General features: G+C 67.6%; 53 protein-coding genes and 2 pseudogenes (2 of these 55 only partly in view). 20 read left to right on the top strand and 35 right to left on the bottom strand.

The genetic code is table 11. The features are described 5' to 3' along the window. The 11 genes from MKL20_RS03380 to MKL20_RS03330 form a co-directional block, all read right to left on the bottom strand. On the bottom strand, positions 1-1,011 hold the 5' portion of the coding sequence (locus tag MKL20_RS03380) for an NAD(P)/FAD-dependent oxidoreductase (RefSeq protein WP_244035490.1). It extends 315 nt beyond the left edge of the window; 1,011 of the gene's 1,326 nt are visible here — the first part of the coding sequence; the start codon lies at positions 1,009-1,011; the stop codon falls past the left edge of the window. Further along, positions 1,008-1,223 carry a ferredoxin gene (locus tag MKL20_RS03375; protein WP_244035489.1) on the bottom strand — a complete coding sequence of 72 codons (216 nt, stop codon included), beginning with the start codon at positions 1,221-1,223 and terminating at the stop codon, positions 1,008-1,010. Before MKL20_RS03375 ends, MKL20_RS03380 begins: the two co-directional genes overlap by 4 nt. A 71-nt stretch (positions 1,224-1,294) precedes the next feature. After that, the gene (locus MKL20_RS03370) at positions 1,295-3,073 is read right to left on the bottom strand and encodes a patatin-like phospholipase family protein (protein ID WP_244035488.1); all 1,779 of its coding nucleotides are present in this window, start codon (positions 3,071-3,073) and stop codon (positions 1,295-1,297) included. After that, entirely contained in the window at positions 3,070-4,296 is a 1,227-nt protein-coding gene (locus MKL20_RS03365) for a pyridoxal phosphate-dependent aminotransferase (protein ID WP_244035487.1), read from the bottom strand. The genes MKL20_RS03370 and MKL20_RS03365 overlap by 4 nt, the downstream gene beginning before the upstream one ends. A gap of 7 nt (positions 4,297-4,303) precedes the next feature. Further along, positions 4,304-5,002: a glycosyltransferase family 2 protein gene (locus tag MKL20_RS03360; RefSeq protein WP_244035486.1), complete on the bottom strand. Its 699-nt coding sequence runs from the start codon at positions 5,000-5,002 to the stop codon at positions 4,304-4,306. A gap of 3 nt (positions 5,003-5,005) precedes the next feature. After that, complete coding sequence (locus MKL20_RS03355; protein ID WP_244035485.1) at positions 5,006-6,058, bottom strand: radical SAM protein; 1,053 nt, start codon at positions 6,056-6,058, stop codon at positions 5,006-5,008. Beyond that, positions 6,055-7,413 carry a glycosyltransferase 87 family protein gene (locus tag MKL20_RS03350; protein WP_244035484.1) on the bottom strand — a complete coding sequence of 453 codons (1,359 nt, stop codon included), beginning with the start codon at positions 7,411-7,413 and terminating at the stop codon, positions 6,055-6,057. The genes MKL20_RS03355 and MKL20_RS03350 overlap by 4 nt, the downstream gene beginning before the upstream one ends. Further along, positions 7,410-8,153, bottom strand: a complete 744-nt coding sequence (locus MKL20_RS03345) for a DUF2064 domain-containing protein (RefSeq protein ID WP_244035483.1) — start codon at positions 8,151-8,153, stop codon at positions 7,410-7,412. The genes MKL20_RS03350 and MKL20_RS03345 overlap by 4 nt, the downstream gene beginning before the upstream one ends. A gap of 19 nt (positions 8,154-8,172) precedes the next feature. Next, the gene (locus tag MKL20_RS03340) at positions 8,173-8,703 is read right to left on the bottom strand and encodes a hypothetical protein (RefSeq protein ID WP_244035482.1); all 531 of its coding nucleotides are present in this window, start codon (positions 8,701-8,703) and stop codon (positions 8,173-8,175) included. Next, on the bottom strand, positions 8,700-9,473 hold the full coding sequence (locus MKL20_RS03335; protein WP_244035481.1) for a molybdopterin-dependent oxidoreductase: 774 nt from the start codon (positions 9,471-9,473) through the stop codon (positions 8,700-8,702). The genes MKL20_RS03340 and MKL20_RS03335 overlap by 4 nt, the downstream gene beginning before the upstream one ends. Continuing rightward, the gene (locus tag MKL20_RS03330; RefSeq protein ID WP_244035480.1) at positions 9,470-10,129 is read right to left on the bottom strand and encodes a cytochrome b/b6 domain-containing protein; all 660 of its coding nucleotides are present in this window, start codon (positions 10,127-10,129) and stop codon (positions 9,470-9,472) included. The genes MKL20_RS03335 and MKL20_RS03330 overlap by 4 nt, the downstream gene beginning before the upstream one ends. A 173-nt stretch (positions 10,130-10,302) precedes the next feature. Between MKL20_RS03330 and MKL20_RS03325 the strand changes: the two genes are divergently transcribed. Beyond that, positions 10,303-11,289, top strand: a complete 987-nt coding sequence (locus MKL20_RS03325) for an AraC family transcriptional regulator (RefSeq protein ID WP_244035479.1) — start codon at positions 10,303-10,305, stop codon at positions 11,287-11,289. Between the two features lie 676 nt (positions 11,290-11,965). Next, the gene (locus MKL20_RS03320) at positions 11,966-12,856 is read left to right on the top strand and encodes an alpha/beta fold hydrolase (protein ID WP_244035478.1); all 891 of its coding nucleotides are present in this window, start codon (positions 11,966-11,968) and stop codon (positions 12,854-12,856) included. 60 nt (positions 12,857-12,916) lie between these two features. Here the strand turns inward: MKL20_RS03320 and MKL20_RS03315 are convergent, their stop codons facing one another. After that, positions 12,917-13,687 (bottom strand): SDR family NAD(P)-dependent oxidoreductase, encoded by a 771-nt coding sequence (locus MKL20_RS03315; RefSeq protein ID WP_244035477.1) that lies wholly within the window; start codon positions 13,685-13,687, stop codon positions 12,917-12,919. Between the two features lie 238 nt (positions 13,688-13,925). Further along, positions 13,926-14,615: an SDR family NAD(P)-dependent oxidoreductase gene (locus MKL20_RS03310; protein WP_244035476.1), complete on the bottom strand. Its 690-nt coding sequence runs from the start codon at positions 14,613-14,615 to the stop codon at positions 13,926-13,928. Positions 14,616-14,715: 100 nt separating this feature from the next. On the opposite strand from MKL20_RS03310, the gene MKL20_RS03305 reads away from it, so the two are divergent. Beyond that, positions 14,716-15,648: a LysR family transcriptional regulator gene (locus tag MKL20_RS03305; RefSeq protein WP_244035475.1), complete on the top strand. Its 933-nt coding sequence runs from the start codon at positions 14,716-14,718 to the stop codon at positions 15,646-15,648. Positions 15,649-15,661: 13 nt separating this feature from the next. On the opposite strand, the gene MKL20_RS03300 is transcribed toward MKL20_RS03305, so the two are convergent. The 3 genes from MKL20_RS03300 to MKL20_RS03290 all read right to left on the bottom strand — a co-directional run bounded on the left by MKL20_RS03300 (position 15,662) and on the right by MKL20_RS03290 (position 17,815). Further along, positions 15,662-16,378: an SDR family oxidoreductase gene (locus MKL20_RS03300; RefSeq protein WP_244035474.1), complete on the bottom strand. Its 717-nt coding sequence runs from the start codon at positions 16,376-16,378 to the stop codon at positions 15,662-15,664. A gap of 27 nt (positions 16,379-16,405) precedes the next feature. Beyond that, positions 16,406-17,080 carry a peroxiredoxin-like family protein gene (locus MKL20_RS03295; RefSeq protein WP_244035473.1) on the bottom strand — a complete coding sequence of 225 codons (675 nt, stop codon included), beginning with the start codon at positions 17,078-17,080 and terminating at the stop codon, positions 16,406-16,408. A 99-nt stretch (positions 17,081-17,179) separates the two neighbouring features. After that, a complete protein-coding gene (locus MKL20_RS03290) occupies positions 17,180-17,815 on the bottom strand; it encodes a glutathione S-transferase family protein (protein WP_244035472.1) in 636 nt (211 codons plus the stop codon). A 122-nt stretch (positions 17,816-17,937) separates the two neighbouring features. Between MKL20_RS03290 and MKL20_RS03285 the strand changes: the two are divergent. Continuing rightward, positions 17,938-18,843, top strand: a pseudogene (locus tag MKL20_RS03285) (LysR family transcriptional regulator). Between the two features lie 96 nt (positions 18,844-18,939). Further along, positions 18,940-19,710, top strand: a complete 771-nt coding sequence (locus tag MKL20_RS03280) for an enoyl-CoA hydratase/isomerase family protein (protein ID WP_244035471.1) — start codon at positions 18,940-18,942, stop codon at positions 19,708-19,710. Positions 19,711-19,778: 68 nt separating this feature from the next. Here MKL20_RS03280 and MKL20_RS03275 read toward each other — a convergent pair whose 3' ends face one another. Continuing rightward, positions 19,779-20,747, bottom strand: a complete 969-nt coding sequence (locus tag MKL20_RS03275; RefSeq protein WP_244035470.1) for an alpha/beta fold hydrolase — start codon at positions 20,745-20,747, stop codon at positions 19,779-19,781. 296 nt (positions 20,748-21,043) lie between these two features. Further along, positions 21,044-21,961: a LysR family transcriptional regulator gene (locus MKL20_RS03270; RefSeq protein WP_244035469.1), complete on the bottom strand. Its 918-nt coding sequence runs from the start codon at positions 21,959-21,961 to the stop codon at positions 21,044-21,046. 129 nt (positions 21,962-22,090) lie between these two features. Here MKL20_RS03270 and MKL20_RS03265 point away from each other — a divergent pair, with 129 nt between their 5' ends. Further along, positions 22,091-22,945, top strand: coding sequence for an alpha/beta fold hydrolase (locus MKL20_RS03265; protein ID WP_244035468.1), 855 nt, complete (start codon positions 22,091-22,093; stop codon positions 22,943-22,945). 420 nt (positions 22,946-23,365) lie between these two features. Here MKL20_RS03265 and MKL20_RS03260 read toward each other — a convergent pair whose 3' ends face one another. Next, positions 23,366-24,256 carry a LysR substrate-binding domain-containing protein gene (locus MKL20_RS03260; protein ID WP_244035467.1) on the bottom strand — a complete coding sequence of 297 codons (891 nt, stop codon included), beginning with the start codon at positions 24,254-24,256 and terminating at the stop codon, positions 23,366-23,368. A 257-nt stretch (positions 24,257-24,513) separates the two neighbouring features. On the opposite strand from MKL20_RS03260, the gene MKL20_RS03255 reads away from it, so the two are divergent. From MKL20_RS03255 to MKL20_RS03230, 6 genes are all read left to right on the top strand, one after another. Continuing rightward, complete coding sequence (locus tag MKL20_RS03255; protein WP_244035466.1) at positions 24,514-25,785, top strand: ribulose-bisphosphate carboxylase large subunit family protein; 1,272 nt, start codon at positions 24,514-24,516, stop codon at positions 25,783-25,785. Next, positions 25,782-27,167 (top strand): four-carbon acid sugar kinase family protein, encoded by a 1,386-nt coding sequence (locus tag MKL20_RS03250; RefSeq protein ID WP_244035465.1) that lies wholly within the window; start codon positions 25,782-25,784, stop codon positions 27,165-27,167. Before MKL20_RS03255 ends, MKL20_RS03250 begins: the two co-directional genes overlap by 4 nt. Positions 27,168-27,181: 14 nt before the next feature. Beyond that, complete coding sequence (locus MKL20_RS03245) at positions 27,182-27,970, top strand: SDR family NAD(P)-dependent oxidoreductase (RefSeq protein ID WP_244035464.1); 789 nt, start codon at positions 27,182-27,184, stop codon at positions 27,968-27,970. A gap of 32 nt (positions 27,971-28,002) precedes the next feature. After that, positions 28,003-29,022 (top strand): TRAP transporter substrate-binding protein, encoded by a 1,020-nt coding sequence (locus tag MKL20_RS03240; RefSeq protein WP_244035463.1) that lies wholly within the window; start codon positions 28,003-28,005, stop codon positions 29,020-29,022. A gap of 89 nt (positions 29,023-29,111) precedes the next feature. After that, positions 29,112-30,524, top strand: coding sequence for a pyruvate kinase (pyk, locus tag MKL20_RS03235; RefSeq protein ID WP_244035501.1), 1,413 nt, complete (start codon positions 29,112-29,114; stop codon positions 30,522-30,524). Between the two features lie 140 nt (positions 30,525-30,664). Beyond that, the gene (locus MKL20_RS03230) at positions 30,665-32,506 is read left to right on the top strand and encodes a TRAP transporter large permease subunit (protein ID WP_244035500.1); all 1,842 of its coding nucleotides are present in this window, start codon (positions 30,665-30,667) and stop codon (positions 32,504-32,506) included. 275 nt (positions 32,507-32,781) lie between these two features. Here MKL20_RS03230 and MKL20_RS03225 read toward each other — a convergent pair. The 3 genes and pseudogenes from MKL20_RS03225 to MKL20_RS03215 form a co-directional block, all read right to left on the bottom strand. Continuing rightward, a pseudogene (locus tag MKL20_RS03225) lies at positions 32,782-33,414 on the bottom strand (tyrosine-type recombinase/integrase). Between the two features lie 270 nt (positions 33,415-33,684). After that, on the bottom strand, positions 33,685-34,332 hold the full coding sequence (locus MKL20_RS03220; protein ID WP_244035462.1) for a lysozyme inhibitor LprI family protein: 648 nt from the start codon (positions 34,330-34,332) through the stop codon (positions 33,685-33,687). Then, the gene (locus tag MKL20_RS03215; protein WP_244035461.1) at positions 34,329-34,733 is read right to left on the bottom strand and encodes a lysozyme inhibitor LprI family protein; all 405 of its coding nucleotides are present in this window, start codon (positions 34,731-34,733) and stop codon (positions 34,329-34,331) included. Before MKL20_RS03215 ends, MKL20_RS03220 begins: the two co-directional genes overlap by 4 nt. A 153-nt stretch (positions 34,734-34,886) precedes the next feature. On the opposite strand from MKL20_RS03215, the gene MKL20_RS03210 reads away from it, so the two are divergent. The 3 genes from MKL20_RS03210 to MKL20_RS03200 all read left to right on the top strand — a co-directional run bounded on the left by MKL20_RS03210 (position 34,887) and on the right by MKL20_RS03200 (position 36,070). After that, positions 34,887-35,282 (top strand): hypothetical protein, encoded by a 396-nt coding sequence (locus tag MKL20_RS03210; RefSeq protein WP_244035460.1) that lies wholly within the window; start codon positions 34,887-34,889, stop codon positions 35,280-35,282. A 251-nt stretch (positions 35,283-35,533) separates the two neighbouring features. Beyond that, on the top strand, positions 35,534-35,704 hold the full coding sequence (locus tag MKL20_RS03205; RefSeq protein ID WP_244035459.1) for a glyoxalase superfamily protein: 171 nt from the start codon (positions 35,534-35,536) through the stop codon (positions 35,702-35,704). A gap of 9 nt (positions 35,705-35,713) precedes the next feature. Continuing rightward, on the top strand, positions 35,714-36,070 hold the full coding sequence (locus MKL20_RS03200; RefSeq protein ID WP_244035458.1) for a glyoxalase superfamily protein: 357 nt from the start codon (positions 35,714-35,716) through the stop codon (positions 36,068-36,070). Between the two features lie 155 nt (positions 36,071-36,225). Here the strand turns inward: MKL20_RS03200 and MKL20_RS03195 are convergent, their stop codons facing one another. The 4 genes from MKL20_RS03195 to MKL20_RS03180 all read right to left on the bottom strand — a co-directional run bounded on the left by MKL20_RS03195 (position 36,226) and on the right by MKL20_RS03180 (position 41,907). Further along, a complete protein-coding gene (locus MKL20_RS03195; RefSeq protein ID WP_244035457.1) occupies positions 36,226-36,690 on the bottom strand; it encodes a hypothetical protein in 465 nt (154 codons plus the stop codon). 101 nt (positions 36,691-36,791) lie between these two features. Next, positions 36,792-37,316, bottom strand: a complete 525-nt coding sequence (locus MKL20_RS03190; RefSeq protein WP_244035456.1) for a thioredoxin domain-containing protein — start codon at positions 37,314-37,316, stop codon at positions 36,792-36,794. A gap of 235 nt (positions 37,317-37,551) precedes the next feature. Further along, entirely contained in the window at positions 37,552-39,372 is a 1,821-nt protein-coding gene (locus tag MKL20_RS03185; protein WP_244035455.1) for a sensor histidine kinase, read from the bottom strand. 111 nt (positions 39,373-39,483) lie between these two features. Beyond that, on the bottom strand, positions 39,484-41,907 hold the full coding sequence (locus MKL20_RS03180) for a PAS domain S-box protein (protein WP_244035454.1): 2,424 nt from the start codon (positions 41,905-41,907) through the stop codon (positions 39,484-39,486). 496 nt (positions 41,908-42,403) lie between these two features. Here MKL20_RS03180 and MKL20_RS03175 point away from each other — a divergent pair, with 496 nt between their 5' ends. Beyond that, entirely contained in the window at positions 42,404-45,115 is a 2,712-nt protein-coding gene (locus tag MKL20_RS03175) for a PAS domain S-box protein (protein ID WP_244035453.1), read from the top strand. Between the two features lie 34 nt (positions 45,116-45,149). Here the strand turns inward: MKL20_RS03175 and MKL20_RS33220 are convergent, their stop codons facing one another. The 5 genes from MKL20_RS33220 to MKL20_RS03155 all read right to left on the bottom strand — a co-directional run bounded on the left by MKL20_RS33220 (position 45,150) and on the right by MKL20_RS03155 (position 49,623). After that, positions 45,150-45,293 (bottom strand): NepR family anti-sigma factor, encoded by a 144-nt coding sequence (locus tag MKL20_RS33220; protein ID WP_409568106.1) that lies wholly within the window; start codon positions 45,291-45,293, stop codon positions 45,150-45,152. A gap of 995 nt (positions 45,294-46,288) precedes the next feature. After that, complete coding sequence (locus tag MKL20_RS03170; RefSeq protein ID WP_244035452.1) at positions 46,289-47,236, bottom strand: PDR/VanB family oxidoreductase; 948 nt, start codon at positions 47,234-47,236, stop codon at positions 46,289-46,291. Between the two features lie 4 nt (positions 47,237-47,240). Further along, positions 47,241-47,810, bottom strand: coding sequence for an MOSC domain-containing protein (locus MKL20_RS03165; RefSeq protein WP_244035451.1), 570 nt, complete (start codon positions 47,808-47,810; stop codon positions 47,241-47,243). Then, positions 47,807-48,199: a Rid family detoxifying hydrolase gene (locus tag MKL20_RS03160; RefSeq protein ID WP_244035450.1), complete on the bottom strand. Its 393-nt coding sequence runs from the start codon at positions 48,197-48,199 to the stop codon at positions 47,807-47,809. The genes MKL20_RS03165 and MKL20_RS03160 overlap by 4 nt, the downstream gene beginning before the upstream one ends. A 95-nt stretch (positions 48,200-48,294) precedes the next feature. Then, positions 48,295-49,623: an MFS transporter gene (locus tag MKL20_RS03155; RefSeq protein WP_244035449.1), complete on the bottom strand. Its 1,329-nt coding sequence runs from the start codon at positions 49,621-49,623 to the stop codon at positions 48,295-48,297. Positions 49,624-49,794: 171 nt separating this feature from the next. Between MKL20_RS03155 and MKL20_RS03150 the strand changes: the two genes are divergently transcribed. Continuing rightward, positions 49,795-50,406: a helix-turn-helix domain-containing protein gene (locus tag MKL20_RS03150; RefSeq protein ID WP_244035448.1), complete on the top strand. Its 612-nt coding sequence runs from the start codon at positions 49,795-49,797 to the stop codon at positions 50,404-50,406. Between the two features lie 117 nt (positions 50,407-50,523). Here MKL20_RS03150 and MKL20_RS03145 read toward each other — a convergent pair whose 3' ends face one another. After that, complete coding sequence (locus tag MKL20_RS03145; protein WP_244035447.1) at positions 50,524-51,255, bottom strand: LysR substrate-binding domain-containing protein; 732 nt, start codon at positions 51,253-51,255, stop codon at positions 50,524-50,526. A 57-nt stretch (positions 51,256-51,312) separates the two neighbouring features. Next, on the bottom strand, positions 51,313-51,444 hold the full coding sequence (locus tag MKL20_RS03140) for a LysR family transcriptional regulator (protein ID WP_244035446.1): 132 nt from the start codon (positions 51,442-51,444) through the stop codon (positions 51,313-51,315). 130 nt (positions 51,445-51,574) lie between these two features. On the opposite strand from MKL20_RS03140, the gene MKL20_RS03135 reads away from it, so the two are divergent. Further along, complete coding sequence (locus MKL20_RS03135; protein ID WP_244035445.1) at positions 51,575-52,321, top strand: SDR family oxidoreductase; 747 nt, start codon at positions 51,575-51,577, stop codon at positions 52,319-52,321. 421 nt (positions 52,322-52,742) lie between these two features. Here the strand turns inward: MKL20_RS03135 and MKL20_RS03130 are convergent, their stop codons facing one another. After that, the gene (locus tag MKL20_RS03130; protein ID WP_244035444.1) at positions 52,743-53,510 is read right to left on the bottom strand and encodes a short-chain dehydrogenase/reductase; all 768 of its coding nucleotides are present in this window, start codon (positions 53,508-53,510) and stop codon (positions 52,743-52,745) included. Positions 53,511-53,707: 197 nt separating this feature from the next. Beyond that, positions 53,708-54,154, bottom strand: a complete 447-nt coding sequence (locus MKL20_RS03125; protein WP_244035443.1) for a cupin domain-containing protein — start codon at positions 54,152-54,154, stop codon at positions 53,708-53,710. A 94-nt stretch (positions 54,155-54,248) separates the two neighbouring features. Here MKL20_RS03125 and MKL20_RS03120 point away from each other — a divergent pair, with 94 nt between their 5' ends. Both MKL20_RS03120 and MKL20_RS03115 read left to right on the top strand, forming a co-directional pair. Further along, positions 54,249-55,163, top strand: coding sequence for a LysR family transcriptional regulator (locus tag MKL20_RS03120; RefSeq protein WP_244035442.1), 915 nt, complete (start codon positions 54,249-54,251; stop codon positions 55,161-55,163). A gap of 498 nt (positions 55,164-55,661) precedes the next feature. Next, positions 55,662-55,750 carry the 5' end (the start) of a MurR/RpiR family transcriptional regulator gene (locus MKL20_RS03115; RefSeq protein ID WP_244035499.1) on the top strand. It continues 850 nt past the right edge of the window, so the window shows 89 of its 939 coding nt (coding positions 1-89); its start codon is at positions 55,662-55,664; its stop codon lies beyond the right edge, outside the window.

Genomic DNA, 55,750 nt, shown 5'->3' with positions numbered 1-55,750 from the left:
CGACCAGAAGGACGGCAGATGTCTGTAGGGGATCTGGTCCGACGCCGAAGCGAGCATGTTCGCCGCCGCGTGCCGGGCCTGGTCGACCGCGTTGCCCCAATGCTCCACCGTCATCGGGCGGTCGCCGTAGAGCGGGTTCGGCCAGCGCGCGACGTCGCCGGCCGCGTAGATGTCGGGGTCGGGCTCCCCCGCGATGGAGATCGCGCGGCACGCTCCGTCGCAGGTCAGGCCACCCGCATCGGCGGCGAGGCCCGCCGCAGCGAGCCAGCCGGTGTCGCGTGTGGCGCCGAGGGCGACGATGACGAGATCCGTCTCGAGAACCTCTCCCCCGGCAAGGTGCGCGCGGCGGACCTGCCCGGCCTCGCCCGAGAACGCGCGGACCTTCGTCTTCGGGCGGAAATCGACCCCGGCGCCGCGCATCCGTTCGGCGAGGGTGGCGCCGATCGTGGTTCCGAGCAGGCGGGCGAGCGGCGTCGGGTTGGGATCGACCAAAGTCACCGCCAAGCCGAGGTCGCGGCAGCACGAGGCCGCCTCGCAGCCGATCAGGCCGCCGCCAACGATGATCACCCGGTTCGGCCGACACGCCAGCGCGCTCCACAGGGCGCGGGCATCCTCCAGGGTCCGGATCGTGAAGATCCCGGCCAGATCGGCCCCCTCGCCAGGCCATGTCCTCGCCCTCGCGCCGGTGGTGATCAGGAGTTTCGCATAGGGAAGTGTCGCCCCGTCGGCGCGGTGCAGCACCCGGCGCTCCCGGTTCAGGGCAACCGCCGGCTGGCCGAGCCGCCACCGTGCGCGCAGACGGCTGAGCTGCGGCAGCACGGTCGCCTCTGGGGGAAGCTCGCCCGCAAGGACGTGCTTGGACAAGGGCGGCCTGTCGTAGGGCTGGTGCGGCTCATCCCCGACTAGGGTCAGGGGCCCGTCATAGCCGCGGTCCCGCAGCGCCTCCGCGCCCCGCAGCCCGGCGAGAGAGGCGCCCACCACGACGATGCCCAGTCGCTGAACCTCGGTCACGGCTCGTCACCCTCGGCGAGACCGGCGGGCTCGATCTCGATGGCTCGGACGGGGCAGGCCTGCTGCGCCCGCTCGATCTGCGACCGCTTCGCCTCCGACGGCGCCGGATCGTAGAACAGGATCTCGTGACCGCGCAGCTCGAAATGGTCCGGAGCGGCGTAGCAGCACTGGGCGTAGCCCTGGCAACGATTGAGATCGACGACGACACGCATTCAGGGCCTCCAAAAAACCGTGCGGATGACCGGTCGATCGGGCGCGACACCAGCGCGAGGACCGGAGCGGCTCATGTCCAGTCTCGCAGACGGCCCGAGTCCAGCGCTTCCCGGGCGCAGCGATAGCCGAGTTCGGCCGTCGTCTCGAAGCTCGACCATGCCCGCAGGTCGACCCCGGCCAAGGCGGGCTTGAGCAGGACGGCGGCGCGGGTGACGGCTGCCATGGTCTGGGCGTCGCTCGACACCATGGCGGAGCGCAGGAGCAAGTGGGCGATGCCGGGGAGCTGGTCCGAGATGCCGAGGAAGCGGCGGAACGCCCGCGCGCCCCGGCCCTGCCGCGGCATGACCTGGAAGGCGGTGTCGCTGCCGACATCCACCGCGAGGACCGGCCCGCGGTCGAGATCGGCCATCACGTCGGCGGGCAGGTTGTTCATCATGCCGCCATCCACGAGAATGCCGTCCGCGCTCGCCACCGGGGGCAGCAAGCCGGGAATGGCGATGCTGGCGCGGATCGCCCGGTCGAGAGGGCCGGCCCAGTGGACCATGGCCGTGCCGGTGCTGAGGTTCGAGGATACGCAGAAGAACGGGCGCCAGAGATCCTCGACGCGGGCATCCCCGAACCGCGCGGCCAGCCCGGCATCGACCTTGGCCCCGCGCGTCAGGGCGTGGAACGGCAGGGTGTAGTCGTCGAGGGGGTTGCGCCCGAAGGACGCGACCGTGTGGGTCTCGATGGCGTCGAGGCTCCAGTCCAGGGCGACGCTGGCGGCCAGGATCGAGCCCATGCTGGTGCCGCCTACGAGATCGATGTCGAGCCCCGCCTCGAAGAGCGCCCGCAGGACGCCGAGATGGGCGAGGCCGCGGGCCCCGCCGCCGCCGAGGACGAGGGCGCGGGCATGACCGGACGCGATCCGGGCCAGCCGGGCGAAGTCGCCATCATGGTTCTCGCGCGCCTGGAGCCGCAGGGAGAACGGGAGCGCGGCGACATCCGGATGCAGAGGGCGCGGAAGGCGCGCCCCGGCGGGCTGCGCCACCGCGAGGTCCATGCGGATCCAGGGGGAGCGGATCGAGGCTAAGTAGGCCGCGGCGCCGGGCCTTGGCGGCGCGCCGGGCTCGGCCAGCAGCAGGACGTGGTCGGCGTGGCGCAGGCAGAGCTGGCACCACGGGCAATCGATCTGGTGGGCGACGAAGACCGTGCGGTCGTGGGCCTGCTCGTAGCGGTGGAACCAGGCCTCGTCGGCCTCGGGCGGCCATTCGGAGAGGCAGCCGGTCCGCCCCGGCAACGCGGCATCGAGGGCCTGCGCAAGCCGCTCGCCGAAAGCCGTCGCCTGACAGCCCTCGGTCGCCGCCAGGACAGCGAAGCTTCGCGGCGCGTGGTTCAGGGTCACGCCCGTATGGGCGGTGCGCAGCCGCGCGGCCAGGATCCGGGCGAAGTAGAGCAGCGTCCCGGGGTGGGTGGCGATCAGATCCGCGAACGCCGCGCGGGAGAGGCGCAGGAGGTGGGTGTCGCGCAGGGCCGTCGCCGTGATCGAGCGGGGCTCTCCGGTGAGCAGGGCAAGTTCGCCCACGGTATCCGGCGGTGACAGGCGGGTGAGGCGGCGAACGCTGCCGTCGCGCGGGTCGCGGGTCGAGAGGCCGACTGCACCGCTGACCAGCGTGTAGAGCGCGTCAGCCTCATCCCCCTCCTCGAACAGCGTCCGCCCCCCGGCGACGGCGACCGAAGTCATCCGCGCCCGGATCGTGTCGGCCGCGTCCTCATTGAGGCTGGTCAGGAACGGGATCTCCGGGCGCCCCGGGGTGATGACGGGCGGGACAGGCACCAGGTCGCAGATGTCGAGGCGTTCGGTGCTCATCGGCCGGCGCGCCTCAGCAGGTGATCCGCGAGGATCCCGAGCGCCGCGCTGCTGCCGACGCGGCCGAGGCCGAGGCGCAGGCGATCCGTGGGGATCGACGCCAATGCCGAGTGCCACAAGGTGGAGGGCAGCACGAGGACGCCGTCCTCGGACGCGAGGGTACGGGCGAAGGTGGTCGCCCCCTCCCGCCCGCGGAATCGGGGACAGGCGAAGGCCAGGTTGGTCGGCTCGTCCGGATCGAACAGGTCCGGGTAGCGGTCGAGCAGCGTCCGCAGGCGGCGATGGTTGCTGTGCCCAATCCCGCGGGCGCGGCCGGTCAGGCGCGGTTCGGCCCGCAACGCTACATGCGCCAGGATCTGGCTCGGCACGGCGAGGCAGCTCGACAGCAGATTCTTGGCCGCGAGGATGCGGTCGAGCGCGCCACGGTCGCGACAGGCGGCCCAGCCGACGCGCAGGCCCGGAAGCCCGAATCCCTTCGACAGCCCGTTGATGGAGATCCCGCGCTCGTACAGGTCGACGACGGGCGGGACGGCGCGCTCTTGATCGAGATCCGTCTGGCGGTAGACCTCGTCGTTGACGAGCCAGAGCCCGTGCCGGCGGCAGAGCTCGATCAGACCGTCCAAGGTCGTCAGATCCAGCACCGCAGCGGTCGGGCTGTTGGGGAAATTCATCAGCACCAGCCGGGTGTTCGGTCGAATGGCCGCCGCGAGTCGGTTGAGGTCGAGCTTCCAGTTCCGGTCCGGGTGAAGAGCGATGCCATCGGCCGCGCACAGCCGCGTCACGACGAGTTCCGAGGGCTGGTAGATAGGCACGACCACCACCGCGTGGTCTGCCGGACCGAGGAGCGCGCTCAGGACGCAGGTCACCGCTTCCTGCGCGCCTGCACTGACGAGCACGTCGTCCGCCTCGAGCCGGTGGTAGCGGGCGGCTACGGTGGCGCGCAGCCAGGAGGCGCCGCGCGGTTCGGCGTAGCCGAGATCGGCTTCCCGCCAGCGCAGACGATCCTCCGGGCCGGCAAGGTGCAGCAACGCGGTGAGCGTCAGCGGTTCCGAATCTGATGCGGCGAGGGCGTGGTGCGCACAGCCCGACCAGCGGTCCAGATACGCCGCCAAAGCGAACGTACGCGACGTAGCGATCCCGTTATCCTGCCCTGTGTCGAGGCCGACCTCCTCCGTCTGGGTGCCGGCCCACAGGCCCGGTCCGGCGTCATCTTCGAGCGCCATCGCCAACTCACGCTCCCCGCACTGGCCCTGCGGCGACGCGCAGGTAGGTCGCGCCGATCCGCGTGGCGGCCCGCAGCGTGCCACCGAGCGAGCCCGCGACCTTCGAGGATCCACCCAGCCGGCGCTGGTAGGGCATCGGCACCTCGCGGATGCGCAAGCCCGCACGCGCGGCCTGCATCTGCATCTCGATGTTCCAGCCGTAGGTCAGCTCGCGCAGGTCGAGACCGCGCAGCGCGGCGCGGTCGATGGCGCGGAAGGCGCACATGTCGGTGTACCGGACGCCGTAACGCAGGCCGATGCCGAGGCCGGCGAGGCGGCCGGCGAGCACCTGGTGCCAGAGCATTGATCCGGGCTCGCGGCTGCCCAGGGTGCGCGAGGCGAGGACGAGGTCGTGGCTGCCGGCGAGCACCGGCCCGGCGATCCGGTCGATCAGATCGCCGCGATCGGCACCGTCCCCGTCGAGGTAGACGATCACCCGCGAGGCCGGGTCGGCGGCGGCCGCCCCAAGGGCGCAGGCCCGGCCGTAGCCGCGCCCGGCCTCGATCACCCGGGCGCCCGCGGCCCGGGCAATAGCCTGCGTCCCGTCGGTCGAGCCGCTGTCGGCGACGATGATGTCGCCCGCGTAAGCCGGCGGGATCTCGGAGATCACCACGCCGATCGCCTCGGCCTCGTTCAGGGTCGGGATGACGATGCTGACCGGATGCATCGCTCAGAGACTCCAGCGCAGGCCGCAGTTGCGGCACGGCGCCGGCGGCGCGTCGGAGAGGAGTTCGGAGCGGAAATCGCGATAGGCCGCGCCGTTCCAGATCTCCCGGAGCGTGGACTGCGTCGCGTCGCCCAGCGTGTAGTTGGCGTAGCCGCGCATCGAGAACGGCGCGATGCAGCAGGGCAGCGCCCGTCCGTGGGCGGTGACGTACATCAGGGACCAGGGTCGCCGGCAGGTGGCCCAGGCACGGTCCTCCTGCTGCTTCAGGCTGATCCCGGGCTCGGTCGCGCCCGAGGCGTCGAGCGTCACACCCAGCGCGCGGCCCAGAGCCTCGGCCTCCGCGATCGCCGCAGCTTCCTCGGTCTGCGCGCTCTCGAACAGCGACAGGTCGGCGCGTGCCATGCCGTACCCGGCCTCGTCGAAGACGAGGCGCTGCAGGTGCACCTCGGTCACGCCCATCTCGGCCGCGAGTCGGACGAAGGCCGGGAGCTGGTCCACGGTCTCCTTGAGGCCCGTCAGCCAGAGCGAGACCCGGGGCGTCGTGGCGCCGGACGCCTTCTGGAACGCGACGAACCTGCCGACGTCGCGCACGATCCGGTCGAAGAAATCCTTGCCGCGCACCCTGCGGTACGAGGCCCGGTCGGCAGCGTCGAGGGAGACGCGCAGCTCGTCGAGCCCGGTATCGATCAGCTCCCGGAAGCGCTTCGGCTGCATCAGGGTGCCGTTGGTGTTGAACAGGACGTAGGTGCCGCGGTCCTTCAGGTAGCGGACCATCCGCGGCAGGTCCTTCACCAGCATCGGCTCGCCGACCCCGTGGAGCACGACCCGAGCGACGTTCGGCACCTGGTCGACGATCCGCGTGAACAGATCCCAGCTCATGTCGGCCGGGGGTTCCAGGGTCTCGAAGGTGCGCGGGCAGGTCTCGCACAGCAGGTTGCAGCGGTTCGTGACCTCCAAATAGAGGCAGACCGGCGGCGCTACGGCCTCGGAGGCGCGGTCTGCGCCGATCGCCTCGAAGTAGCGGCGTGGATCCTTCAGGGCGGGTGAGGCCGTCATCGTGCAGTTCCTTGCGGGAGGGAGGCCTGAGGCGCGGTGCGGGTTTGCCACAGGGCGCGGACGGCCAGGACGAGGGCCGGGACGAAGACCAGCGACGGCCAGAGGAAGCGGTCGTTGAACGGATCGATCAGGCACAGGATCGGCGCCGCGCCGAGCCAGATCAGGGCTGGGGCCGGGGCGACCACCGCTGGCAGCGCCAGCCAGGGATAGTACCAAGCGTAGTGCGGGCTCGCCGCGCAGGTGGTGAGGGCGGCGAGGAGCCCGGCATCGCCGCACAGCGCGACCGCGTCGGGCGCGGGTGCCCGGTCCCGGCCGAAGGCGATCCGGACCGCGAGCGCGGCGAGCGTCAGGCCGGCGCAGACCAGATAGGTCCGCAGCAAGCCCGGAAGACCGAATCCCAGATGGCCGAGCCCGGCGAGCAGCCAGTAGCCCGCGCCGGTCTCGTACCCTTCCTCGGCCCCGTAGCCCCCGGCGAAGCCGAGCACGTCCCGGCCGGCGCCGAGATAGGGCAGGTAGAGGACGGCGATCACCGCCGCCCCGATGAGCATGGGCCGCCACAGCCGGCCACCGCGCACGAAGGCCGGCGCCACCGCGACGGGCAGCAGCTTCACCAGCGTCGCCGCGCCGAGCAGCGCGCCCGCGAGCCCGTACCGAAGGCGGGTGCGAGCCAGCAGCGCGAGGCCGAGGAGGCCGATCGCCACCGCATCGACATGTCCGTCGCAGGCGAAGGACCACAAGGCCAGCGGGTTCCAGGCGTAGATCAGGATGCGGGCCGACGGCAGGCCGGCGCCGCGCAGGATCGCGAGCATGGCGAGCACGCCCAGGGCCTCGAAGCCCAGCATCGCCAGCTTCATCCCGGTGACGCCGTGCGAGACTTGGCCCACGGCGGCGAAGACCATCTGCGCCGCGGGCGGGTAGATCGTGCGCGCGTAGTCCTTGCGGTTGATCAGCGGGTAGACCGCCGCATCGCGCAGCCGGTCGAGAGCCGGATCGGCCGGGATGTAGCGGTAGGGGTTAATCCCGGCAGCCTGGACCTGCCCGTCCCAGACGTAGCGGTAGATGTCGCTCGACAGGAACGGCGGCGCCGGCAGCAGCGCGGCCCGCATCGCCACGGCGAAGCCGAGGATCGTCCACAGGGCCGTGGGCGGCAGCCGCTCCCGCAGCACCAAGCGCACGGCGAGGAGGTAGATTCCGAGACCAACCGCGACCACGCCGACGAAGACGTTGGCGCGGGCCACGGAGCCGACCGTGTCGGCGCCCGGCACGTGGATCGCGAGCGCGCCGACATTCACGACGAGCAGCCCGAGACCGAGGGCCGCGAGCCGGTGCGCGGGGCTGCCGAGAAGCCGGGTCATGCCGGGACGGCTTCCGAGGTCTCCGTGAGCCGTGCCAGCACCGCGCGCGTCGCCGGGGCCGCGTAGCCGGACGTATCGGCGCAGAGCTGCGCGAGCGAGGCCGCGTCGTCGACGTCGTACCAGGGGTCCAGCTCGACGAGGGCGAGGCCGATCTCGCGCGCCCGGGCGCGGGTCGCGGCCGCGACGGTATCGGTGCTCCAGGCGATGTCGGCGAAGAGGTGGGCATGGGCCTGCTTGAGGCCGAGGATGTAGTAGCCGCCGTCTCTGCAGGCGCCGAGCACGGCCCTGTCCCCCGGCGCCAGCAGGATCCGGGCGGCCTGGACGAGGAGGCGCGTCGGCAGCGTCGGGATGTCGGCGCTGAGGACGCAAGCCGCTGCATGGCCCTCCGCGAGCATGCCTCCGACGGCCTGCAGCAGGCAGCGGCCGAAACCCTCGACTGCCGCCGGGGCCGGGATGTCGCCGTCCGCCGGGACGAGCTGTGTTCCGATGACCAGATGGGGGCTGACCAGCGCCTCGGCGCCGCGCGGCGCGTAGGCCGCGTAGGCGGCGATCGGCGCGGAGCGGGCCGCCTCCAGGATGTTGGCGGTCGTGTCGCGCAGGAAGGCACCGCTCAGGAGTGCGGCCTGGTCGGGCGTCAGCGGCGGGCACAGCCGCGTCTTGGAGCGGCCGCTGCGCGGCGCCTTGGCCATCACGCCGATCGCGCAGGTGGCGGACGATCCGGACGTCGGTCCTGGTGCCATCTCCAAGATTCCTCCGTGATCAATGGAAGGGCCGGACGATTCCGAGGCGGAGCGTCTCGTCCGGTTGAACCGCGGTGGCCGAGCCCGGCGCGAAGGCCGGCAGCGCGCGCAGGCGCTCCGGCGTCAGGCCCATGAGGGCGACGTGCTCGCCGAGCAGCGCCACCGCTTCGACCGGCACGGCCACGAGGCGGGATCCGACCCCGCTCCAGGCGACCGGCTGGAGTCCGAGCCAGGTCAGCCCGAGGACGCCGTCGAGGCGCACGATCACGTCGGCGCCGCCGTCGTTGCGGCGGACGAGCCCCGTCACGCGGCCGAGCACGGGCTGTGATTCCTCCGGCTGAAGCAGGAGGCGGCCGGGGAGATCGCCGACGCGCACAGGCTGGGGAAACCGGCCGGCCGCGCGACCCGCCATCTCGGGGGCGGTCATGCCGGGCTTCGGCATGTGGTCGGGGGCCGGCGAGGGACCGGCCGTCTGCGCCTGCGCCGGCCCGGCTAGGGCCAGCGTCAGCAGGACGACGCCCCGGGCGCACCGGATCGCGCGGGCACTCATAGGCCCGCGAACCAGTTGAAGCCGCGATTCTCCCAGTAGCCGCCGGGATAGGTGTTGGTCACCTCGATGGCCGTGATCCATTTGGGATTCTTGAAGCCGAGCTTGACCGCGGTGCGCAGGCGTAGCGGGTACCCGTAGGGGTCCGGCAGCTCCGCGCCGGCATAGCGGGTGGCGAGCAGCGTCTGCGGGTGCAGTGCGCTGGCCATGTCGATGCTGCTCGGGTAGTCGTCGGCCGACTTGAAGGCGACGTACTTGGCGGTGAGGTCGGCGCCGACGCACTCCAAGAAGGCGCGGAGCGGCACGCCCGACCACTGCCCGATATAGTCCCAGCCCTCCACGCAGACGTGGCGGATGATGATCTCGCGCTCGGGCAATTCCGCGATCTGCCGACGCGTCCAGGGCCGCTTGTCGGAGATCAGCCCGGCGAGTTCGAGCCGCCACGCCGCGCCGTCGATCGGCTTCACGTCCTCGACGTCGTAGTAGGCGTTGAAGCGCGGCGGCTTCAGGACCTGGGAGGCGGGATACTCGGGCGCGAGCTTCCGGGGATCAAACAGGGCGGCCTGGACGCCGTCGTTGAAGTTGGAGACGGCGCGCAGCGCCCGGCCGACCGCGGTCGTGTCGGTCACGTCGCAGCCGGTGAGCATGGTGAGCGCGCCCAGCGTCAGGCCGCCGCGCAGCAGACCGCGCCGCTCGATCTGCCGGACCAGGGGGCGGTGGTCGTCGAGGATGCCGGGATCCGGCACCGTGCGGGGGCGGAACGGCGACCTCATCGCGCCGCCTCCCGGGCCACGGCCGGGAGGGCCGGCTGGCGGACCGGGCCGCCGGTCAGCATCGCCCACAGCGTGCGCGGCACGAGCAGGGCGAGCACGACGTGGATGGCGAGAAAGCCCGCCAGCACCGCCATGCCGGCGAAGTGGACGAGGCGCGCGCCCTGGAAGCCGCCGAGCAGCGCGACGAGGCCGGAGAACTGGACCGGCTTCCAGATGGCCAGCCCGCTGACGACCTGGCTGATGCCGGCCAGGATGGCGACGATGTAGAGGATCTTCTGGACGGCGTTGTAGGTCGTCAGGTCCTCGTGCGCGAGCTTGAGCCGCAGCGTGTCGCGGACCGTCTGCACGATGTCGCTCGGGCGGATCGGCAGGAGGCGCTCGCGCAGGCGCCCGGTCGCGACGCCGTAGACGAGATAGGCGCCGCCATTGGCAACCAGCAGCCACATCGCGGCGAAGTGCCAGAGCAGGCTCTCGGCGGCCCAGGACCCGAGGCGGATCGCCTTGGGAAAGTACACGCCGTGAATAATGACGGAATCGTCGTAGATGCCACAGCCGGAGCCGATCAGCACCACCATCGCCACGGCGTTCGTCCAGTGCATGATCCGCACCGGCCATGGGTGCAAGCGACGCCTGGATCTGATCGCGTTCATCTTCATGATAGCGGGCGCCCTTCGTGTGTTTTGATCCAATACGTGGTCGTAAATTGATGAATTATGGGATCGACAAGCCATATGGGAAAAGCCAATCGCGAAGTTGCTTATCGTGATGACCTAGATCTTCGACTGAAGACGCTGACATTAATTCACCAGTAAGAGCGCACGGAGTGCCCATGTCCTGCGATATTCTTCCGCGTCTGTTCTCGACTTTGTCCGTGCAGGTCCATGCGTTCGCGTTCTGTGAGATCCAGACCGGGTGGCAGCTGGCGAAGAACGGCATGACGGACGCGATTCTTGTCCATTACGTTCTTGCGGGCTCAGGAACGATCGTGGTCGAAGGTCAAGAACCGCTGCGTTTCGGGCCGAATTGTATGGTGATCCCACCGCGCGGCATGCGGCACTCAATTGGTTTCGCGGGAGCTACCCGAACGGTTACGGCCGAAGACGCGCGCAGAGTTCTTCCGGATGGCCTTATTGCGCTGACGGCGGGTGATGGAAGACAGGACATTTTACTGGCCTGCGGCTCTATCGCGGCGCGATATGCCGGCGCGCTCGGTCTTTTCGACCGTCTGCACAACGCCTTGATTGAAGATTTATCCGGCAGCGACAGGCTGCGCCACGCCTTCGCTTTCATGATCGAGGAACTGGTCAATCCAAGTCTTGGTACGCAGGAGGTGACGAGTGCGCTGATGAAGCAGTGCCTGACGATCTTGCTTCGGATCCATCTGAAGGAGAAAGGCGCTGAATCGCCGATCTTCGAAGCGCTGCGCGATCCGAGGCTGGTCCCGGCGATCGCGGCTGTCCTCGACGCGCCTGGGGCGCAGCATACGGTCGATAGCTTGGCTGCGCTCTGTGGAATGAGCCGCTCCGGTTTCGCCGAGCGCTTCTCCGCCACATTCGGCGAGGGTCCGATCGAATATCTGCAGCGGGCGCGTCTGCAGCTGGCAGCCAAGCTGCTGACGTCCTCGCCCATGCCCGTGAAGGTCATCTCTGAGAGCGTCGGTTACGCAAGCCGCAGTTACTTCTCGCACGCCTTCAAGACCGCTTACGGGTGCGATCCGAGCGCCTACCGCGCTCAAGCCACGAGCCTGGTCAGATCGCTGGAGCCACAATCCGACCTCGGGATCGACGGCGCACGGCGGAAGTCCGAAAGGCCTTGAGCGTGCATGCGGGTGGATGTCTTCCGAGTTGGACACGAGCACCGAGGGTATTGCCATCATCAACGCCGGATAGTCTCGCCAAAAACTTGCGATGGTGGAACCCTCGCGGCGTGCGTTATCGTTCAAAACAGGTGCTGTGGCTCGAACTTGGTGGTTTCTGAAATTAAACCCGCATATAAGCGGCGCGTCGATAAAGACGGCCTGGATTTCCTCAGGGGGGCCTCATTCGTAAAACGAAGGACGGCCTTCCGAGCATGAGGAATCTTAAAATTCCTGCTCTTCAGTATGCACGGCGCGACCCGAGAAGCGGCGCTTATCAAGGCCGAAAAACCTCGAAATCAGGATCGGCCACGCCGATCGATGATGCTTTTCGTGAACGAGGCACAGACGCTTGGCCTGGTTGGGTCGATGGCCAGCCCCGATGAAAGACTGGTCTGCTCGGCGAAGACCAGCAAAGAATGACGCATATCGGCCACCTCGGCAGACGATCAAAGCGGGCCACCCGAGGTTTGCTGTCCTTAGACATCACCCCGCTTCGGATATCCACCGCGTCCGCGTACGGATCGAGGCCCGCTGACGAGTCGAGAACGGAATCGCACAGTCACTCCTGGCACCATCTGAAGATCAGAGACGCGGATCTGCGGGTGCCATGTCCCGCCATTTGAGATGCGAAAGGATGTTCATGCCGTTGGTCCTAGCGCCTGGCACGCACAGCATCGCCGTGAACGGCGTGGCTCAACATTATCACGTCTCCGGCATCGGACCCTATTGCATCGCGCATGCCGGTGGCCCCGGCATAGACGCCAGCTACTTGCGATTGCCTCTGCTCGAAGAGAGCCTGACCATGGTGTATCTGGACCCGATCGGCACAGGATCGTCCGGACGCCTCGCGACCCATCCCCAGGGGTACAGCGTAGACCGCTTCTCCGAACAGCTGCTCGCGTTCATCGACGCGGCCGGTATCCCCGATCCTTACCTTCTCGGTCATTCGCACGGAGCCTTCGTGGTACTGGAGGCAGCGCTCAAGCGGCCAGGAGGACTCGCGGGTCTGATCATGTATGCCGGCGCTGCCTACACAGGCGGCGCCTTCATGGCCGATGCGAGCGCTGAGATCGCCGCCTTCGTGGCACGCCACGCGGGGACGGCGGAAGCCAAAGCGGTCGAGAGGGCCTGGGCCTCGATCCCCACCATCCGCACAGACGCGGCCTATACCGCGGCGCTGCGCGACCTCCTTCCGGCCTATATGTCGGACTTCCGGCGCTGGCCTGACATGCTCGCGACCCTGCAGCGGCGGCTCCAGGCGACCCCGTTGGTCGGCGATGGCCAAGTCTTCGACGTTCGTGACCGTCTCGCCACCTTGCAGGTTCCGGCGCTCGTCGTCACCGGAACCGACGACTTCATTCTCGGCCCGCGCCACGCGGCGTTGCTGGCCGATCTGCTACCGCAGGCGCAAATGAGAATCTTCGAGCAGAGCGGCCACTTCGCCCATATCGAGGAGGCCTGCGCCTTCGCGGAGGCCGTCCTTCGCTTCACGGGACGTCCGGGCCGAGCGTTGTCCGGTATATGACGGCCGTGCGCTCCTAAGATCCCCGATCTCAGGCGCTCCACCGAGGTGCTGCGTGGCTGTCTAGGGCAGCGTCACACCGGACAGCGTCGCGCACCGGTCCAGCAGAGCCTCCTGCAGCCCGACGCGACGGGTGCTGGGCTCCGGCAATTTCTCGCGCTGGTGATAGAAGTACCGGCCCGTGACATGGGTCGCTGGGTCGTCCCCGACCGCCAGCCATGCCTGGGTCACGGGCGCGGCGGCCATATCATCCGGCGCACCGGGACCGCCCATACGGGTGGGTACCCAGCCCGGTTCGAGGGCGTTCGATCGCACCGCGGACCAGCGTCGTGCCACGCCGAAAGCCAGCAGGACATTCAGGAACTTCGTTTCCGCGTAAGCCTGCGATCCGCTCCAGCGCCGTCTGGTCCATTGCAGATCGTCCATGTCCGGGATACCGCCTGGGTGCATGCCCGAGCTCAGGTAGACGAGGCGGTCTGGCCTCTCCATCAAGGCCGTGAGCACGTAGGGCGCCAAGACGTTGATTGCGAAGAGATGGCTCAGACCATCCCGGGTCTCCAGCCGGCGCACTTCGCGATAGCCGATGCCGACATTATGGATGACGGCGTCGAAGCGCCCGATCGTGTTGGCCTGCTCGGCCACGGATCGCATGCCGGCGATCGTGACGACATCGCCGATGACGATTTGGGCGGCGTTCGGAAGCGCCCGTCGCGCGACCTCGCCGCGATCGGTGTTCCGCGCATGCAGCACGACATCATGGCCCTCGCGGGCCAAGCGCTGGCCCGCCATGAGCCCGAGGCCATCCGACGATCCGGTGATGAAGATAAGGGCCATCGTCAGTCTTTCAGCAATGCTTCGGCCACAATCGGCGTTTGAGAGCGCTGCAACGACGCAGCCGCCCGTAGATCGTGCGTCGCGAATTCCTGCTCGGGCAGCACCGCTCGAGGCGATGACGGGCGGCTCTGCGCCGCAACCGGAGTCGTTCCGGTCACCGTCGCCGACCTCCTCGGGTGGACGCTGCCTGCCGTGGTACGTGGGTGGCGCATGTCCGGTTCGCCTCGCAGTCAGCCGGTCACCAGGGAAGCGGATTGTTGAACCGGTCGACGTAGCGCAGCCCGGCCAAGCCGCGGTTCGCCTCGATCATGTCGACCACGCGCGGGATGCTCTCCGCGACGGACAGAGCCGCATCGCCGCCGCCCATCTCGGTCCGCACCCAGCCGGGGGCGACGAGGAGCAGGGCGTGCCCGTCATCGCAGTGCTTCGCCGCATAGCCCTTCATGAGCATGTTGAGCGCGGCTTTGCTGGACGCGTAGAGCTGCCAGAAGCCGGTCGCGTTCGCGATGCTGCCGAGCTCGGAGCTCATGATCCCGATGGTGCCGCCGGCCGGCACCAGATCCCGCAGGAGCTCGACCGCGCGCACGGGCGAGAAGGCGTTGGTCAGCATCATGTCGAGAAAGTCCGTCTCGTGTGCGCTGACCGGGCTCGCCTCGATCGCGCGGGCGATGCCGGCATTGATGAACAGGACGTCGACGCGTCGACCGCTCAAGCGCTCGCGCAGCGCGCGGACCGAGCTTCCATCGTTGATGTCGACCGCCTGGATCTCGAGGCTGTCGGGGAAGCGGTTCGCGAGCGCCTCAAGCTGGTCGGAGCGGCCGCGTGCCGTTGCGATCACGCGCCACCCACGCCCGAGCCACTCCTCCGCGAGGGCGAAGCCCAGTCCGCGCGAAGCGCCGACGACGAGCGCCGTGGATTGCCCTGTCATGAGAGCCTCCTCTGAATTGCCACGGCTCTATGTGGCGTAGAGTCGGGACAGGAATTAGCGTCGTTCTGTCAGATCATTCCGGACTCGGAGTCATGGAACGATGCCTTACGATGGCCGACTGCTCGCCGGCGTGACGGTTCTGATGGCTGTGGTCGAGGCCGGAACCATGACCCGAGCGGCCGAGGCCCTCGGGCTCACCCAGTCGGGTGTGGGACGCGCCATCCAGCGTTTGGAGACCCGCGTCGGTGTGCGGTTGCTCGATCGCACGACCCGGACCTTGCGGCTCACCGACGAGGGACGTCGCTTCTGGGAGCGGGTCGGCCCGCATCTCGACGGGATCGAGGAGGCGGCCCTGGAAGCTGCGGGCAGCGCGTCGACGGTGCGCGGGCGCCTGCGGGTGAATGTCGATCCGTTTTTTTCGCGCCTCGTCCTGTCGCGCGAGCTGACGCGCTTCCTCGCGCTCCATCGCGAACTGCGGCTCGAACTGATCATGCGCGATCAGATCGGCGACCTCGTTGCCGACGGGTTCGATATGGCGCTGCGGTTCGGGGATCCGCCGGTGGCGGGCTTCACCGCGCGCAAGCTCCTGGAAACGCGGATCCTGACAGTCGCGGCGCCGGCATACCTCGCTGCGCACGGCCGCCCCGCGCACCCGCGCGACCTTCGCGACCACGCCTGCATCGACTATCAGAATCCGCTGACGGGGCGCCCCTTCGCGTGGGAGTTCCGCCGCGGCGACGAGGTCGTGCCGGTGCGGCAGCCGGCGCGCCTGATGGTGTCGGACGTCGAGACGATGATCGGCGCCTGTTGCGAAGGCGCGGGGATCGCGCAGGTCATGCAGCTCGGCAGCCGGAACTTCGTCGCGAGCGGCAGGCTCGTCGAGATCTTCCCGGACTGGCCCGACGAGACCTTCCCCCTGTACGCGATCTACCCGTCGCGCCAGCATCGCGCCGCGAAGGTCCGCGCCTTCACCGAATGGTGCCTGCAGCTGGTCGGCGGCGACAACGAGCTCGATGCCGCCGCGACACGGTGAGCCGCGTCCGGGGCTACAGCGCCGCCCGGCCGATCGAGGCACCGCCGTCGACGTAGAGCGTCTGCCCCGTCATGAACGCCGCCCCGTCCGACATCAGGAACGCGATGGCTGCCGCGATCTCCTCCGGCCGTCCGAAGCGGCCCATCGGCACCCCGGCGAGGTAGTGCGTCTCGCCCGGGCTGCCCGGGGGGTTGTTTGCCCGGAACAGCTCGGTCTCGGTCGGGCCCGGCGCCACCGCGTTGACGGTAATCCCGGTCGTTGCGAGTTCGAGCGCCCAGGAGCGGGTGAAGCTGACCAGCGCCGCCTTCGCGGCCGCGTAAGCCGTGCGCTCGACGCTGCCGAGGACGGTCAGGCTGGCGATGTTGACGACCCGGCCCCAGCCGCGCCGGCGCATGCCGGGCAGGGTCGCCTGCACGGCCTGAAGCGCCGGGTGGAGGTTGACGCGCAGGACCTCATCCAGCGCGGACATCTCAACGGCCTCAAGTCGCTGCGGCCGGACCAATCCGACATTGTTGACCACGCCGTCGAAGGCGAAGCGTCCGGTCAGGTCCGCGAGGATCGCGTCTGAGGCGTTGCCGTCGGCGAGGTCCACCGGCACGAGGGTGCCGGGGAAATTATCGAGGCCTCCGCGCGCAAGGCCGACGACGTGGTGGCCGTCGCCGGCGAGACGGTGGGCCAGCGCCAGCCCGATGCCCTTGCTGGCACCGGTCACGAGAAAGGTTCGGGACATCCTGGATCTCCTTGCGGCCGTGTCTTGTCAGGCGGGAATGGAGGCGGCGCGGCGGAGCGCCGGCAGCATGTCCTCGGGCTCGGGACGGCGGGTGTAGTCGGGGTTCACCTCGGCGTAGAGGATCACGCCGTCCTGCCCGACGACGAAGCATCCGGGCATCGGCAGGGTCCAGCTCGCGTCGCCGTTGAACGCCGGCAGGTCGTTCTTCAGGCTCATGTAGAGATCGACCAGATAATCGGGCAGCGCGAAGCGCAGGCCGAACGCGGCCGCGACGGCGTTGTGCGGGTCCGACAGGATCGGGAATTCAAGGGCATTCTGGCGGACCGACTTCCGGCTGTTGGCCGCCGTCTGCGGCGAGAGGGCAACGAGGCTCGCCCCGAGCTTCTCGAATTGTGGCAGCGCCTCCTGAAGCGCCCGGAGCTCCATGTTGCAGTAGGGGCACCACACGCCGCGGTAGAAGCTGATCACGAGCGGCCCGCGCGCCAGCAGGGCATCGGAGGAGACGGGCTGCCCCTCCGGGTCGTTGAGCGTGAACGCCGGCGCCCGGTCGCCGGCCCTGAGGGCACGGGTCGCGGCGCCGGTGGCGATCAGTTCCGCGGTGGCCCGGTGCATCGTCCGGATCACCGAGGGCGGGACGGTGTAGGGGGGCTTGCCGGCCTCGAAATCGGCTTTGAACGCGTCGAGCTTGGATTGCAGGGTCATGGGTTTGTGCCTCGTGCGACAAGCTGGCGAGCTGGCTTGCGCTGCTACTGGTTTGCGGGAATGGACCGGCCCGGGGCGTGTCCGGTGGCGTGCGACCGGTCAGGCCTGCGGCACGAGCGCGTTCACCCGCTCGATCGCGCGCTGGACAGCGGGACGCGCGGCCATCGCGTCGTACCAGCGGGCGACATGCGGCGTGTTCTCGAAGCTCACGCCCGCGAAGTCGCGTCGCCAGAGCCAGCCGAAATGGGCGATGTCGGCCACCGTGAAGGCGTCGCCGGCGACGTAGCGGCGTTCGGCCAGGACCCCGTCGAGTACACCGAGTGTCCGGTTCGCCTCCGCCGAGAAGCGGGCGATGGCGAGCGGCTGCGGCTCGGCGGCCTGGCGCTGGAAGAAGCCCGCCTGCCCGAAGGCCGGGCCGAGCCCGGAGGCGTGGAAGAACAGCTGCTCGAACACGCGCGCCCGGCCTTCGCCGTCCGGCGGCATCAGGCGGCCGCTCGTCTCGGCGAGGTAGACCAGGATTGCCGCGGACTCGGTCAGGACCAGCCGGCCATCGGCCGCCGCCGGATCGATCAGTACCGGCACCTTCGCGTTCGCGTTCAGCGCCAGGAATTCGGGCGCCTTCTGCTCGCCCTGACGCACGTTCACGCCGTGGAGGCGGTACGGGAGGCCGAGTTCCTCCAGCGCGATGAGGATCTTGATGCTGTTGGGCGTGGCGAAGGCATAGACCTCGAACATGTCCGCGTTGCTCCGGCGGGGCCACCGCAGTTGCGCGGTGAAGACGGCCGAACTGATGCGCCTCCCCCGATGGACAGGGCAGAAGGCCCGAGGCGATAACGCTCATTCCAGGGAGGCATGGCGTGGACCGGTATCAAGCGATGGCCACCTTCGTGCAGGTCGTGGAATCGGGCTCCTTCTCGGGGGCCGCCCGACTCTTGAATGTCGGCCAGCCCGCCGTCTCCAAGACGATCGCGCAGTTGGAGAACCGGCTGTAGGTCAGCCTGCTCGTCCGCTCGACGCACGGCCTGAGCCCCACGGAGGCGGGCCTGCGCTTCTACGAGCGGGCGCGGGCGGCCATCGCGGAGGCGGACGAGGCCGAGCGCGCCGCCCGCGGTGCGGGGGCCGGTCTCTCGGGACGGCTGCGCGTCTCGGCGGCGACCACCTTCGCCCGGCTCCACGTGGTGCCGATGCTGCCGCGCTTCCTCGCCGAGCACCCGGACCTCGACATCGAGATCGTCCTCGACGACCGGGTGATCGACCTCGTCGGCGAGGGGATCGACCTGTCCCTGCGCATGGGGACTTTGCCGGACTCGGCCGCCGTCGCGCGCAAGCTCGCCACCGGGGGCCGTTCGGTGCTCGCCACGCCCGCCTATCTTGCCCGCGCGGGCGAACCGCGCAGTCCCGCGGACCTCGCCGGGCACGAGGCGGTGGTCTACAGCCGGCAGCCCGATGCCTGGTCCTTCACCCGGGACGGCGCCGAGATCTCGGTTGCGGTGCATGGCCGCGTCCGGGTCAGCGCGGCCGAAGGCCTGCGTGCGGCCGTGCTGGCCGATATCGGGCTCACCATCGCGTCGGACTGGATGTTCGCCCCCGAACTGGCGAGCGGCGCGGTCCGGCGGCTGCTGCAGCCCTGGGCGTTGCCGATGATCGATCTCTGGGCGGTCTTCCCCACCGGCCGCATGGCCAGCGCCAAGGCGCGGCTCTTCGCCGGCTTCGTCGAGGCGGTGATGGCCGAGACCCGGGAGCCCCATTCCGCGACGGCATAAGTCTTATCGCTGCGCGCCGTCATCCGTCGCCGGGCGGCGCCGTCTACCTCGTCCTCACGCCGACCAACGGGGCCGGCCACCACGAGGACAGCACCGATGGCCCGTTTCGAGACCTACCGCGACGCGTTCCCCAACGCCCGCCTGACCCGGAAGCCGAACGGCGTGCTGGAGGTCATGCTCCACACCGAGGGCGGCAAGCTCGTCTTCAACGGTCACACCCACGAGCAGTTCGTCGACCTGTTCCACGCGATCGGCGAGGACCGCGACAACCGGGCGGTGATCCTGACGGGGGCGGGGGACGCCTTCATGGACGCGATCAGCCCCGAGGGCTTCGATTTCTTCACGCCGCAGGGCTACGACAAGATCCTGCGGGAGGGCCGCAAGGTGCTCAGCAACATCCTCGACATCGAGGTGCCGATGCTCACCGCGCTCAACGGGCCGGTCCTGCTGCACAGCGAATACGCGCTGCTCACCGACATCGTGCTGGCCACGCCCGAGACGGTGTTCCAGGACAAGCCGCATTTCGAGTTCGGGATCGTGCCGGGCGACGGCATGCACATCCTGTGGCCTGAGGTGATCGGTTCGATCCGCGGGCGGTACTTCCTGCTGACGCGGCAGGTGCTGGATGCCCAGACGGCCAAGGATTGGGGCGTCGTCAACGAGATCGTGCCGCAAGACCGGCTGCTGGCCCGGGCGCACGAGATCGCGGACGGGATCGCAGCCCTGCCGCCGCTCACCGGCCGCTACACGCGGATCGCGCTCACGCAGCGCCTGCGCCGGCTCGTCGAGGAGGGCACCGGCTACGGCCTCGCCCTGGAGGGCATCAGCGCCGCCGACGTGGCACGGACCATGGCCGCCCAGAACTGAGTGAGCGCCCGATCCGAGCCATCCCACGGCGTGTCGGGCCCGCGACGATGGCCCGGCGCGCCGGAGGCTCAGAAGTAGGCCCGGATCTCTCGGGCGATGTCGTCCCCGTTCGTCTCCAGCGCAAAGTGGCCGGTGTCGAGGAAGCGGACCCGTGCGTCCGGGATATCGCGCTTGAACGCCTCGGCTCCGGGCGGGATGAAGAAGGGGTCGTTGCGCCCCCAGACAGCGAGGAGCTTCGGGCGGCGCTCGCGGAAGAAGGCCTGGACCAGCGGGTAGCGTTCCAGGTTGCGCTTGTAGTCGAGCTTGAGCTTGACTTGGCGGTCCGCATTGCCCGGTCGCGCCAGAATGGCGGCGTCGAGCGTGTACGACTCGGGCTCAATGACCGACGGGTCGGGCACCCCGTGGAAGTAGGGTGCCTTGACGCCGTCGAGGGTCATGCGGGCGCGGATGGCCTCCACGGCGGCCTCGTTCGGCTTTTCCCAATAGGTCCTGAGAGGCGCCCAGGCCGCCTCGCCGAGCCCCTCTAGATAGGCGTTGCCGTTCTGGGACACGATGCCGGCGATGCGGTCGGGATGCGCGAGCGCCAAGTCCCAACCCACCGGAGCCCCGTAGTCGAACGTGTAGAGGCGGTAGCGCCGGAGGCCGAGGACGTCGACGAAGGCCTCGATCGTTCGCGACAGCGACGCGAAGTCGTAGACGTAGCCGCGGTCGTCCGGGACCACCGTGAAACCGAAGGACGGGAGATCCGGCGCGATCAGGCGAAACCGGTCCGCGAGCCTCGGCATGAGATGGCGGAAGTAGAAGGACGAATTCGCGAAGCCGTGCAGCAGCAGGAACACCGGGGCGTCGGGCCGGCCGGCCTCGCGATAGAAGACGTCCACGCCGTCGGCCCGGACCGTGCCGTGGCGGACCTCTGCGACCTCGACGGGCCGCGTTTCCGCCGCGACGGCGCCGACCGGGCCTAAGCCTGCCGCCATGACGCTGCCGGCGAGAAGACTCCGCCGCGTCGCCCTGGCAGGCCCGTCTTGGAATGCCATGTCCTGTCTCATCGCTCCACTCGCATCTGTGCGGGCCGGGGAACGTCCGGATTGCTCGCCTCGCGACCGTGAATGTCGCGCACGTCGGGGCGGATGCACCGGCCTTCGCCGCGAGCCCTCCGACCGTGCCGCGGCTTTTAGGCTCGGGACCGGACTGTGTGATCACGATGAACTCTCTCGGCACTCGCTAGAACACAGAGTTTGCGAAACTCAGCCTTACGGATTTCGAGAGGGAGGTGGCCCGGCCTTTTCTTACCCGGCGGACGGTCGTCCCAAGCCGGCGCGCCCATCGGCCTTCATGGGGGTGGGATAACGGCACTCAGGGACGCGCGAATGCGCGGCGTCGCGAAATCGAGGAACGCCCGCAGCTTGAGCGGAAGGCGTCCGTGGCCGACATGGACCATGCTGACCGGGACGGGGTCGAGCTCGAACGACCGCAGGACGAGAACCTGGCTCCCGGCGGCGACCAGGGGTGCCGCCTGGTACGACAGCACTTGCGTGAGGCCGACGCCGGCCGCCGCGGCGTCGAGCGCCGCCTCGGCCGTGTTGACCTGCAGACGCGACCGCACCCGGACCACCTGGACGGCCTTCCTGTCCGGCGTGGCGAAATGCCAGGCCGGGCCGGCGGCCAGGTCGCTGAAGGTCACGCACGGGATCTCGGCGAGGTCGGATAGCGTGTGGGGCGTCCCGTGGCCGGCGAGGAAGTCCGGACTGCCGCAGACCACGCGGGTGACCGTGCCCAGCCGCGCCGTTACCAAGTCGCTGTCCGGCAGGTGCGAGATGCGGACTGCCAGGTCCACGTGATCCTCCACGAGGTCCAGGGCCCGGTCGGTGAGGATCAGGCGCACGGTGATGTCCGGGAACCGGGACAGGAAGGCCGAGACCACCGGCAGGACGTGCAGCCGCCCGAAAACCAGCGGGGCCGTCATCGTCAATGCGCCGCGGGGCTCGGTGTACTCGCCCTTGACCGCCCGCTCGGTCTCCTCGACCTCGCCGAGCAAGCGTCGGCACGCCTCGATGTAAGCGGCCCCCGCGTCGGTTGGGGTGAGCTTGCGCGTCGTGCGGACCAGGAGCCTCGCGCCGAGATGGGCTTCCAGGTCCGCGATCTTGCGGCTGACGCTCGGCAGGGGGATGCCGAGCCGGCGTCCGGCGGCCGATAGGCTCCCGGCCTCCACGGCAGCGACCAGCAGGCTCATGGCCTCCAACCGGTCCATCGAACCCTCTCGTTTTCGGCAACGGTCACTCTCGGAGTGGTCAGATTATCCCGCAGAGTGCAAGTTGGTACCCATGCCTGGCCGACGGCGTGCAGCACGGGCTGCATCGCCGGCACCGGAGGGCGAACGATGACCCAGACCACCTACCGCACCGTCGACGTCGACGGCCTCAAGGTCTTCTACCGGGAGGCCGGCAACCCTGCGAAGCCGACGCTCCTGCTGCTGCACGGCTTCCCCTCGTCCGGCCACATGTTCCGCGACCTGATCCCGCCGCTCGCGGACCGCTTCCACCTCGTCGCCCCCGACCTGCCGGGATTCGGGCTGTCCGAGATCAAGCCGCGCGCCGCCTTCACCTACACCTTCGACGCACTGGCGAAGGTCATCGGCCGCTTCACGGAGGTCGTCGGATTGAAGACCTACGCGCTCTACGTCTTCGACTACGGCGCGCCCACCGGCTTCCGGGTCGCCCTGGCGCATCCCGAGCGAGTGACCGCCATCGTCTCGCAGAACGGCAACGCCTATGAGGAAGGGCTGAGCGAGGGCTGGAACCCGATTCAGCGTTACTGGCGGGACCAGAGCGACGCCAACCGGCAGGCGCTGCGCGAATTGCTGACCCCGGCCTCGATCCGCTGGCAATACGAGCACGGCGTTCCGGACACCTCGCTGGTGTCGCCGGACGGGAGCGCCCTCGACGCGTGGTACATCCAGCGGCCGGAGGTCGACGAGATCCAGCTCGACCTGTTCGGCAACTATGCCAGCAACGTGGCGCTCTACCCCGCCTTCCAGGCCTATTTCCGCACGCACCGCCCGCGGCTTCTGGCGATCTGGGGGCTGAACGACCCGTTCTTCCGGCCGGCCGGTGCAGAGGCGTTCCGGCGCGATATCCCGGATGCGCAGGTGCGCTTCCTCGATACGGGGCATTTCGCCCTGGAAACGCATGCCAACGAAATCGCCGAGGCCATCACGGAATTCCTCAAGGCCTGACGTGGAGATTGCTAAGGGCCCGCGACGGCCTGAATGACGGAAGGTACAGAAGGACCGGCCGCCCCTGACTGGGCGGCCGTTCTTTCGAAACCTGCTTGATGCAGCAGGAAGCCATGAGAGACTTCCGCTTTCAAGCGATGTCCGATGGCCGCGGAATGTCCGGTGTGGGCGCAAAGCCGAACGACCGCTTTTGCGCTTATCGGCGATCCGGCATGGCGATGTCTGGCCGTAAGCAGCTGGTCCGCTTCTAGAATGGAACGCCAGGAAAGCAGACGGAACCTACAGATCGTTAAATGAGCGGCAAGAAATCTGCCAGTGCGCGTTGGGATTTACCGATACAAACCAACAATTTTCACGGACTGTCGCGAACAGATTTTGAGTATGTTTTAAATTAATAATTAATAATGATGACTTATTTGATTAATATCGAATAGATGCGGCAAGGGTTAGGATCTCACTGCGCAGCCATCGGACTGTAGCCTGCAAGTCCGCTCTATTGCGTTGATGATGGGCAACCCACAGCTGAAGCTTGTGCGGACCCGGGACGAACCCGAAAGGTGCCACCAAGTGACCCGAACGGACATCGTCCTCCACAAGGAGACGCGGCGCCATCGCGAGACCTAGGCCACAGGTTGCGGCCTGGATAGTCAAGTAGAAGTGCTCATACGTCTCGTGCGGCGAAAGCTGCAAATCGGGACGTCCTGCGGCGGTCGCCCATTCTGTCCAGGCGTTTGGTCGGGTGGAACTGAGAAGGATCCGCGCGTCTCCCAAACTGCTCAGGCGTCCCTCCGCGAGACGCTCGGCATATCTTGGATGACAGACCGGACCAATCTCCTCCGTCGCGACAGTCTCGACCACTGCGCTCGGTGGCGCACGGTAGATCGTGGTCCTGATCGCGATGCTGACTTCATCGCGAACGAAATCCTGATCTGCGTAATTCACATTGAGCTGAAACTCGAATGCAGGATGAGAATTCTTGAATGTTGGCAGGCGGGGAATCAGCCACCGCATCATGATTGTGGCCGAACAGGAAATAATCAAAGGCCCGGGCTGCATGCGCGAAACGGCGATCTGAAGACGCTCGAATGCTTCGGCCACATCCGCTGCAAGCTGGGCGCCTTCCCTTGTGGGGACGATGAATCGCGGCCGACGCTCGAAAAGCGGCAATCCGAAACGATCCTCTAGAGCCTTGATCTGCCGGCTGACGGCTCCGTGCGTCACCCCGAGTTCGACGGCAGCGGCACTCATGCTGCCGAGCCGCGCCGCGGCTTCGAAGGCACGCAATGCATTGAGCGGCAGATGGGTCGCCACGGCGTCCTCCCAGACCCCACCTGTCAGTTTTTATCACAGCTTGCTGCGTCGATCTCGGATTTTCGACGCGACGGCGCTCGGCTACGGATCGGAACAATAATTCGATCAAGTCGGGTGGAGACGGTGAAGGGCGGGCATTCCGCACGATACGCACGGCATTTGAATGCGCCGTTCGCGTATTGCGCAGGTTTCGTCGATGCCGCCGACATCGCAGGCTCCACCGCGTCGTTCGATGGAGGTCCAAGATGCTCAGTCGCGTGATCGACGTGACCGGCTCTCCGCCAGCACGGATTGAAGCGGATTACTTGATCGAGACGATCGGTGATCCGCGGCGCACGGCCGAGACCATGGCGGGCGAGCAGTCGAGCGGCACGTTCGTGCCCGTGCCCGGCGAAACGCCCGAACTGAAGGCCCGCTCGGCTGCCCGCGTGGAGCGGCTGGACATTCTCGACGGAGTCTACGCAGCGCCGTCTCTTCCCACGACGGCGAATGTCTCGGGCGATGTTCGCCGCGCTGTGGCGACGTTGTCCTGGCCGATCGAAAACCTTGGCGCTTCGCTACCGAACCTGTTGGCGACGGTCGCTGGCAATCTCTTCGAGTTGCAGACCGTCACGGGGCTTCGGCTTCTCGACATCCGCCTACCGCAGATCTTCGCAGACACCTACCCCGGTCCACGCTTCGGCACCGCTGGCACGCGCAAGCTCGCCGGGGTCGAGGGGCGACCGCTGATCGGGACGATCATCAAGCCCAGCGTCGGTTTCGGTCCCGACGAGACGGCCAACCTGGTCGCCACGCTGTGCGAGGGCGGCATCGACTTCATCAAGGACGACGAACTGCAGGCGGATGGGCCTCACTGCCCCTTCGACGACCGGGTCCGAGCGGTCATGCGTGTCATCAACGCCCATGCCGACCGGACCGGCAAGAAGGTCATGTACGCCTTCAACCTGACCGGCGATCTCGACCAGATGCGTCGACGGCATGACCTCCTGGTCGCCGAAGGAGCGACCTGCCTGATGGCGAGCCTCAACTCGGTCGGGCTCGTGGGCATGATTGAGCTGGGTCGCCAGAGTGCTGTGCCGATTCATGCCCACCGCAATGGGTGGGGCTACCTCACACGTCACCCGATGCTCGGCTGGTCCTATGTGGCGTGGCAGAAGATCTGGCGTCTGGCCGGCGCCGACCACATGCACGTCAACGGGCTCGCCAACAAGTTCTCGGAAGCCGACGACAGCGTCATAGCCTCGGCCCGCGCCTGCCTGACGCCGATGTTTTCAGGCAAGCCGTGCTTGGCCATGCCGGTCTTCTCGTCCGGCCAAGGTGTCAGGCAGGCGCCGGGGACCTACGCGGCGCTCGGGTCGACGGACCTAATCGTCACCGCCGGCGGCGGTATCGTCGCCCATCCGGGCGGCCCCGGCGCGGGGGTCATGGCCTTGCGGCAAGCCTGGGACGCGGCGGTCGACGGGATCCCGCTGGAGGTTCACGCCAAGGATCACCCTGAATTGAGCCAAGCTCTGGGAGCGGCCGCATGAGCACTCCCGACACGCCCCGCCCCCTGCCGGAAGGGCCGCTGGTCGCTTTCTACGGCGATGATTTCACCGGCTCGTCTGCGGCCATGGAGGTCCTCGCGTTCGGCGGCATGCCCAGCGTGCTGTTCCTGGAAGCCCCTACGCCACGACGCCTCGCAGCATTCTCCGGGATGCGCGCGATCGGCATCGCCGGAACGGCGCGGGCGCAGACACCCGCATGGATGGGCGCGAACCTACCCGGCGTGTTCCGCCTGCTCGCATCGTTGGGTGCGCCGGTCGCCCAGTACAAGGTCTGCTCGACCTTCGACTCGGCCCCTGGGATCGGCTCGATCGGGCGCGCCGTCGACATCGCAGCAAACATCTTCGAGCCGGCCTGGACACCGATGGTCGTGGCCGATCCCGGGATGGGGCGCTACCAGAGCTTCGGCCATCTGTTCGCCATGGCGGACGGGACCGGCTTTCGGCTCGATCGGCATCCGACGATGTCGCGCCACCCGTCCACTCCGATGGACGAGGCAGATCTCGGTCTTCATCTCGCGCGCCAGACCGCGCAACGGATCGGCCTCGTCGATTTCATGTCAATGAAGCGTGGCGAGGGAGACGCCCGTCTCGCTCAGGCCCTGGCCGAAGGCTGCAAGATCGTCTCCCTGGACGTGCTCGACACGGAGACGCTCGTCGAGGCCGGACGATTGATCTGGGAGCGGGCTGGCACACCCGCCTTCTGCGTCGGCTCCCAAGGGGTCGGTGCCGCTCTGATGGCGTACTGGCGCTCGACCGGTCTCGTTCCGTCCGAACCGGATCTTGCCCGGCCCGGTCGGGTCGATCGGATCGCGGGTGTATCCGGTTCGGTGTCACCGGTGACGGCCGCTCAGATTGCCCATGCGCTCGATCATGGCTTCGAGGGTATCCGGCTCGATGCCCGCCAAGTCGTCGACGAGACTGCGTGGAACAAGGCGATCGCTCGTGCAAGCGACGAAGCCCTGGCGTGCCTCGGCAGAGGGTTCGACCCCCTGATTTACACGGCTGCCGGTCCGGATGATCCCGCCGTCGCGGCCTTCCTCGAGGCCACGCGGACCGCCGGTCTCTCCGGCCAGATTGTCAACGAACGGCTTGGCTTCGGACTTGGGCAGGCCCTGCGCCGGGTCATCCGCGAAGCCGGTCTCTCGCGCGCGGTGATTTCCGGCGGAGACACGTCGGGGCGGGCCGCGTCGCAGCTGGGGATCGATGCGCTGACTGCCATCGGTCCGCTCGATCCAGGCGGTCCGCTCTGCCGCGCACACGGCGAGGATAGCCAGCTCGATGGCTTGGAGATCGCCCTCAAGGGCGGACAGGTCGGTCGTCCCGACTTCTTCCAGGCGGTGAAATTCGGCGGTCGCAATCGGTGAGGGAGGAAATACGCATGACACGCAGACTCGACGGAAAGGTCGCGCTCGTGACCGGCGGCGCGCGTGGGATCGGATACGCCACCGCGCAAGCGTTCGCTCGAGAGTGGGCCCGCGTGGTGATCGCGGACCTCAACGTCGCCGGCGCACAGGATGCCGCCGCAAGCCTCGGTGAGCAGGCCATGGGTCTCGGCGTCGATGTCGCGGATCCGGCTTCGGTGACCGCGATGATCGAAGCGATCATCGCGCGGTTCGGAAGGATCGACATCCTCTTCAACAATGCCGGGATCGGCGCCAACACGCCGTTCCTGGAGACGCGTCTGGAGGATTGGAACCGGATCCTCGGCGTCAACCTGACCGGAGCATTCATGGTGGCGCAGGGGTGCGCCCGCGAGATGGTTCGGGTCGGAGAGGGAGGCAAGATCGTCAACATCGCGTCCTTATCGGGTCAGCGCGGTGCCAACGGTCGAGCGGCCTACGGCTCGGCCAAAGCAGGGCTCGAACTCCTCACCAAGGTGATGGCCGTCGAGCTCGCCCCGTACCGCATCAACGTCAACAACCTCGCCCCCGGCGCGATCGAGACCGACATCGCCAAAGTCATGCACGACGAGGCGACGCGCGCCGCCTACGGGCGCCTGATCCCCATGACGCGCTACGGCACGCCGGAGGAAATCGCCGACGCTGCGGTCTTCCTGTGCTCGGACGAGGCCCGCTACGTCCACGGCCACACACTGAACGTCGATGGCGGTTTCCGCGAAGCCGGGCTGATGTTCAAGCCCGATGCAGCCATGCAGCGTGCTGGCTGATCCAAACAAATATTCGCACACTGGAGGGGATCATGGGAGCGTTGTTCACGCGTCGGCGCATTGCGACCTTGGGGGCCGCATCGGCGATCAGCGGGGCTTTGCCGCTGCGCTATGCGCGCGCCGCCGAATACAGTTTCAAGTGGGGCACCAACGTCCCTGAGTCGCATCCGCTCAACGTCCACGGACGCAAGGCGGCCGAAGCCCTCAAGGAGGCGACGAACGGGCGGGTCGAGCTGCGGCTTTTTCCGAACAACCAGCTCGGCGGGGATGCGGATATGCTCTCGCAGCTCCGCTCGGGCGCCTTGGAGTGCTTCTCGCTCTCGGGCGTCAATGTCCTCTCGACCATGCTCCCGGCATCCGGCATCTCCGGGGTCGGATTTGCCTTCAAAGACTATCCCATGGTGTGGAACGCCATGGACGGCAAGCTTGGCGCATGGCTAAGGGGGCAGATCGGCAAAGTCGGCCTCGTTGCGATGGACAAGGTCTGGGACAACGGTTTCCGGCGAGTCACGACGAGCAACAGGCCCATCACGAAACCGGAAGATCTTCAGGGCCTGAAGATCCGTGTCCCGGTGAGTCCCCTGTGGATCTCTCTGTTCCAGGGCCTCGGCGCCTCTCCCACCGGCCTCAATTTCGCGGAAGTTTACACGGCCCTGCAAACCAAGGTCGTCGATGCCGAAGAAAATCCGCCGGCCATCATTAAGGCGGCCAAGTTCTACGAAGTCCAGAAATACTGTTCGCTCACGAACCACATGTGGGATGGCTGGTGGTTTCTGATGAACCGTCGTGCTTGGGCTCAGCTGCCGCCTGACCTCCAAGAGATCTTCGCACGGGTTGTCAACGCGGCCGCGCTCGCCGAACGCGCTGATGTCGCCAAGCAGAACGAGGATTTGAAGGCTGAACTCGCTTCGATGGGTCTGGTCTTCAACAATGTCGATCCGGCGCCGTTCCGCGCGATGCTCGGCAAGGCGGGCTTCTACAAGACTTGGAAGGCGAAGTTCGGGCCGGAGGCTTGGGCACTCTTGGAAGAGAGCACAGGCCCGCTCGACTGAAGCGCCCTCACGCAACGATGAGCCGGGCGCCCGTGCCCGGCTCTCGACGTCCCGTTCGCACAATGGAGCCGTTCGTGACCGCAGGATCCATGCGCCGACACCGCCACGCCAAGATCGTCGCCACCGTGGGCCCCGCCAGCGCGGCCCCGGACCGGCTGCACGCCTTGTTCCTCGCCGGGGTCGACACCTTCCGGTTGAACTTCAGCCACGGCACCCAGGACGACCATGCCAAGGTCCACGCCGCGATCCGCGACCTCGAGAAGGAGGTCGGCCGGCCGATCGGCATCCTCCAGGATCTGCAGGGGCCGAAGATCCGGATCGGGACGCTGCAGGGCGGCCGCTTGGACCTGGAAGCCGGCGAGACGATCCGTTTCGTCCTGGAGGGCGACGAGGGCGACAGGCAGTCGATCCCCCTCCACCATCCGGAGATCTTCGCCGCCGTGGTCCCCGGCCAGGAACTCCTGATCGACGACGGCCGGGTGCGCGTGCGGGTCACCGGCCCGGAGCGGTCCGCCATCACCGCCGAGGTCGTCACCGGCGGGCCGATCTCGAACCGCAAGGGCGTCAACCTGCCGGGCACCCTGCTGGATCTGTCGCCGCTCACCGCGAAGGACCGGGCCGACCTCGCCTTCGGGCTCGACCTTGGCGTCGACTGGGTGGCCCTGTCCTTCGTCCAGAAGCCATCCGACGTCATCGAGGCGCGGGGCATCATCGGCGAGCGCGCCGGGATCATGTCGAAGATCGAGAAGCCGCAGGCGCTGGAGCGGATCGACGACATCATCCGGCTTTCGGACGCCGTGATGGTCGCCCGGGGCGATCTCGGCGTCGAGATCCCGCACGAGGACGTGCCCGGGCGGCAGAAGGAGCTGATCCGCGCCTGCCGGCTTGCCGTAAAGCCGGTGGTGGTGGCGACCCAGATGCTCGATTCCATGGTCAACGCTCCGGCACCGACTCGCGCCGAGGCGTCGGATGTCGCCACCGCGATCTACGACGGCGCCGACGCGGTGATGCTCTCGGCAGAATCGGCCACCGGGCGTTACCCGGTCGAGGCCGTGACCATGATGGACCGGATCATCCGGAGCGTGGAAGGCCACAAGCTCTACCACTCGATCGTGGCCGCGTCGGAGCCGGGCGAGGAGGAGACACCGCCCCACGCAGTGGCGACCGCCACGGCCGATCTCGCCGAGGCGATCCACGCCGCCGCGATCGTCGCCTACACGGCGAGCGGTACGACGGCGGCCCGGGTGGCGCGCAAGCGCCCGGCCTCCCCGATCCTGGCCCTGACCCCGAGCCTCGTGACCTCGCGCCGGCTGAGCCTGCTCTGGGGGGCGCACAGCGTCCTGACGGAGGATGTCGACAGCTACGAGGAGATGACCTCCAGGGCCTGCCGCCACGCGCAGGACGAGGGCTTCGCCAAGCCGCACGACATCATCGTGGTGGCCGCCGGAATCCCGTTCCACACCGCCGGCAACACCAACAACATCCGGCTGATGCAGGTCTGACGGATAAACGCGAATTGACCCTGGAGATAACGGGGAGAATGTTCGCAAACGGCCTCTTCGAGGGCCAAACGGGGGGAAGGATTGTCGCCATGCACGTCGATACTCTCAATCCGAAAACCGCTTCGGCGCTACAGAAAGGAATGGTGCCGCTGGCGGCCAGTCCTCGGCTTCGGCGCGTCGATGCCGCAATCGGCTATCTGGTCGAGATTCCGGCTGCTTTGCTGGTCTTGGCCGAGATCGGCGTGCTGCTCTCCGGTGTGGTCACGCGGTATGTCTTTCATGCGCCCTTGATTTGGGCCGATGAACTTGCCGGCATTCTGTTCCTCTGGCTCGCGATGCTGGGGGCTGTCGTCGCCTTCCGCCGGTCGGAACACATGCGGATGACAGCCTTCGTGTCCATGGCCAAGCCGCGCACGCGGGCGTTTCTGGAAACCGTATCGCTCGTTGCGGGACTGATCTTCGTCGGTCTCGTGCTTCATCCAGCCTACGATTTCGCGGCCGACGAAGCCTTCGTCCAAACGCCGGCGCTGGAACTCAACAATGCGTTTCGCGCTGCGGCCTTGCCGGTCGGCTTTGCCCTCATGCTGCTCATCGCGATTCTGCGCCTGATCGAGACCGCGAATTGGTGGATGACGGCAGCGACGTTGGTCATTGGCTTCGGCATCGCGGCCGGGCTGGCAGCTCTGCAGCCCTTCCTCGCGCCGCTCGGCAACCTGAACCTGCTGCTGTTCTTCGTCCTCGGCGTTGGCGCCCTGGTCTTCTCCGGCGTGCCGATCGCCTTTGCGTTCGGGTTGGCGACCTTCGCCTACATCACGCTCACCACGCGATCGCCCTCAATGGTCGTGATTGGCCGCATGGACGAGGGCATGAGCCACCTGATCCTGCTCGCCGTGCCGCTGTTCGTGTTCCTCGGCCTGCTCATCGAGATGACCGGCATGGCGAAAGCGATGGTCGGCTTCCTAGCGAGCTTGCTCGGGCACGTCCGCGGCGGCCTGCACTACGTGCTGGTCGGCGCGATGTACCTCGTCTCGGGCATCTCCGGCTCGAAGGCAGCCGACATGGCCGCGGTCGCCCCGGTGCTGTTCCCCGAGATGAAGGCGCGGGGTGCCAAGGAGGGCGACCTCGTGGCGCTCTTGGCCACCACCGGCGCGCAGACCGAGACGATCCCGCCGTCCATCGTGCTGATCACCATCGGCTCGGTCACCGGCGTGTCGATCACCGCCCTGTTCACCGGCGGGCTGATGCCGGGCCTCGTCCTCGGGCTGATACTGTGCGCGCTGGTCTGGTGGCGATACCGCCGCGAGGACCTGAGCCACGTCGCCCGGCCCTCGGGCCGGATCATCGGCCGCGCCTTCCTGGTGGCGATCCCCGCGCTGGCGCTGCCGTTCGTGATCCGCTTCGCTGTGGTCGAGGGCATCGCCACCGCGACGGAAGTCTCGACCATCGGCATCGTCTACGCGGTGCTGGCGGGGCTGCTGATCTACCGCCAGTTCGACTGGCGGCGGCTCTACCCGATGCTGGTGATGACCGCAGCGCTCTCCGGCGCGATCCTGCTGATCATCGGGGCGGCGTCGGGCATGGCCTGGGCGCTGACCCAGTCAGGCTTCTCGGATAGCCTAGCGACTGCGATGAAGAGCATTCCAGGCGGAACACTCGGCTTCCTGTTCGTCTCGGCGGCGGCGTTCATCGTGCTCGGCTCGGTGCTGGAGGGCATCCCGGCCATCGTGCTGTTCGGGCCGCTCCTGTTCCCGATCGCGAAACAGGTTGGCGTGCACGAGGTGCACTACGCCATGGTGGTGATCCTCGCGATGGGCATCGGGCTGTTCGCCCCGCCCTTCGGTGTCGGCTACTACGCCGCCTGCGCGATCAGCCGGATCCACCCGGACGCGGGCATGCGCCCGATCGTCGGCTACATCGTGGCCCTACTGATCGGCCTCCTCGTCATCATCCTCGTCCCCTGGTTCTCCATCGGATTTCTTTAGTCCGACCTTGGGTCTATAGCGCAAATTTCAGAGCAATACCCGATTAGTGCAGAAATCGTACATTTTGAATTATTTTGCCGAGGATAAAATTTGAGCTATCGTAGTCAGATAAATCTTTATCGGTAGTCGGTGAGAGCACAGCCGAGGCTCGATGTCTCGGCTGCGCTATGTCTGCTCAGAAGATTCTTTGGAAGATTGGAAAATGGCTGAGTTGGGCGCTTTTCTGTCGGGCTCCTCTGAAAGCCCCTCGACACTGAAGCCGAGGGGCCGAACGCTCAAATCTCCGTGCCTTCGGCCAGGGTCAAGGCATCTTCGACGTCGACACCGAGGTACCTGACCGTGCTCTCGATCTTGGTATGGCCGAGCAGGATTTGGACGGCACGAAGGTTGCCGGTCCGTTTGTAGATCAACGACGCCTTTGTGCGACGGAGGGAGTGGGTCCCGTAATCCTCGCTCCGCAGCCCGATGCCAGTCACCCACTCATCGACCAACCGCGCATACTGCCTAGTGCTGATGTGCATGACGCCGTCGAGCCTGCTTGGGAAGGCATAGTCGTCGAGCGTTCCGCCCCGGGCCTCCAGCCATGTCAGGATGCTGGTACGAGCGGGTTCGAGTAATTCGAACTGCACTGGTCGGCCGGTCTTGCGCTAAATGACGATGGCCCGGCTACGGACGCGACCCCCGCTGACGAGGTCGCCAATCTTGAGCTTGACGATGTCGCAGCCGCGCAGCTTGCTGTCGATAGCGAGGTCGAACATCGCACGGTCGCGCACGCGCCGTTCGCGTTCGAGCCAGAAGCGGATGGCCCAGACCTGCTGAGGTTTGAGGGCCCGCTTGGCGCCGAGCTTGCGGCCGGCGTTCCAGGCCGGTCGCCCTTTCGTAGCCGGATCGTGTGCAGAGTGTCCCATCGTCTGTCTCCTTGCCGGCCCATGCCGACAGGGCGAGGAGACACCCGAACCGAGGCTCTGGAGATGGAAGGCAGATGCGGACGTTCCGCTGGCGACCCGAGCCAGACGTAGAACGAGTTCGGTGCTCATCTCATAAGCGGACGCTCAGCGAACCCACCCCGCCTTGAATGAGCGTCCGCGCTTGTACGTCTTCCATTATCGACCGCCTGTCCGCCGATGATTGTCAGGGATCGCCAGCGCAATGGCGACCGGCGGCCGGTCGCAGTCTTGTCAAGGCAGGCGGCGGTAGACGCCCGCGAATACCGCGCCGCCCAGCAGTTCGCAGGTGCCGGCCTGGATGACCTTCCAACCGTCCGCGCCGAGGCGCTCGAAGGTTAGTCGACAGCGGCCGTTCAAGACGGTGGCTGTCCCTTTCCGGAGATCCAGGAATGCATCCGTGGCCGCGGTGTCCACGTCGCCGGCCTCCACCCCGCCGGGCCCGACATAGTTAGACATCAGGGACACGCTGGCGAAGCCATGGACCGGTCCCACGACGTTGAGGGTGCTGTGATTGCCCTTGGGCTCCTCGCAAAAGAAGTCACTGCCCACCTTCACCCCTCCCTCAGACCGCTGGAGTTCGGCGTTCCGCTCGTCGTAGGCTTCGGCCAGGCAGGCTGCTGTGGCACAGGCCTGCGCCTTCCCTAGCCACGCCCGCTGCCGAGCCTCGACGGCCTCGCGCTTCCCCACTTTCAAGGCGCCCGAGTAGAGCCTCGCCAGGATCTCGTCCCGGCCCCCGAGAGCGGCGTCCCCGCAGACGAAGCGTTCCATTCCGGTCGATGCCTTGGCGCAGTCGAAGCTTGCCGCATGGGCAACCGGCGCCGTGAAAGCGAATGCCGCCGATGCCCCGATGCAGGCCGCGGTACGGTGGAAGTCGCTCACCGCTCGCATGATAGGTCCCCGCCCGGGCAGGCTAGTTGATCGGTCAGGTCGCGGGTGCGGCGCTCAGTAAGGGCCGTCGCGCACTCGCCGATAAGCATGGGCATGATCGTGCCGTTATCATCGGGGTGTTCGGCGTCGTAGCCGGTCTCAAGGTTGCATTCGAGGTCGCGGAAGCGCCGCCAAGCCTGCTGCGCGAGGTCGAGGTTGTGTCGCCCGCTCGGGTCGAGTTTGGCCTGCAGGGCCTCTCGCGCCTTCGCCAAACTGGCCTCGGCGGCGTCCAGCTTGCGCTTGGCGCATAGGGTCCCCTCGGCTTGGTTCGCGACGTCCGCGCAAAGTGCCGGCACCTCCGCCGTGGCCGCCGTCGACCAGAGCATCAGGACCACCATTTGGGCGTGCTTCATGGCATGGACCCCGTCGGGCAGAGGCCTCTTGCGGTCCTGCCCCACCTTTGCCGGTGGTAGCACGGCGCGCTAGCCTCTCCCACGACCGAGCCCAAGGAGGCCACCACGCCGAACCGTATCACGACAGACAGGTCCGGAGATCCCGTCGTACGGGTGCTCGGCGGCTACCTCGCCGCCGTGGCGGCGGCGGTGACGACCTTGATGCTGGCCAGTGCGGCCGGTGCTCTGTTCGGGCCTCCCCCGTCGCCCGCCGCCGAGCCTACCCTCCCCTCCGACTTGATCTCCGTCGCCATCACGTTCGTCATCGCCACGCTGTTCGTGACGGTCTTCGCGATGCCGGCATTCTTGCTGTGCCTGGCGGTCTCGATCCGGACGGGATGGCGCCATCCGACCATCCACGTTGCTTGCGGCGGCGCCATTGGTCTCGCCCTCGGGCATCTGTTTGCCGGCATGGTCGACCGGCCGCTGCAAGCCGTAAGCGCCGGAGTGATGGGCGGCGGAGTGTACTGGTGGCTCGCCGTGCGCGAGCGGCGATGGTCAGGGTCGTGATCTCACTGGTTACTGGTCGAGACACGTCTCTGGTCGCGCATGCCGGATTTGTGAGCGGCCGAGAGCGGACCTTCGGCTTGGCGACCGTACCGACCTCGGGGTAGCCTGGCCCCAGGCTGATGCTGCCTGCCGCTCGCCCCGGGAACGGGATGGTGAAAGCATCGCGGACGACCACCCCCACCGGATCCCTGACCGGCGACGGGTCGGCAACGCGGGCACCGACGGACCGCCGCCGGCTTGGGGAGAGCACCATGACGACCGTCGACCAGGCCAAGGCCATGGCCAAGCGGCTGCGCGCCGCGCTGGCCGCCCGCAACTTCGCAGTCCCGCCCGCGACCGCCCTCGAACTCGTGGCCGCCGGCCTTGGCCACGACGACTGGAACACCGCTTGCGCCGCCCTCGACCGCCCGGCGGAGATCTGACCCCGCTTCGTGGAGGCAATCCCGATCCTGCGCATCTTCGACGAGGCCAAGGCGCGCGAGTTCTACTGCGGCTTCCTCGGGTCCGAGGCCGGGTTCGAGCACCGCTTCGAGCCGGGTTTGCCCCTCTACATGGAGGTCGCCCGCGCCGGCCTGCGACTGCACCTGTCCGAGCATCACGGCGATGCCAGCCCCGGCTCAACGGTGTTCGTGCCGATGCGCGGCGTCCATGCCTATCACCGGGAACTGACCGCCAAGCGATACGGCTATGCCCGGCCAGGCGTTGATCAGGCTTCTTGGGGCGACGTGCTGGAGGTGGCCGACCCGTTCGGGAGCAGGCTGCGATTCTGCGAGCGCCGCGACGGATGACCGATCCCCGGCCGCGCTGATCCGTCGTCGATCCGAGGTACGCTCCTCGCGGAGGACGGCCGGGCTCGACGGTCAATCGTCACGCCCGCTCCGCGTGCGGAGCGGGGGGACACCCGCATCTCCCATTCTGGTACTCCCACAGCGACGGGCGAGCGTTACGTGGGCTCTCGGACGAGCATCATCACCGCGCCGTCATACCACGGGAGATCGAGAGCCCCGGCTGTACCCCGGTAGATGACCGTGTCGCGCCCCGGACCCCAGGTGCCGGTTTGGCAATGGACCGCATAGGCGACCGGCTGGCGCATACCGAGCTTGCGGAGCTCTGGCTGCACGTCCGGTGGCAGTCGTTCGAGCGGCTGGAAATCGGGGCCCTCACTTACGTCGCCGGTCGATGGTGTTCGGTTCCTCGCCAGTCGGGTCGACGTTAAGGTCAGGCGCTTGCCCAACAGGCTCGGATCGTCGTTGCCGAGCGCCTGCACGCCGATGTCGGAGACTGCGACCCTTGCGACGCGCCAATGGCCGGTGAAGGCAGAGATTGGATCGCCGGCTATCGCCGGGACTATGCCCATGCCCAAGACCACCGCAGCTGCGCTCGGGAGAAGCCTATCCGTTTTCGCCATCTCAGTCTCCTTGCGGTGCGCCCCGGGCCGGACGGGCCTACGGCGCAGCGTCCTTCGTCCTGGGGGGCGATGATGGGTGGGCTGATCGCGCGAGTCCGACCCTAGCCCAGTAGCTTCCGGACGATCTCGTCGAACGCCTCGGCCGGCAGCGCACCTTCGTGTCGCTGGCCGTTGAGGAACAGGGTCGGCGTCGAATGGACGTCCAGGACCTTCATGGCCTGCGCCTGCACGCGGTTGACCTGGTCGTAGAGGGCTTGGTCGGCGAGCACGGCATCGAACTTGGCCTTGTCGAAGCCAGCCTGCCGGAGGAGGTCGCCCATCGCGTCGAGCGGCTTGTCGACGAAGGCCCAGGACCTCTGTCTCTCGAACAGCAGGTCCGTGACCGGATAGTAGTTCCGCCCGCCGTCGGCCCTGGCCAGCATGAAGGCGGCGGTGTCGAGGGGGTTCAGCGGGTACCCGCGCAATGCGAAGCGCATCTGCCCCGTGTCGATCCAGCGGGCCTTGATGCTTGGCCAGACCTTGTCGTGGAAGGCCGCGCAATGGGTGCAGGTGACGGCGGCGTACTCGATGAAGGTCACCTTGGCATTGGGCGAGCCGACCCAGATGTCGCCTAACGGGCCCGCCATCGCCGGGTCATCGACAGGGGCCGCCCGCGCCGGGGCGAATGCGAACGCAGGGCCCAGCATCGCGCCGACGAGCAGGGTTCGACGAGCGACGAGATAGCGTCGGGTGCAAATCTCTATCTTCACGCGGCGGCCTCATTCGTCCGCAAGCCTCTGGAGCGGAAGTTCGAGCAACTTGGCGTCGCTCGCGTGACAGACCGTGACCCGGACGTATCGTTTTGTATCTGCCGCCCGCCTCTCAGACCCTGCCCACCGGTCGCACGTATGGGGCGGCCGCGAACGAGGTGAACCGGTCCGGCTCGTCGAGGGGCACGTCGAGGCTGCAGCGCAGACCCTCGGGGGCGAACTCCAGACGGACCTCACCCCCCAGTTCACGGCTGACCCCGCCCGTGATCAGGCGCGTACCGAAGCCGCGTTTGCCCGTCTCCCGAACCGGCGGGCCCCCGCTCTCCCGCCATTCCAGGGCGAGCCGTCTCGCGCCGCTCTCGCCGACGACGACCCTCCACGCGACGTCGATCCGGCCTGCCTCGGTCGAGAGGGCACCGTACTTGGCCGCGTTGGTCGTCAACTCGTGCACCGTCATCCCGAGCGCCAGGACGTAGCGTGGAGGCAGGTCGATGTCGGCCCCTTCCAGGCCGAAGCGGTGCACCTGGCCGTCCCGAAAGGGTGAGAGTTCGTTCTCCAGCACCGTGCGCAGCGAGGCGCCCTCCCAGTCGTCGCGCGAGAGCAGGTCGTGGGTCTTGGACAGGGAGAGGATGCGTCCCTCAAGGCGCTCGCCGCGGTCTTCGTCGCGGCGGGCCTGCCGCGCCAGGGACTGCACGGTGGTCAGGGTGTTGCGGACCCGATGGTTCAGCTCGTGCAGCATCATCGTCTGCCGCTCCTGCAGGACGCGGCTGCGGGCGACCTCCTCGCGCAACTCCCCCTCGTGCCTCTGCAGCGATGCCGCCATGGCGTCGAACGCCTCGCCGAGCCGGCCGAACTCGTCGGTCCCGGACAAGCCGGTCCGGGTCCCCAACTCGCCGGCGCGCCACGCGCCGGCTGCCCCGAGCAGGCGCCGCACCGGCCTACGGATGAAGGCGCGGCCTGCCAGGAGCGCGGCGGCGACGGCCAGGATCGCGCCGACGCCGATCAGCACGACCCCGCGACGGGTCGCGGCATCGATGTCCGCGAAGGCCGTGGCCGGCGACAGGCCCACCGCCACCGTCATGCCGTCGAGGTCCCCCGGTGAGCCCCCGGCCACCGCCGTGATCCGCGGGTTGCCCCTCAACCCGGTCAAGTCCGCGACGCCGCCGCGGTGGTCGGCCAGGGCTTTCCAGAAGGCCGTCGGCAGCGGCTTGCCGGCCCAAGCCTCGTGGTCGGGAAGCCGGACCAGGATCGTGCCGTTCCGGTCCGCGACCGTGAGGGCGGCGTCGGGCGGCAGCCCGACATCGGACTGCCGGGCCGCGAGGTAGGACAGGTCGATGCTCGTTATCACGATGCCTTCGGGGCGACCGTCGCCGTCTTCGTCGGCGATGGCCTGGGCGAACTGGATCGTGGGCCGGCCGGTGACCCGGCCGGACACGACCTCCCCGATGGCGAAGCCGCCGGTGCGCATCGCCTCCTGGAAGTAGGACCGGTCGGCGACCGAATAGGCCCCGACCGAGGATCCCAGGGTGTTGCACCGGATGCGCCCGTCCGGGTCGGCGACCCCGAAGAAGAACGAGCCGGGGACCTTCCCGCCGACCGTCGCGAGGTACGCCGTGCAGGCCCGCGCGTCATTGCCGCGGACCTCGGCCACGCCGGCCAGGATGGAGAGGATCTGCCGCGCCCCACGTCCGAACTGCCCGAGGTCGGCCGCGACGGCCTTCGCCCCTCGCATGGCCTCCTTCCGGACGGCCCCGGCCCGGGCGGCGCGGAGCGCGTACTCGTTGTAGCCCTGGACGGCCAACGCCGGGATCAGCGCCAAGACGACGAGGCCCACGATCCGCTTGGTCAGTGACATCGAGTTCCCGAGCTCGGTGAAGCCCGTCGTCTCCCGGGACCCGGCCACCGAACTAGGTCGGTTCGGCTGCAAAGCCATGGGCAGCGCCTCGGCCCGCTAACCAGGGCTATCCATCGATCGAGGCGCGGCGGGCCCGATGGACGCACCCCGCCCAGGGATGGTCGCCGCGGGGACTCCCCGCGACGGCGGTTAGTGCGCGCCGGTCCCGACGCCCCCCACCGCGCGCCTGAGGATGCGCGAGAGGTCGGCCACGGAGTAGGGTTTGCGCAGGAGCTCGAACCCGTGCGTCCCCTGCTCGGCAAGCACCTCGCTGTAGCCCGACGTCAGGACCACCGGCAGGTCGGGCCGGCGGCGGCGTAGTTCCTGGGCGAGATCGACCCCGTTCATCCCCGGCATGACCACGTCGGAGAACACCACCTCGAACCGGTAGGGGATGCGCTCGAACTCGTTCAGGGCCTTTTCTGCGTCCATGGCCCACACGGTGCTGTAGCCGAGCTCTTCCAGCGCCTGTGCCGCGAAGGCCCCGACCTCGTGGTTGTCCTCCACCAGCAGGACGCAGGTGCCGTGGCCCTCGGCGAGGTCCGCCGGCTCATGCGCCTCGGCCTCGGTGGCGGCGGGGGCCTTGGCGCGCGGGAGGTACAGCGTGAAGGTTGCGCCCTCGCCGAGGCGGCTCTCGGCGATGACCTCGCCGCCGGACTGCTTGGCGAAGCCGAAGACCTGGGACAGCCCGAGCCCGGTGCCCTGGCCGACGCCCTTCGTGGTGAAGAACGGCTCGAAGATCCGGTCCAGCGCGTCCGGGGCGATGCCGCTGCCCGTGTCGGTGACCGAGACCGCGACGAAGTCGCCGCGCATGGCCGGATGGGCCCGGACCGCGGGGACGACGCCGACCGGCCGCACCCGGATGGTGATGCGCCCTTCGCCCGACATCGCGTCGCGGGCGTTGACCACCATGTTGACCAGCGCGGTGTCGAACTGGCTCGGGTCGGCGTCGACGAGGCAGGGACCCTCCTGCCCCCTGGCGTCCCGGAACGGCTCGACCTGGGTCTCGACGTGGATGCGCGAGCCCGTGAGGGTGCGGACCATGTCCGAGACCGAGGTGACGCCGCGCCCGACATCGAACACCTCCGGCTGGAGCGCCTGCCGCCGCGCGAAGGCGAGGAGTTGGCCGGTCAGCTTGGCCGCGCGGTCGACGGTGTCCGAGATCGCGTCGACGTAGCGGATCCGGCGCTCCTCGGCCAGGTTCGGCCGCTTCAGCAGGTCGGTGGACGACTTGATGACCGTCAGCAGGTTGTTGAAGTCATGCGCGACGCCGCCGGTGAGCTGGCCCACCGCCTCCAGCTTCTGGCTCTGCCGGAGTTGCTCCTCCAGGGCCTTGCGCTCCGTCACGTCCCGGCCCGCCGCATAGAAGTGGTCGTCGCGGGGGATGGCGTACCACGACAGCCAACGGAAGCCCCCGTCGCGCGTCCGCATCCGCACGTCCAGGCCGTCGAGGACGATGCCGTTCACGAGGTCGCCGAACACCCCCTCCACGGCGGACCTGTCGGCCGGGTCGATGAATGCGTTGAAGTGCGCGCCGACGAGGTCGTCCTCGGACCAGCCGAGCGTCTCGGTCCAGGCCGGGTTCACCGAGCGGTAGCGGCCGTCGAAGCCGCAGACGAGGAACAGGTCGCGGCTCGTGCGCCAGACCATGTCGCGCTCGTCCGTCCTGTCGCGGGCGGTCTCCTCCAGGACCCGTTCAGCCTCGCGCCGCTCGGTGATGTCGTTGAACAGGATGGCGACCCGGCGCCGGGCAGGCTCGCCGATGCGCAGGGCGTGGACGTCGAACCACCGGCCGAGTGCCACCGCGCCGCTTTCGAAGCGGGCCGCCTCGCCCGTCAGCGCCACCCCGCCGTAGGCGTCCAGCCAGGACCGCTCCAGGCCCGGGACGACCTCGCTGACCCAGCGTCCGGCCACGTCGCGGAGCCCGGTATGGCGTTCGAACGCCGGGTTGACCTCGACGAAGCTGTAGTCGACGGCGCGCCCGGCCGCATCGTAGCGCATCTCGACGATGCAGAAGCCGGCATCCACGGCCTCGAACAGGGTGCGGTAGCGCGCCTCGCTCTCGGCGAGCCGGCCTTCCTCGGTGCGAAACCGAGTGACGTCGAGTTGGCTCGCGAAGAAGTAGCGCAGATGTCCGTCCGGATCGAACACCGGGCTGACGTAGAGCTCGTTCCGGAACGGCGTGCCGTCGCGGTGGTAGTTCAGGATCTCCACGACCACGTCGCGCCGCGCCGCGACGGCGTCGCGGACTTTGGCGACGTCGGCGGGATCGGTGCCCGGGCCTTGGAGGAATCGGCAGTTGCGGCCGATCAGCTCGTCGGCTCCGTAGCCGCAGAGCTCCTGGAATGCGCGGTTGGCGAAGACGATCGGGTTGTCGGGCAGGTTCGGATCGGTGAGGATCTGCGGCATGCGGGTCTTCTCCGCCGCCGTGAACAGCAGGTCGGTCCCGGCGGCCGAGGTGCGCTCGTCGCCGGTCGGGGCATGGACATGCCCCTCGTTCCGCCGCCGAAGCCGCTCGATCTCCGCATTCGCGTCCGCCAGTTGCCGGCGCAGGTCCTCGAAGTCCGTTTCCATCCTGCCTGTCCCGACCGGGTACTGGGTGGGTCCGTCCGCCGGTGTCCCGACGGAGCCGTCGGTTGCCGCTGCGTGCCGTCGGCCGACGCATGTCGGAGCCGTATGACGGAGGCCGGGTCGTCCGGGAAGTCTGGTCCGGGATTGCAGGGCGAGCCGTTTCGCCACGTTCCCGGCCCGACCGTGGTGACGCACAGCCCCGGACGAACGGGATGCGCACCCCCGTGTTCCCGGAACGCCGGCGTTCCAGGCCGGCATGGGACCGAACCGTCGGGCGGTCGAAGACCCCATGAGCCGGTCGCGGAAACGTTGTTGCACCCCTGTTCCCGGCGGTTGAACGTCGGCGGCCGCTTCCGAGCAAGCGGCGATCTGCCCGGTCACCTTCCCGTGTCTGTATCGGCCACCTATGGCATAGAGCGTCTCAGTCATTCACATCAGATCCACAGGCCTGCCGGACCCAAATGACGGCCTGGGATCGACGCCGGGTGAACGGGTGGCCGTGGAACAGATCGACAGCACAGCGCGACGCCAAGCTGCGCTCGCCGCCTACAATATTCTCGACACGCCGACCGAGGCCGAGTTCGACGGCATCGTGAGAGTGGCGTCCGAGACCTGTGGCATGCCGGTGTCGCTAATCTCCCTGCTCGACGGCGAGCGCCAGTGGTTCAAGGCCGAGACCGGCTTTAGCCACAGCGAGACCCCGATCTCGCAATCCATTTGCGCCTACGCCGCGCAGCAGAACGACGTGTTCGAGATCCCCGATCTCACCCTCGATCCGCGGACCGCCGACAACCCCCTCGTGACCGGCGGGCCAGAGGTGCGGTTCTACGCCGGCGTGCCCTTGAAGACCGCGGATGGTGTCGCCCTCGGCGCCCTGTGCGTCCTCGACACCAAGCCCAACCGGCTGACCCCGTCACAGGCGTTCACCCTGCGCACGCTTGCCCAGCAGGTCATCACCAACTTGGAGCTGAGACGCACGCTCAAGGAGCGCCGCGAGAGCGACCGGCGCAACAAGGCGATCCTGCAGAGCGCGATCGACTACGGCATCATCGCGATGGATCTGAACGGCCGCGTGACGAGCTGGAACACGGGAGCCGAGCAGATCCTTGGGTGGACTGAGGCTGAGATGCTCGGACGGCACGCCAACGTCTTCTTCACCCGAGAGGATGAGCGCGACCAGATCGCCGAGAAGGAGATGGGGGCGGCCCTGCTGCACGGGCGCGGCACCGACGAGCGTTGGCACCTGCGCAAGGACGGCACGCGGTTCTGGGCGAACGGCGAGATGATGCCGCTCAAGGATGAGGAGGGTCGGCCTGAGGGCTTCATCAAGATCCTGCGCGACCGCACCGAGCAGCGCAACGCCGCCGCCCGGCAGCAGGCCGATGCCGAGTTCATGCGCAGCGTGCTCGCCTCCTCGGCCGACTGCATCAAGGTGCTCGATCTCGACGGCGGCCTGACCTTCATGAGCGAGGGCGGCATGCGGGTGATGGAGGTCAGCGACTTCAACCTCGTCCGTGGCTGCCCGTGGCCGGACTTCTGGCAGGGCCAGGGTCATGAGGATGCCCTCGTGGCCCTCATGGCCGCCAAGGCCGGCGGCGTCGGCCACTTCCAGGGATCGGCCAATACCTATCTCGGCACCCCGAAGTGGTGGGACGTGCAGGTGACGCCGATCCTCGGCTCGAATGGGCAGCCTGAGAGGATCCTGTCGGTCTCGCGGGACATCACCGACCAGAAGACCGTCGAGCGCCAACTCGCGGTCAGCGAGGAACGCTGGCGCGGGCTGTTCAGCGGGATGCAAGAGGGGTTCCTCAGCGCTGAGTTGATCCGCGATGAGGCTGGCAAGGCGGTGGACTTTCGGTTCCTGGAGGTCAATCCAGCGTTCGCCGGGCTGACCGGGCTACCGGCCAGCAGCGCCGGGCGAACCATGCGCGAGCTTGTGCCGGCCATCCCGCAGTGGTTGATCGACACCTACGCCCGCACCGTCGAGACCGGCCAGCCCGAGAAGTTCGAGATCCACGTCCCCGAGCTGAACCGTACGTTCGAGGTCCGGGCACACAAGCAGTCTGGCCAGCAGTTCGCTGCGTTGTTCCTGGAGATCTCGGGCCGCAAACGGACCGAGGTTCGCCGCGCTGCCATGACGGAGCTGGGCGACCGGTTGCGCGACGTGGGCGACAAGAGCGAGATCAGCCGGATCGCCGCCGAGGTCATGGGGCGCACGCTCGGACTGAGCCATGCGGGCTACGGGCAGGTCGATCCCGACGCCGAGACGATCCTGGTGGAACAGGGGTGGACTGCGCCGGGCCTCACCGACATCGCCGGGCTGCACCATTTCCGCGCATACGGTTCGTACATCGAAGACCTCATAGCCGGACGCAACGTCGTCATCGACGACACCGGCAGTGATCCCCGGACCGCCGCCGATGCCAAGGCATTGGCGGCCATCAGCACGCGCTCGCTTCTCAACTTGCCGGTGATGGAGCACGGCCGCTTCGTGGCCTTGTTCTACGCCGTGAGGGCGGAACCGGGGGAGTGGGCTCAGGAGGACATCGCCTTCGTGCGCAACGTGGCCGACCGCATCCGGTCGGCCATCGCCCGCATCGAAGCGGAGGCGCAGCAGCAACTGCTCAACCACGAGCTGAGCCACCGCATGAAGAACATGCTGGCGATGGTGCAGTCCATCGCCACGCAGACGATGCGTGGAGCGGCCGATCTCGACACCGCCCGGGATGTGCTGGCTAACCGACTGATCGCCCTTGGCAAGTCGCACGACCTCCTGCTCGGCGGCTCCCTGTCGAAAGCCCCGCTGGCGAGCGTGATCGAGAGCGCGCTCGACATCCACCGTGACCGTCCGGATCGGTTCGTGCTCGATGGCTCGGCTGTTATGGTCGGTTCCAGGGCGGCACTGTCGCTGTCGTTGATGCTGCACGAGCTGGCGACCAACGCCGCCAAGTACGGCGCGCTTTCGAACGTGGACGGTCGGGTCACCATCAGTTGGGATATCGACGGTGACGGCGACGACGCTCCGGTCACCTTGCGTTGGATCGAGGCAGGCGGTCCGGCGGTGGTGGCGCCGAAGCGCGCGGGGTTCGGCACCCGGCTGATCGGACGCGGGCTTGCTGGAAGCTTCGACGGCAAGGCTGACTTGAGCTACCCGCCCTCTGGTGTGGTCTGCACCATCGTCGCGCCGCGGCGCGGTCTCATGGCGAGCTAGCCCTCGGATATCGCGACGGGAGCATGCCGGGCGATCAATCCGACCCGCCGGCCGTATCCAGCTGTGCAAGGAGTTGGTTCAGGCGGTCCGGCAGGGGCGTTGCAGGGATCTGGGCGTACATGCCCTGCAACTTGCGTCCGAGGTGGTGCTGGATCGCATGGGGTGAGCCCGGCTGCATCCATACGACCGACCCCTCCGGTAGAGCTTGTCCGTTCTCGTCGCGAACAGGATCAATTCTAGCATCAGAGGCACGTTTCCCCACCGAACTGCTTCCCTGGCCCCAGACCACGTAATAAGGGGCAAACAGCCAATCTGGATTGAGTTCCCGTTGAGGCCCTGAGCAATCGGCACAGTGCCATTGGCGCCACACCAACATCGCAGACGCCGATCACAGCGTCTTCTCCCACTAGAATGCAGACCGTCAGCTGGAACTAATTTTCCGTTCGTGAAGGGTCGTGAACGGTCCCGTAGCTCTGTCCGCTTCGATGCACCGGCCGTCCGGAAGCGGACTGGCAGAAAACCACCCATTGCGGCCGGCTCATTCGGTGCATTTTGGGTATGCGATTGGAAACTGGCCCTATCGGTTCGTTATGGGTGCACCCATAGCGAACCGGCACCGGTCGCTCCGAAAGGCATACGAAACTAGACTTGCACACCGTGCATGAAGGTGCCGCGGCGGCCAGGATGCCGTCACGTTGCCAATCAAGCTTAACCAATCGCTAACCATGTTCCGAGATATCGCAACCGAAGGTTGAGGGATATGGGCAAATGGTTGTGGTCGTTGGGTGCTGTGCCTGCCTCGTCGCGACCGCGCTTGGGGCGATAGTGATCATCGCTGAGACCGGTGTTCCGCACCTCGAATGGGACAATGCCGGGCAGGTCAACGATATCTGAGCGGCGAGAGGCCGGAGCGTATCCCAGAAGCGGTCATTCGTCGGCCGTCCGGCAACTTCGGCTCGGGGTGGGAAACGGAAGTTGGCCTTACGTCCAGAAGCGGACCTTCGGCTTTGCGCCCATGCCAGACGTTGGCCAGGGCGCGGCTGCAACTCGAAAGCGGCCATCAACGATGATCTCGGCCCCGCAGAGCCATCCGCGGCGCAAAGAGTGGTTCAGCAGCGTCTGCGATAGAGGTCCGGCCAGTGGATGGACCTCGACCGCATCGGCAGCGGACCATCAGAGTTCGAGCGTGACGTTCACCCGGGCGCGGGAGACGCACGGCATCATCCGGTCCTGGCGTTTGGCGACCGGCAGCACGACGTCGCGGTGGATCACGGTGCCGTCCCGGTAGCCGCACTCGCAGGAGCCACATACGCCGATCTCGCAGGACGAGGGCATCGCGAAACCGTGCCGTCGCAGGGCGTCGAGGAGCGAGACATCCGCCGGGACGTGAATGAACGCTCCCGTCGAGGCGATCAGCGCGTCGAAAGGTTCCGGTTTGTAGTTCTCGTCGGCCATCGGCGCGAAGTGCTCGACATGGACCTGCGCCGCCGGCCAGCCGGTTCTCTTCAGCGTGTCCTGAATGACGTCGGTGAGCCTCTGGGGCCCGCAGGCATAGACGTGGACACCGTCCGCCGGCGCACCGAGCGTCGACGGGTCGAAGCGCGAGCCCCCCGAGGAGAACCAGCAGCGGAGTCGGTCGCCGCAAAGCGCCTGCAGCTCGGGCAGCAGTGGCGCGTGCTCGGCGGAGCGCGCGCACAGATGAAGGGTGAAGTCGGCACCGCGCGCGGCAAGGTGCCGGGCCATGGCGGCGAGCGGCGTCACGCCGATGCCACCGCCGATCAGGACATGGCGCCGTGCCTCGACGGTCAGGCCGAAGTTGTTGCGCGGATGGGACACGTGCGCGACGGCGCCCGGGGTGAGGTTGTCATGCGTCCACAGCGAGCCGCCCCGGCCCGCATCCTCACGCTTGATCGCCAGGACATACCGGCTCCGGTCGGCCGGATCGCCGCACAGGGAGTATTGGCGCGTGCGGCCATCGGGTAGGCGCAGATCGACATGGGCTCCGGGCTCCCAGGCGGGCAATTCGGGACGCTGCGGGTGGGCGAAGGTCAGCCGCACCACCTCCGGCGTAGTGGCGACGGCCTCTACGACCGTCAGCCTCATGACGATGCGGGCGGACATGGCCTCAATCCAACAGCGTGATCGGGTCGCCTGGGCGGATGATCCCGCCGCGCTCGATCCCGCAATTTAGCCCGGAGCGGTTGTAGAGCGGCAGATAGACCGGCTGCCCGAGCAGTTCTTCCAGATACTTGCACGGAAAGTTCAGGCGCCCGCCGCGCAGGATCACTTCACCGACCTGGAATCTGCGGCCGACGAGATGATTGAGTGGCACGCCGCGCACGGTGAGGTTCCGGCGGTGATCGATGGGTGCGAGTTGGATCGGACCGCCCTGAAGCGGAGGATCGTTGCGCGCAAGGGCATCGAGCGCCTCCTGCTCGATGAGTGTCACCTCGCGAGTGTCCGGCTTGGGCGAGTAGGTCCCCGTCCCGAGAAAGTAGCGATCACCCTCGATGCCGCGGCCAGCGACGCAGTGGGCCTCGGCCAGTTGCTCCATCTCGTAGCTCGCCGCCGGCGCGATGTGGATGTTGAGTAGCGTGCCGTGCCAGCCAGTCGCCCCTCCGGGCACGCCGGCCGCCACCGAGCCGGCTGCGTGCGCGAAGGCTTCGACGTGGCGGGGTGCGGATGTCGCGCTCATCGGGCCGGCCCCGTCGCCAGCGCGATCGCCTCGACCTCGACCAGCGCGTCGCGCGGCAGGCGCGCGACTTCGACCGTCGAGCGCGCCGGTGCCGCGCCGGGGAAGTGCTCGGCGTAAACGGCGTTCATGGCGGCGAAATCGTTCATGTCCTTCAGGAACACGGTGGTCTTGGCCACGCTCGCCAGGCTGGCGCCGCCAGCCTCCAGAACGGCGGCGAGGTTCGCCAGCGAGCGGCGCGTCTGCGCCTCGATGCCGTCCGGAAATGCGCCGGTCTCTGGATCGATCGGCAACTGACCCGAGGCGAATACGAGGTCGCCGACGCGGGTCGCCTGGACGTAGGGGCCGACGGCCGGAGCCGCCGCCTCTGTGGCGATGATGATCCTGTCCAAATCCGTTGTCCTCTCGCGCAAGACGTCAACATTATTCCATTGTAGTGGATGCACGTCCACTGGTCAGATCGCATTTTCCGACGGTGCAGGGCCGTTCAGTCGATCCGCCGGCGTGCTGTCTCCGGAGCCGCGAAGGTCGCCACGAGCGTCACGCATGCGAGCGCGATCAGGTAGGCGGAGATCGGCCACGTCGCGCCACCGCTCCAGGCGAGCAGCGCCGCGGCGATCAGCGGTGTAAACCCACCGCTCAGCGCAGCACCAACCTGAAAACCGAGGGAGGCACCGCTGTAGCGCAAGCGGGCGTCGAACAGCTCGGACATCCAGGCGGCTCCAGTTCCGAACATGATGCCTTGCCCGAAGCTCAGCGCTACTGCGACCGTCAGGGTGATGACCGTCGGGTCGCGCGTGTCGAGGAGCGTGAACATCGGGAACGCGAAGGCGATCGAGAACAGGCAGGCGGCAATGAACAACGTCTTGCGCCCGTAGCGATCGGACAGGTAGCCAAAGACGGGTATCGTGAAGAGCTCGATGACGGCGGCGACCAAAATGCCGTTCAGGATCACGCTCCGCGACAAGCCGAGCTGGCCGGTGACGTAGGAGATAGAGAACACGGTGACGACGCTCACGTAGGCAATCTCGGATACCTTCAGGCCGACAGCTTTCAGGAACATGCCAGGATGCTCGGTGAGGATCTCCACGATCGGAAGCCGCGCCGTCACCGCCTGCTCTTTGATCCGTCGGAACGCGGGGGTCTCGTGAAGCCGTAACCGAATGAAAAGGCCGACTCCGACGAGGGGTGCGCTCGCCAGGAACGGGATGCGCCAGCCCCACGATAGGAACGCCGACTCGGGCATCAGGCCGGTCAGCGCGAACGCGCCGATCGAGAGGATCACGCCGATGGGGTAGCCGAGCTGGACGATGCTCCCGAAGAACCCGCGCCGTTCCGGCGGCACGCTCTCCACCACCATCAGCACGGCCCCGCCCCACTCGCCGCCGATCCCGATCCCCTGGACGAGGCGCAGCGCCACGAGGAGGATCGGTGCAAGAATGCCGATCTGCCCGTAGGTCGGCAGGCAGCCGATCAGGAAGGTGCCGAGCCCCATGATCATCAGCGTCAGCGACAGCATCGACTTGCGCCCGATCCGATCGCCGAAATGGCCGAAGACCGCCCCACCCAGGGGACGGGCCAGGAACCCGACGGCGTAGGAGCCGAACGCCGCGATGGTGCCGACCACGGGGTCGATGCTGGGAAAGAACAGCTTGTTGAAGACGAGGGCGCTGGCCGTTCCGTAGATCAGAAAATCGTACCACTCGACGGTAGTCCCGATGACGCTCGACCAGACGATCTGGCGTCTGTCCGCGAGCGTAACCGCATCCGGCTCCGCGATCCGTGTCGTATCCAGCGGCGGTGCGACGTCAAGCATGCGCGGGCATCCACTTTTCGAGATGAATTTCCACTCTGCGCGATACAAGCAGCGTGCCAACCAGGACGCTGGTCGTGCGGGCGCCGCCGGGCGCGGTGTGCTAATCACCCCGCAACGACCCCGAGGCGCGCAAGGATGACGCGTCGGACGGAGGACCGGGACGAAGCGCGCATGACGGTCACGACAGAGGTACGACGGGTTCGAATCGAGGCCGAGGCCCGCTCTCAGATCCAAGTGCTCGCCGAGGAGATCCGACGTAGACGGCGGGAGCGCGACCTCTCCCTCGAAGCCTTGGCGGCCGTGTCGGGCGTCAGTCGCTCGATGATCTCGAAGATCGAGCGCGGCGAGGCCGTGCCGTCGACGGCAATCCTCTCTCGCCTGGCCGAGGCGCTGGGCGTAACCTTCTCGCGGCTGATGGCGCCTGCCACCGAGGTGGAGGTGTTGCTGATCCCTGCCTCCCGCCAGCCGGTACTGCGAGACGAGGCATCGGGCTTCCTGCGCCGCTGCCTCTCTCCGGTGCTGCCTGGGCGGGGGATCGACTGGGTGCTCAACACGCTCCCGCCGGGTGCAACCACGGGGGAGTTCGTCGCCCATCGCCGCGGCGTGTCGGAATACATCTTCGTGCTGAAGGGACGCCTCCGCGCCACGATCGGCGACCGCGCCGTCGTGGTCGAAGAGGGCGACAGCCTGTATTTTGAGGCCGACGCCGGTCACGCTTTCACCAATCTCGGGACGGACGTGTGCCAGTACTTCCTAGTTATCGATGCGACGCGACTACGGTGAGTCTTCGCAAACGGGATTCGGCTTTGACCGGCCGCTTCGCGCCCATGCTGGCCATTCAGCGGAATTTTGTAGCATCCCAGAAGCAGACACTGCGAAGCGGTCCAGGATGGATTCGGATCAGACCTTCGCTTCCGACATGGCCTCTCCGATCAGCCAGTCACGAAACGCGTTGATGGTCCGGTCCTGCACATCCTGGGGGCGGCAGACAACGTAGTAGGCCAACACACAATCGAGGACGGGCCCGAACGGGCGGACCAGACGGCGATCCTTGAGATCCTGCTCAACCAGAGTTGTTCGGCCCAGCGCTACACCGTGACCCGCCATCGCCATGCGGTAGGCCGCGGCGGAGTCGTTGATGCGAAGACCACGCTCGCCCTCGGACGTGTCCAGCCCGGCCGCGCGGTGCCAGTCCCGCCAAGTGCGGAAAGCGGCCGTGTTGGCCATGGACGTGTCGTGGATGAGAGGGTGGTGCCGCAGATCGGCAGGCGTTCGCAGCGCGTGGGGACCCTCAAGCAGCCACGGGCTGCACACTGGGAAGAATGCGTCGCGAGCGAAGGGAAACGCCACCAGCCCCGACCACAGCCCGGCCCCGTAGCGGATGCCGACATCCACGGGCTGGCTGGCGAAATCCGCCAGGGCGGTGCTGGTATCGATCAACAGCTCACAGTCGGAGTGTCGCCGATTGAACTCATCAAGGCGGTGCAGAAGCCACTTGTCGGCGAATGCACCGGGTACGGTCACCGACAGGGTCCGACGCTTCCGAGCCGAACGCAGCCGGGCCATGGCGGTCGACAGGCTGGCAAACCCCGCTTGAAGGTCTGGGATAGCGGCCTTCGCATTCTCAGTCACGACAAGCCGGGCTGGTCCTGACTAAGCGCGATGAAACAGCTCGACGCCGAGGCTCTCTTAGAGCCGCCTTACCAGTTGCCCGACGGCGGCAGGCGTCACGTTCAGTTCCTGCGCTGCCAGCGCGAAGCTGTGGTGACGCGCCGCCGCTTCGACGGCGCGCAGTGCGTTGAGGTGATCTGGAGCTCTCATGCGCTAAATATTATCTACTCCGGCGGCCGAGAACATCCCGTTTGAGGCGCCCTGCGACCGGGGTCATATTCCTCACCACGGAACGCGCGCTCCGACTTTCACGAGTGTCTCGAAAGTCCGGAGGATAGTCATGAAGCTCAACGATAAGGTCGTGCTCGTCACTGGCGGCACGTCCGGCATCGGCCTTGCTGCCGCTGACCTGTTTCGGCGCGAGGGCGCCAAGGTCATTGTGGTCGGCACCGATCCCAAGCGGCTGAAAGCGGCGGAAGCACAACTCGGTACAGGCTGCCTCGCCATCGCGGCGAACCTGCGCTGTTCCGCCGACATCGACCGTGTCATCGCGGGTGTGCGGGAGCGCTATGGCCGTATCGACGTCTTGTTCGCTAATGCGGGCCTTGGGAGAGCCGCACCGCTGGAAGCTGTGACCGAGGTCGACTTGGACGAGCAGTTCGAGGTCAACTTCAAGGGAGTGTTCTTCACCATCCAGAAAGCGGTGCCGCTAATGAGCAAGGGCGGCAGCGTCGTGTTCACCACCTCCTTCCTGAACACGAAGGGCACGCCGGGTCTGTCGATCCTATCGGCCAGCAAGGCGGCCGTGCGCTCGCTGACTCGGACGCTCGGCGCTGAGCTCGCGCCGCGCGGCATCCGGATCAACGCCGTGAGCCCCGGGCCAATCAGCACGCCGTTCGCCAGTAAGCTTGGCTTGAGCGAACAGGAGCTGAAGGCATTTGCCGAAGGCGTCGAGGGACAGGTCCCCCTGCAACGCTTCGGCGAGGCCGACGAGGTCTCGCGGGCCGCCCTGTTCCTGGCGAGTGACGACAGCTCCTACATGACGGGGGCGGAAATCGTGGTCGACGGCGGTTTGTCCCAGTTCTGAACCTTCGTCTCCCGATCGATCGCGGCTCCGGGCGGGCTTTGGCTCGCTGGGAGCAGTCGCCTGGATCTTGATCGGTTCGGGCTTACAATCGCGACCGGACTTCGTGTACGGTTCGCGCGGACCGGTGCTTCGGCAATACCCCGGACTGTATTGGCTGGCCCGCAGCTCCTGATGCGGGGCGGCGGAATTCGCGCCAGCAGGCACGACGTGCGATGCCGAAGCCCGAAGCCTTACTTCGGTCAATGCGCTTGGCGGTGCTGTAGTCAACGCCCGACGAGCTGAACCGGCGGCTCGATCAAGGGCGGCTGTCGGACCACGATCCCGGCTCCTTTGGCGCAGATCCAAACGTTGAGGAGGTCCCGACGGCCGTCGGACGCGCCCCTGGGCGTGGTTGATCCACGCGCCCAGAAACCCAAGTTGTTCAGAATGGGGGACGTCCGGGATCGTCCATCGTCAAGATGACGCCGGACGTGTAGCCGGACCGCCGAGAGGCTAGGAAGGCCACCGCGGCGGCGATCTCTTCGGGCTTGGCCGCACGCCCGAATGCGGAGTCCTTGAACGCATCCTGCCAGCGTTCCGCATTGCCTGTCGTCCGTTCGGCCTTGGCGCGAAGAAGCATCTCGATGCGATCGGTCGCAACCGGACCTGGATTTATGCCCACGACACGCACGCCGTCGCGCGGGGATCGCGCTCCGAGGGCTCGCGTGAACGCCATCAGGGCCGCGTTTCCGCTACTACCCGCGATGCAGTTGGGCTCGGCACGCTCACCTGCCGAGCCGATGACGTTGACGACGACGCCTCCGCGCTCCTTGAGCGTCGGGTAGAAAGCCCGGGTGAGATCGATGTAGCCGAAGACCTTCAGGTCCCAGGCGGATCGCCATGTCGCCGCATCCAGGGACAGGAGGTCGCCGGGCGGGATGGCGCCGGCATTGTTGACGAGGATGTCGATGCCCCCAACCTCGTGGACGACGCGCGCATGCTCGGCGGTGCGCGACAGGTCCGCGGCGATGGTCTGAACCTCCACGCCATGACGGGCTTGGGCCTGCGCAGCGCGCGTGAGGCCAGCAGGGTCACGAGCGACCAGGACGAGGTCGCAGCCTTCCTCGGCAAGAAGGGCGGCGGTGGCCAGACCGATGCCCTTCGAACCGCCCGTGACGAGTGCACGCTTGCCTCTGAGATAAAGATCCATTCCGAGATCCTCTCTGTGATTTGCAACAGCGCCGCGTGGGCCGACATCAGCCTGGGCTGATCAGCGTGCTGTTCGTTGCCAGACAGCCCTCAATCAGCGGAAACGAGAAGTATGGGCTGGAGCTCTTGAAGGATGGCGCCCCGTCGGCGTTTCGATAGGGCTGACGAGGCACCGGCCACTTCGTTCCTGGTGCCTGCTCAGCCTGACGGCAGAAGCTCGATGCCGAAGCGTGAGGACAGGCTGGCGAGTAGCGCCAGTGCTTCCGCATCGGGCGCCTGAGCAGACGCCAAGGCACCCGTAGCTTGGCCAGCCTCGCGGACGAACTGCTCGAAGCCGGACGGAGTGCAGAATACCAGGGCCCGGGCTGTCTCAGGGCCGGCGTTCCCTAGCCGATGAGCTTGGCCGCGAGGAAGGATCACGACCTCTCCGGCCGATAACGAGCGGGTCTCGCCCTCGGTCCAGACCTGAACCTGCCCGGACAGGACATAGATGGTCTCCTCCTCGTGCAGGTGCCGGTGCGGAGGCGTCCAAACGCCCGGTGGGTTGGTGATGCGCAGCAGCGAGAACTGGCGGCCGGTTTCCTCGCCGGCCACCAGGATGTCGACGAGCGTCCCTGCAAAGGCGATGGTTTCATTCTGGCGCATCGGCGCGATCCCCAATGGTAGGACGCGGGGTGTAGGCCGGCCCTGGACATGAAGCGAGCTTCGCTGCTCTCATGTCTGCATGAGTTCACGTCATGTGTCCGAGCGCGATCTCCGCCTGTTTCTGGTGCTCGATGCACTCCTAGATCATCTCAGTGTGACGCGGGCAGCAAGCGCCCTCGGTCTCACGCAGTCTGCGGTCAGCCACTCGCTGCGCGCCCTACGGGCCCGGTTCGGCGATCCGCTGCTGGTCCGGACCGGTAACGCGCTCAGCCCAACACCCCGGGCATTGGCGCTGCGCCCCGGCCTGTCGCTTGGACTGGCAGAGCTGGAACGCGTGCTCGGCCGGCAGGCCGCCTTCGATCCCGCGCAATCGACGCGGTGCTTCACGCTTGCGACGCCGGATCACCCGCAGTTCACGGTGTTGCCCGATCTCTTCGGACGGATCAGACGCGAAGCGCCCGGCCTGGATTTTCAGGTGAGGTCGATCGGCCCAGGGCTCGCGGAGGACCTCGCCAGCGGCCGGCTGGATCTCGTCCTGGCCGGCGCGGAGGTGGAGCACCAACTGGCGCTGGATCGCGCGTTGATGCGCGCGCGCGTCATCTCCGAGCCGTTTCGCTGCGTGGTGCGGCGCGGTCATCCTGCGTTAGCGGTCGATCTCGACCTCGATACCTATGCAGCCCTGCCGCATGTGCTCGTCAGCACCACGGGTGGCAACACGGGCATCGTCGATGCGGCTCTGGCGGCAGTCGGGCGGCGCCGACGCGTCGCCATGACGGTGCCGAGTTTCCCGGCCGCGATCTGGATGGTCGCGGCTACAGACCTCATCGCGACCTTGCCGAAGGCGATCACCGATCGCGCGTCGCGGCACGAAGTCGAGATCAAAGAGCCGCCGATCATCCTGCCGTCGAGCGATGCCTATCTATGGTGGCACCCCCGTTTCCAACACGATCCTGGGCACAGCTGGTGGCGTCAAACGCTCACGGATGCTTTTGCGGTCCTACGGCCGTGAAGGCTGCGCCAGAGGATCGTGGTGTTCGTAAGACCTACTAAGGACGATAAAGCGGACACGGCCGCTTAATCGGTCGCCCAGCAGGAAGCAGACGGGCCGCAGTCGTCCAGACTACGCCATGCCGGATCGCCGAACCGCGCGAAAGCGGTCGTTCGGTTCTGCGCCCATCTTGGCCATTCAGTGGCGTCAGCCGGCATCTCCGAAGCAGACATCGGCGTAGATCGGCTCACCGGTCGCCATTGTGCCTGCAGCGAGCCTCCGCCACTTCCGCACGCAGGATCAGCCCCAGACAGTTGGAATGGAACTGCAGCCGTCGGCCAACGCAGGTGCCGTGAACGGGGATCCGCACCTGATCAGGAGTAGGATGACCCGATTCGTCTGGGGAGTTCAGCGATTTGTGCAACTCGTGCCGCGAAAATAAGCATCGAAGCGCTTGCCGGTGATCGAAAAAACTCTCAGACTGACCACTAGTGAGAATTTTTGATCGGCTGGAGCGTCGTGGCATCAGACCATGAGGAGCTGTCTGTCGCGCAGCGGATTGCGCAAGCATTTCCGGCGCTTAGCTCCGCTCACCGAGAGGTCGCCCG

This window comes from Methylobacterium sp. E-066, from assembly GCF_022829635.1.
In the GTDB taxonomy this organism is placed as follows: Bacteria; Pseudomonadota; Alphaproteobacteria; order Rhizobiales; family Beijerinckiaceae; genus Methylobacterium.
The sequence above is the reverse complement of the archived record's forward strand: the minus strand, read 5'-3'. Positions and strand labels throughout refer to the sequence as shown.

Excerpts from the sequence above, each read along its gene's own strand:
- MKL20_RS03375 (WP_244035489.1), bottom strand. The coding sequence starts at position 1,223 with ATGCGTGTCGTCGTCGATCTCAATCGTTGCCAGGGCTACGCCCAGTGC.
- MKL20_RS03370 (WP_244035488.1), bottom strand. The coding sequence starts at position 3,073 with ATGAGCACCGAACGCCTCGACATCTGCGACCTGGTGCCTGTCCCGCCC.
- MKL20_RS03365 (WP_244035487.1), bottom strand. The coding sequence starts at position 4,296 with ATGGCGCTCGAAGATGACGCCGGACCGGGCCTGTGGGCCGGCACCCAG.
- MKL20_RS03360 (WP_244035486.1), bottom strand. The coding sequence starts at position 5,002 with ATGCATCCGGTCAGCATCGTCATCCCGACCCTGAACGAGGCCGAGGCG.
- MKL20_RS03355 (WP_244035485.1), bottom strand. The coding sequence starts at position 6,058 with ATGACGGCCTCACCCGCCCTGAAGGATCCACGCCGCTACTTCGAGGCG.
- MKL20_RS03350 (WP_244035484.1), bottom strand. The coding sequence starts at position 7,413 with ATGACCCGGCTTCTCGGCAGCCCCGCGCACCGGCTCGCGGCCCTCGGT.
- MKL20_RS03345 (WP_244035483.1), bottom strand. The coding sequence starts at position 8,153 with ATGGCACCAGGACCGACGTCCGGATCGTCCGCCACCTGCGCGATCGGC.
- MKL20_RS03340 (WP_244035482.1), bottom strand. The coding sequence starts at position 8,703 with ATGAGTGCCCGCGCGATCCGGTGCGCCCGGGGCGTCGTCCTGCTGACG.
- MKL20_RS03335 (WP_244035481.1), bottom strand. The coding sequence starts at position 9,473 with ATGAGGTCGCCGTTCCGCCCCCGCACGGTGCCGGATCCCGGCATCCTC.
- MKL20_RS03330 (WP_244035480.1), bottom strand. The coding sequence starts at position 10,129 with ATGAAGATGAACGCGATCAGATCCAGGCGTCGCTTGCACCCATGGCCG.
- MKL20_RS03325 (WP_244035479.1), top strand. The coding sequence starts at position 10,303 with ATGTCCTGCGATATTCTTCCGCGTCTGTTCTCGACTTTGTCCGTGCAG.
- MKL20_RS03320 (WP_244035478.1), top strand. The coding sequence starts at position 11,966 with ATGTTCATGCCGTTGGTCCTAGCGCCTGGCACGCACAGCATCGCCGTG.
- MKL20_RS03315 (WP_244035477.1), bottom strand. The coding sequence starts at position 13,687 with ATGGCCCTTATCTTCATCACCGGATCGTCGGATGGCCTCGGGCTCATG.
- MKL20_RS03310 (WP_244035476.1), bottom strand. The coding sequence starts at position 14,615 with ATGACAGGGCAATCCACGGCGCTCGTCGTCGGCGCTTCGCGCGGACTG.
- MKL20_RS03305 (WP_244035475.1), top strand. The coding sequence starts at position 14,716 with ATGCCTTACGATGGCCGACTGCTCGCCGGCGTGACGGTTCTGATGGCT.
- MKL20_RS03300 (WP_244035474.1), bottom strand. The coding sequence starts at position 16,378 with ATGTCCCGAACCTTTCTCGTGACCGGTGCCAGCAAGGGCATCGGGCTG.
- MKL20_RS03295 (WP_244035473.1), bottom strand. The coding sequence starts at position 17,080 with ATGACCCTGCAATCCAAGCTCGACGCGTTCAAAGCCGATTTCGAGGCC.
- MKL20_RS03290 (WP_244035472.1), bottom strand. The coding sequence starts at position 17,815 with ATGTTCGAGGTCTATGCCTTCGCCACGCCCAACAGCATCAAGATCCTC.
- MKL20_RS03280 (WP_244035471.1), top strand. The coding sequence starts at position 18,940 with ATGGCCCGTTTCGAGACCTACCGCGACGCGTTCCCCAACGCCCGCCTG.
- MKL20_RS03275 (WP_244035470.1), bottom strand. The coding sequence starts at position 20,747 with ATGGCATTCCAAGACGGGCCTGCCAGGGCGACGCGGCGGAGTCTTCTC.
- MKL20_RS03270 (WP_244035469.1), bottom strand. The coding sequence starts at position 21,961 with ATGGACCGGTTGGAGGCCATGAGCCTGCTGGTCGCTGCCGTGGAGGCC.
- MKL20_RS03265 (WP_244035468.1), top strand. The coding sequence starts at position 22,091 with ATGACCCAGACCACCTACCGCACCGTCGACGTCGACGGCCTCAAGGTC.
- MKL20_RS03250 (WP_244035465.1), top strand. The coding sequence starts at position 25,782 with ATGAGCACTCCCGACACGCCCCGCCCCCTGCCGGAAGGGCCGCTGGTC.
- MKL20_RS03245 (WP_244035464.1), top strand. The coding sequence starts at position 27,182 with ATGACACGCAGACTCGACGGAAAGGTCGCGCTCGTGACCGGCGGCGCG.
- MKL20_RS03240 (WP_244035463.1), top strand. The coding sequence starts at position 28,003 with ATGGGAGCGTTGTTCACGCGTCGGCGCATTGCGACCTTGGGGGCCGCA.
- pyk (WP_244035501.1), top strand. The coding sequence starts at position 29,112 with ATGCGCCGACACCGCCACGCCAAGATCGTCGCCACCGTGGGCCCCGCC.
- MKL20_RS03230 (WP_244035500.1), top strand. The coding sequence starts at position 30,665 with ATGGTGCCGCTGGCGGCCAGTCCTCGGCTTCGGCGCGTCGATGCCGCA.
- MKL20_RS03215 (WP_244035461.1), bottom strand. The coding sequence starts at position 34,733 with ATGAAGCACGCCCAAATGGTGGTCCTGATGCTCTGGTCGACGGCGGCC.
- MKL20_RS03205 (WP_244035459.1), top strand. The coding sequence starts at position 35,534 with ATGACGACCGTCGACCAGGCCAAGGCCATGGCCAAGCGGCTGCGCGCC.
- MKL20_RS03195 (WP_244035457.1), bottom strand. The coding sequence starts at position 36,690 with ATGGCGAAAACGGATAGGCTTCTCCCGAGCGCAGCTGCGGTGGTCTTG.
- MKL20_RS03190 (WP_244035456.1), bottom strand. The coding sequence starts at position 37,316 with ATGGCGGGCCCGTTAGGCGACATCTGGGTCGGCTCGCCCAATGCCAAG.
- MKL20_RS03185 (WP_244035455.1), bottom strand. The coding sequence starts at position 39,372 with ATGGCTTTGCAGCCGAACCGACCTAGTTCGGTGGCCGGGTCCCGGGAG.
- MKL20_RS03180 (WP_244035454.1), bottom strand. The coding sequence starts at position 41,907 with ATGGAAACGGACTTCGAGGACCTGCGCCGGCAACTGGCGGACGCGAAT.
- MKL20_RS33220 (WP_409568106.1), bottom strand. The coding sequence starts at position 45,293 with ATGCAGCCGGGCTCACCCCATGCGATCCAGCACCACCTCGGACGCAAG.
- MKL20_RS03170 (WP_244035452.1), bottom strand. The coding sequence starts at position 47,236 with ATGTCCGCCCGCATCGTCATGAGGCTGACGGTCGTAGAGGCCGTCGCC.
- MKL20_RS03165 (WP_244035451.1), bottom strand. The coding sequence starts at position 47,810 with ATGAGCGCGACATCCGCACCCCGCCACGTCGAAGCCTTCGCGCACGCA.
- MKL20_RS03155 (WP_244035449.1), bottom strand. The coding sequence starts at position 49,623 with ATGCTTGACGTCGCACCGCCGCTGGATACGACACGGATCGCGGAGCCG.
- MKL20_RS03150 (WP_244035448.1), top strand. The coding sequence starts at position 49,795 with ATGACGGTCACGACAGAGGTACGACGGGTTCGAATCGAGGCCGAGGCC.
- MKL20_RS03140 (WP_244035446.1), bottom strand. The coding sequence starts at position 51,444 with ATGAGAGCTCCAGATCACCTCAACGCACTGCGCGCCGTCGAAGCGGCG.
- MKL20_RS03135 (WP_244035445.1), top strand. The coding sequence starts at position 51,575 with ATGAAGCTCAACGATAAGGTCGTGCTCGTCACTGGCGGCACGTCCGGC.
- MKL20_RS03130 (WP_244035444.1), bottom strand. The coding sequence starts at position 53,510 with ATGGATCTTTATCTCAGAGGCAAGCGTGCACTCGTCACGGGCGGTTCG.
- MKL20_RS03125 (WP_244035443.1), bottom strand. The coding sequence starts at position 54,154 with ATGCGCCAGAATGAAACCATCGCCTTTGCAGGGACGCTCGTCGACATC.